At 67.5% G+C, this 55,425-nt stretch carries 52 protein-coding genes and 1 tRNA gene (2 of these 53 cut by a window edge); 25 read left to right on the top strand and 28 right to left on the bottom strand.

Annotated features, from left to right (window positions below):
- Positions 1-328, bottom strand: partial view of a cysteine synthase CysM gene (cysM, locus tag FHT32_RS29395; protein WP_019654254.1) — the 5' end (the start) only. The gene continues 575 nt to the left of window position 1, outside the view; 328 of the gene's 903 nt are visible here — the first part of the coding sequence; its start codon is at positions 326-328; its stop codon lies off the left edge, out of view.
- A 42-nt stretch (positions 329-370) separates the two neighbouring features.
- On the opposite strand from cysM, the gene FHT32_RS29390 reads away from it, so the two are divergent.
- Positions 371-455 (top strand) — tRNA-Leu (locus FHT32_RS29390).
- 203 nt (positions 456-658) lie between these two features.
- On the opposite strand, the gene FHT32_RS29385 is transcribed toward FHT32_RS29390, so the two are convergent.
- Complete coding sequence (locus tag FHT32_RS29385; RefSeq protein ID WP_176668082.1) at positions 659-1,600, bottom strand: SDR family oxidoreductase; 942 nt, start codon at positions 1,598-1,600, stop codon at positions 659-661.
- A gap of 85 nt (positions 1,601-1,685) precedes the next feature.
- Here FHT32_RS29385 and FHT32_RS29380 point away from each other — a divergent pair, with 85 nt between their 5' ends.
- Both FHT32_RS29380 and FHT32_RS29375 read left to right on the top strand, forming a co-directional pair.
- Positions 1,686-2,750 (top strand): CDP-6-deoxy-delta-3,4-glucoseen reductase, encoded by a 1,065-nt coding sequence (locus FHT32_RS29380; protein WP_176668081.1) that lies wholly within the window; start codon positions 1,686-1,688, stop codon positions 2,748-2,750.
- Positions 2,751-2,798: 48 nt separating this feature from the next.
- On the top strand, positions 2,799-3,779 hold the full coding sequence (locus FHT32_RS29375) for a tripartite tricarboxylate transporter substrate binding protein (protein ID WP_176668080.1): 981 nt from the start codon (positions 2,799-2,801) through the stop codon (positions 3,777-3,779).
- On the opposite strand, the gene FHT32_RS29370 is transcribed toward FHT32_RS29375, so the two are convergent.
- Positions 3,751-4,509: a Crp/Fnr family transcriptional regulator gene (locus FHT32_RS29370; protein WP_176668079.1), complete on the bottom strand. Its 759-nt coding sequence runs from the start codon at positions 4,507-4,509 to the stop codon at positions 3,751-3,753. The genes FHT32_RS29375 and FHT32_RS29370 overlap by 29 nt on opposite strands.
- A gap of 144 nt (positions 4,510-4,653) precedes the next feature.
- Between FHT32_RS29370 and FHT32_RS29365 the strand changes: the two genes are divergently transcribed.
- Entirely contained in the window at positions 4,654-6,840 is a 2,187-nt protein-coding gene (locus FHT32_RS29365; RefSeq protein WP_176668078.1) for a xanthine dehydrogenase family protein molybdopterin-binding subunit, read from the top strand.
- An 11-nt stretch (positions 6,841-6,851) separates the two neighbouring features.
- Positions 6,852-7,307 carry a (2Fe-2S)-binding protein gene (locus FHT32_RS29360; RefSeq protein WP_176668077.1) on the top strand — a complete coding sequence of 152 codons (456 nt, stop codon included), beginning with the start codon at positions 6,852-6,854 and terminating at the stop codon, positions 7,305-7,307.
- 59 nt (positions 7,308-7,366) lie between these two features.
- Here FHT32_RS29360 and FHT32_RS29355 read toward each other — a convergent pair whose 3' ends face one another.
- From FHT32_RS29355 to FHT32_RS29320, 8 genes are all read right to left on the bottom strand, one after another.
- Positions 7,367-8,131 carry an ABC transporter ATP-binding protein gene (locus tag FHT32_RS29355; RefSeq protein ID WP_256099211.1) on the bottom strand — a complete coding sequence of 255 codons (765 nt, stop codon included), beginning with the start codon at positions 8,129-8,131 and terminating at the stop codon, positions 7,367-7,369.
- Position 8,132: 1 nt separating this feature from the next.
- Complete coding sequence (locus FHT32_RS29350; protein ID WP_176668076.1) at positions 8,133-8,906, bottom strand: ABC transporter ATP-binding protein; 774 nt, start codon at positions 8,904-8,906, stop codon at positions 8,133-8,135.
- A gap of 20 nt (positions 8,907-8,926) precedes the next feature.
- Entirely contained in the window at positions 8,927-10,135 is a 1,209-nt protein-coding gene (locus FHT32_RS29345) for a branched-chain amino acid ABC transporter permease (RefSeq protein WP_176668075.1), read from the bottom strand.
- 13 nt (positions 10,136-10,148) lie between these two features.
- Entirely contained in the window at positions 10,149-11,078 is a 930-nt protein-coding gene (locus tag FHT32_RS29340) for a branched-chain amino acid ABC transporter permease (RefSeq protein WP_176668074.1), read from the bottom strand.
- A 251-nt stretch (positions 11,079-11,329) separates the two neighbouring features.
- Positions 11,330-12,622, bottom strand: a complete 1,293-nt coding sequence (locus FHT32_RS29335; RefSeq protein WP_176668073.1) for a replication-associated recombination protein A — start codon at positions 12,620-12,622, stop codon at positions 11,330-11,332.
- 25 nt (positions 12,623-12,647) lie between these two features.
- Positions 12,648-13,280 (bottom strand): outer membrane lipoprotein chaperone LolA, encoded by a 633-nt coding sequence (gene lolA / locus FHT32_RS29330; RefSeq protein WP_176668072.1) that lies wholly within the window; start codon positions 13,278-13,280, stop codon positions 12,648-12,650.
- 157 nt (positions 13,281-13,437) lie between these two features.
- Positions 13,438-15,885, bottom strand: a complete 2,448-nt coding sequence (locus FHT32_RS29325) for a DNA translocase FtsK (protein WP_176668071.1) — start codon at positions 15,883-15,885, stop codon at positions 13,438-13,440.
- Between the two features lie 100 nt (positions 15,886-15,985).
- Entirely contained in the window at positions 15,986-16,660 is a 675-nt protein-coding gene (locus tag FHT32_RS29320; protein WP_176668070.1) for a Crp/Fnr family transcriptional regulator, read from the bottom strand.
- 183 nt (positions 16,661-16,843) lie between these two features.
- On the opposite strand from FHT32_RS29320, the gene trxB reads away from it, so the two are divergent.
- The 3 genes from trxB to rpmG all read left to right on the top strand — a co-directional run bounded on the left by trxB (position 16,844) and on the right by rpmG (position 18,394).
- The gene (gene trxB, locus FHT32_RS29315; protein ID WP_176668069.1) at positions 16,844-17,803 is read left to right on the top strand and encodes a thioredoxin-disulfide reductase; all 960 of its coding nucleotides are present in this window, start codon (positions 16,844-16,846) and stop codon (positions 17,801-17,803) included.
- Positions 17,804-17,975: 172 nt separating this feature from the next.
- Positions 17,976-18,209, top strand: a complete 234-nt coding sequence (rpmB, locus tag FHT32_RS29310; protein ID WP_007830293.1) for a 50S ribosomal protein L28 — start codon at positions 17,976-17,978, stop codon at positions 18,207-18,209.
- 11 nt (positions 18,210-18,220) lie between these two features.
- The gene (rpmG, locus tag FHT32_RS29305; RefSeq protein ID WP_007830291.1) at positions 18,221-18,394 is read left to right on the top strand and encodes a 50S ribosomal protein L33; all 174 of its coding nucleotides are present in this window, start codon (positions 18,221-18,223) and stop codon (positions 18,392-18,394) included.
- A 158-nt stretch (positions 18,395-18,552) separates the two neighbouring features.
- Here rpmG and FHT32_RS29300 read toward each other — a convergent pair whose 3' ends face one another.
- The 3 genes from FHT32_RS29300 to FHT32_RS29290 form a co-directional block, all read right to left on the bottom strand.
- Entirely contained in the window at positions 18,553-19,767 is a 1,215-nt protein-coding gene (locus FHT32_RS29300; protein ID WP_176668068.1) for a fatty acid desaturase, read from the bottom strand.
- A 136-nt stretch (positions 19,768-19,903) separates the two neighbouring features.
- Entirely contained in the window at positions 19,904-21,175 is a 1,272-nt protein-coding gene (locus FHT32_RS29295) for an RsmB/NOP family class I SAM-dependent RNA methyltransferase (RefSeq protein ID WP_176668067.1), read from the bottom strand.
- Between the two features lie 40 nt (positions 21,176-21,215).
- On the bottom strand, positions 21,216-23,069 hold the full coding sequence (locus FHT32_RS29290; protein ID WP_176668066.1) for a M48 family metallopeptidase: 1,854 nt from the start codon (positions 23,067-23,069) through the stop codon (positions 21,216-21,218).
- Positions 23,070-23,122: 53 nt separating this feature from the next.
- On the opposite strand from FHT32_RS29290, the gene FHT32_RS29285 reads away from it, so the two are divergent.
- Positions 23,123-23,356 carry a DUF1653 domain-containing protein gene (locus tag FHT32_RS29285; protein ID WP_176668065.1) on the top strand — a complete coding sequence of 78 codons (234 nt, stop codon included), beginning with the start codon at positions 23,123-23,125 and terminating at the stop codon, positions 23,354-23,356.
- Between the two features lie 70 nt (positions 23,357-23,426).
- Here the strand turns inward: FHT32_RS29285 and FHT32_RS29280 are convergent, their stop codons facing one another.
- Together FHT32_RS29280 and purN are read right to left on the bottom strand one after the other, a co-directional pair.
- On the bottom strand, positions 23,427-23,747 hold the full coding sequence (locus tag FHT32_RS29280; protein WP_176668064.1) for an I78 family peptidase inhibitor: 321 nt from the start codon (positions 23,745-23,747) through the stop codon (positions 23,427-23,429).
- Positions 23,748-23,798: 51 nt separating this feature from the next.
- The gene (gene purN, locus FHT32_RS29275; RefSeq protein WP_176668063.1) at positions 23,799-24,380 is read right to left on the bottom strand and encodes a phosphoribosylglycinamide formyltransferase; all 582 of its coding nucleotides are present in this window, start codon (positions 24,378-24,380) and stop codon (positions 23,799-23,801) included.
- 132 nt (positions 24,381-24,512) lie between these two features.
- On the opposite strand from purN, the gene FHT32_RS29270 reads away from it, so the two are divergent.
- The 4 genes from FHT32_RS29270 to FHT32_RS29255 all read left to right on the top strand — a co-directional run bounded on the left by FHT32_RS29270 (position 24,513) and on the right by FHT32_RS29255 (position 29,081).
- Positions 24,513-25,694 carry an acyl-CoA dehydrogenase family protein gene (locus tag FHT32_RS29270; protein ID WP_176668062.1) on the top strand — a complete coding sequence of 394 codons (1,182 nt, stop codon included), beginning with the start codon at positions 24,513-24,515 and terminating at the stop codon, positions 25,692-25,694.
- 13 nt (positions 25,695-25,707) lie between these two features.
- The gene (locus FHT32_RS29265) at positions 25,708-26,823 is read left to right on the top strand and encodes an acyl-CoA dehydrogenase family protein (RefSeq protein ID WP_176668061.1); all 1,116 of its coding nucleotides are present in this window, start codon (positions 25,708-25,710) and stop codon (positions 26,821-26,823) included.
- A gap of 91 nt (positions 26,824-26,914) precedes the next feature.
- On the top strand, positions 26,915-28,273 hold the full coding sequence (locus FHT32_RS29260) for an alpha/beta fold hydrolase (protein WP_176668060.1): 1,359 nt from the start codon (positions 26,915-26,917) through the stop codon (positions 28,271-28,273).
- 19 nt (positions 28,274-28,292) lie between these two features.
- The gene (locus FHT32_RS29255) at positions 28,293-29,081 is read left to right on the top strand and encodes an enoyl-CoA hydratase (protein ID WP_176668059.1); all 789 of its coding nucleotides are present in this window, start codon (positions 28,293-28,295) and stop codon (positions 29,079-29,081) included.
- A gap of 16 nt (positions 29,082-29,097) precedes the next feature.
- Here the strand turns inward: FHT32_RS29255 and FHT32_RS29250 are convergent, their stop codons facing one another.
- Positions 29,098-29,658, bottom strand: a complete 561-nt coding sequence (locus FHT32_RS29250; RefSeq protein WP_176668058.1) for an HNH endonuclease — start codon at positions 29,656-29,658, stop codon at positions 29,098-29,100.
- Between the two features lie 166 nt (positions 29,659-29,824).
- Here FHT32_RS29250 and FHT32_RS29245 point away from each other — a divergent pair, with 166 nt between their 5' ends.
- The 10 genes from FHT32_RS29245 (at position 29,825) to FHT32_RS29200 (ending at position 41,902) form a co-directional block, all read left to right on the top strand.
- Positions 29,825-30,862: a bifunctional riboflavin kinase/FAD synthetase gene (locus FHT32_RS29245; RefSeq protein ID WP_176668057.1), complete on the top strand. Its 1,038-nt coding sequence runs from the start codon at positions 29,825-29,827 to the stop codon at positions 30,860-30,862.
- A gap of 122 nt (positions 30,863-30,984) precedes the next feature.
- Positions 30,985-33,834 carry an isoleucine--tRNA ligase gene (gene ileS, locus FHT32_RS29240; RefSeq protein ID WP_176668056.1) on the top strand — a complete coding sequence of 950 codons (2,850 nt, stop codon included), beginning with the start codon at positions 30,985-30,987 and terminating at the stop codon, positions 33,832-33,834.
- Entirely contained in the window at positions 33,834-34,349 is a 516-nt protein-coding gene (gene lspA, locus FHT32_RS29235) for a signal peptidase II (protein WP_176668055.1), read from the top strand. Before ileS ends, lspA begins: the two co-directional genes overlap by 1 nt.
- Before the next feature lie 160 nt (positions 34,350-34,509).
- Positions 34,510-35,544, top strand: a complete 1,035-nt coding sequence (locus FHT32_RS29230) for a LacI family DNA-binding transcriptional regulator (protein WP_176668054.1) — start codon at positions 34,510-34,512, stop codon at positions 35,542-35,544.
- Between the two features lie 52 nt (positions 35,545-35,596).
- Positions 35,597-36,607, top strand: coding sequence for an ABC transporter substrate-binding protein (locus FHT32_RS29225; RefSeq protein WP_176668053.1), 1,011 nt, complete (start codon positions 35,597-35,599; stop codon positions 36,605-36,607).
- Positions 36,608-36,623: 16 nt separating this feature from the next.
- Positions 36,624-37,463 (top strand): iron ABC transporter permease, encoded by an 840-nt coding sequence (locus FHT32_RS29220; protein ID WP_176668052.1) that lies wholly within the window; start codon positions 36,624-36,626, stop codon positions 37,461-37,463.
- A 9-nt stretch (positions 37,464-37,472) separates the two neighbouring features.
- Positions 37,473-38,273: an ABC transporter permease gene (locus tag FHT32_RS29215; protein ID WP_176668051.1), complete on the top strand. Its 801-nt coding sequence runs from the start codon at positions 37,473-37,475 to the stop codon at positions 38,271-38,273.
- Positions 38,263-39,324: an ABC transporter ATP-binding protein gene (locus FHT32_RS29210; RefSeq protein WP_176668050.1), complete on the top strand. Its 1,062-nt coding sequence runs from the start codon at positions 38,263-38,265 to the stop codon at positions 39,322-39,324. Before FHT32_RS29215 ends, FHT32_RS29210 begins: the two co-directional genes overlap by 11 nt.
- On the top strand, positions 39,321-40,172 hold the full coding sequence (locus FHT32_RS29205; protein WP_176668049.1) for a phosphodiesterase: 852 nt from the start codon (positions 39,321-39,323) through the stop codon (positions 40,170-40,172). Before FHT32_RS29210 ends, FHT32_RS29205 begins: the two co-directional genes overlap by 4 nt.
- A 68-nt stretch (positions 40,173-40,240) precedes the next feature.
- Entirely contained in the window at positions 40,241-41,902 is a 1,662-nt protein-coding gene (locus FHT32_RS29200; RefSeq protein ID WP_176668048.1) for a Na/Pi cotransporter family protein, read from the top strand.
- Between the two features lie 16 nt (positions 41,903-41,918).
- Here FHT32_RS29200 and FHT32_RS29195 read toward each other — a convergent pair whose 3' ends face one another.
- From FHT32_RS29195 to FHT32_RS29185, 3 genes are all read right to left on the bottom strand, one after another.
- A complete protein-coding gene (locus tag FHT32_RS29195; protein ID WP_176668047.1) occupies positions 41,919-42,929 on the bottom strand; it encodes a bile acid:sodium symporter family protein in 1,011 nt (336 codons plus the stop codon).
- Positions 42,930-43,124: 195 nt separating this feature from the next.
- Positions 43,125-43,526, bottom strand: a complete 402-nt coding sequence (locus FHT32_RS29190; protein WP_176668046.1) for a response regulator — start codon at positions 43,524-43,526, stop codon at positions 43,125-43,127.
- A 119-nt stretch (positions 43,527-43,645) separates the two neighbouring features.
- Positions 43,646-44,632, bottom strand: a complete 987-nt coding sequence (locus FHT32_RS29185) for a quinone oxidoreductase (RefSeq protein ID WP_176668045.1) — start codon at positions 44,630-44,632, stop codon at positions 43,646-43,648.
- A gap of 106 nt (positions 44,633-44,738) precedes the next feature.
- Here FHT32_RS29185 and FHT32_RS29180 point away from each other — a divergent pair, with 106 nt between their 5' ends.
- On the top strand, positions 44,739-45,647 hold the full coding sequence (locus FHT32_RS29180; RefSeq protein WP_176668044.1) for a DMT family transporter: 909 nt from the start codon (positions 44,739-44,741) through the stop codon (positions 45,645-45,647).
- Positions 45,648-45,765: 118 nt separating this feature from the next.
- Here the strand turns inward: FHT32_RS29180 and FHT32_RS29175 are convergent, their stop codons facing one another.
- From FHT32_RS29175 to FHT32_RS29160, 4 genes are all read right to left on the bottom strand, one after another.
- Positions 45,766-46,560 (bottom strand): SDR family oxidoreductase, encoded by a 795-nt coding sequence (locus FHT32_RS29175; RefSeq protein ID WP_176668043.1) that lies wholly within the window; start codon positions 46,558-46,560, stop codon positions 45,766-45,768.
- Positions 46,561-46,601: 41 nt separating this feature from the next.
- Complete coding sequence (locus tag FHT32_RS29170) at positions 46,602-47,570, bottom strand: DMT family transporter (RefSeq protein ID WP_256099210.1); 969 nt, start codon at positions 47,568-47,570, stop codon at positions 46,602-46,604.
- 44 nt (positions 47,571-47,614) lie between these two features.
- Entirely contained in the window at positions 47,615-49,228 is a 1,614-nt protein-coding gene (locus tag FHT32_RS29165; protein WP_218088461.1) for a gamma-glutamyltransferase family protein, read from the bottom strand.
- Positions 49,229-49,355: 127 nt separating this feature from the next.
- A complete protein-coding gene (locus FHT32_RS29160) occupies positions 49,356-50,327 on the bottom strand; it encodes a tripartite tricarboxylate transporter substrate binding protein (protein ID WP_176668042.1) in 972 nt (323 codons plus the stop codon).
- A gap of 110 nt (positions 50,328-50,437) precedes the next feature.
- Between FHT32_RS29160 and FHT32_RS29155 the strand changes: the two genes are divergently transcribed.
- On the top strand, positions 50,438-51,361 hold the full coding sequence (locus FHT32_RS29155; protein ID WP_176668041.1) for a LysR family transcriptional regulator: 924 nt from the start codon (positions 50,438-50,440) through the stop codon (positions 51,359-51,361).
- 68 nt (positions 51,362-51,429) lie between these two features.
- On the opposite strand, the gene FHT32_RS29150 is transcribed toward FHT32_RS29155, so the two are convergent.
- The 4 genes from FHT32_RS29150 to FHT32_RS29135 all read right to left on the bottom strand — a co-directional run.
- On the bottom strand, positions 51,430-52,941 hold the full coding sequence (locus FHT32_RS29150; protein WP_019654301.1) for a tripartite tricarboxylate transporter permease: 1,512 nt from the start codon (positions 52,939-52,941) through the stop codon (positions 51,430-51,432).
- A 19-nt stretch (positions 52,942-52,960) separates the two neighbouring features.
- Entirely contained in the window at positions 52,961-53,449 is a 489-nt protein-coding gene (locus FHT32_RS29145) for a tripartite tricarboxylate transporter TctB family protein (protein WP_176668040.1), read from the bottom strand.
- Positions 53,450-53,589: 140 nt separating this feature from the next.
- Positions 53,590-55,386 (bottom strand): GspE/PulE family protein, encoded by a 1,797-nt coding sequence (locus FHT32_RS29140; protein WP_176668039.1) that lies wholly within the window; start codon positions 55,384-55,386, stop codon positions 53,590-53,592.
- Between the two features lie 20 nt (positions 55,387-55,406).
- A protein-coding gene (locus FHT32_RS29135) for a spermidine synthase (protein ID WP_176668038.1) crosses the window boundary here: on the bottom strand, positions 55,407-55,425 show its 3' end. Its footprint extends 758 nt past the window's final position; 19 of the gene's 777 nt are visible here — the last part of the coding sequence; its start codon lies off the right edge, out of view; the stop codon is at positions 55,407-55,409.

Here is a 55,425-nt window from a genome sequence, read left to right as displayed (position 1 = left end):
TCATGGTCTGCGCGCGCTCCACGGAGAGGTCCTCCGGCATGATGAGCAGCATGCGGTAGCCCTTGATGGCGGCGGCCATCGCGAGCGCGATGCCGGTGTTGCCGGAGGTTGCTTCGATCAGGGTGTCGCCGGGCTTGATCTCGCCACGCTCCTCGGCGCGCCGGATCATCGAGAGAGCGGGCCGGTCCTTCACCGAACCGGCGGGATTGTTGCCTTCGAGCTTGCCGAGAATCACGTTGCCGCGCCGGGCATTTTCTGCGGCATTGATGCGTTGCAGTGCGACCAGGGGGGTCTTGCCGATGGCGTCTTCGATCGTCGGATAGTTCATGCCAGCCACTGTGCCATAATTTTGGGCTTCGTTCAGAACCCTGCCCGGGTGGTGAAATTGGTAGACGCAGGGGACTCAAAATCCCCCGCCGCAAGGCGTGCCGGTTCGATTCCGGCCCCGGGCACCAGGCTTGGCTCTCCCCCAGGCTTCGCGCACTTCGTGTCGCTACGCCAACCCCCTTCCGGGGGCGACACCGGTGGCCCGGCAGAGCTTGGTTCTCCCCCAGGCTTCGCGCACTTCGTGTCGCTTCGCCAACCCCCTTCCGGGGGCGACACCGGCGGCCCGGCGAAGCCGGTTCCACGGTGTCCCTGGAATTGGCCCTCCCCTGTCTTATCTCGATTCGGTCTGTTCTTGCAGGCCGGTGTGCACCGTCGGGTGCGCCAGGCGCACCCTCAGTTCGCGCTTCAGCCGCGTGTTGTCCAGCCGGCGCGATTCCCCCATGAAGCTCAGCAGCTGCAGCGGAAGCTGCCGCTCGGCCTCGCCTCGGGCCACGCGGGGCGGGCGGGGCATGCCGTAGAGATCGGCGGCGAAGTCGAAGTAGTCGCCCATGCGCAGTTCGGTGTCGTCCGCGGCGTGCACCACGCGCTGCGGCTTGCCGCGGAAGAGCGCGGCGATGCAGGCGCGGGCGAGGTCGTCGGCGTGGATGTGGCTGGTGTAGACGTCGTCCTCGCGCCGCAGTACGGGGGTGCCTCGCTGCAGGCGGGCGCGGGGAGTGCCGTTCTCGCGGTCGGGGGCGTAGATGCCGGGGATGCGCAGGATGCTGGCGCGCACGCCTGCGCTGCGGCCCAGCCAGCGCACGGCGCGTTCGGCGTCGACGCGGCGGTGCGAGCGTGGGGTGTCGGGGCGCACGGCGCGGGTTTCGTCGATGCGTGCGCCGCCGCAGTCGCCGTAGACGCCGCTGGTCGAGCCGTAGACGAAGGCCGAGGGCACGGACCGCAGCCGCAGCGCCCGCGCCAGCGTGGTGGTGCGCTGGTCGCGCCACCAGGCGGGGCCGCCGTCGCGCGCGGGAGGCGCCAGGTGCAGCACCCGGGTGGCGATGCCGGCGAGCCGGCGCAGGGTGCGCGGATCGTCGAGATTGCCCACGAGGGGGCGTATTCCGGCCATGCGAAGGGCCGCCACGCGGTCGGCCGATGAAGTGAGCGCCACCAGCTGCATGCGCTCGCGCAGGTCGCGCGCCACGCGCTGGCCCACGTCGCCGCAGCCGACGATCAGCAGGCGTTCTCGCCGGAACCGCGCTGGCAGCGCGCCGGAGGGGCTATTGATTGAAGGCAAAATCCTGTTCCCGTCTTCCCAATTCAGTTCCAGCTCCCCTGGCCGCCAGCGGCCCGGAGGGAGCGTTACCCCTCGAAGAATACCGATGACTGCCACAGCGCCGCATGAAGCGGGCTTTTCCATCACCGTCGAGCCCAGCGGGCGCCATTTCGTGGTCCAGGGCGACGAAACCATCCTGGCCGCGGGCATCCGTCAGGGCATCGGCCTGCCCTACGGCTGCAAGGACGGCGCCTGCGGCTCGTGCAAGTGCAAGAAGCTCTCGGGCGAGGTCACCCTCGGTCCGCACCAGAGCAAGGCCCTGAGCGCCGAGGAGCAGCTGGCCGGCTACGTGCTCACCTGCTGCGCCCATCCCACGAGCGACGTGGTGCTCGAATCGCGCCAGGTCACGGAGGCCGGCGCGCTGCCGATCCGCAAGATGCCGGTGCGCGTGATGGCTCTCACGCGCCAGTCGCACGACGTGATGCTGGTGCGCCTACAGCTTCCCGCTGGCGAACCTCTGCAGTTCTACGCCGGCCAGTACGTCGAATTCATCCTGCGCGACGGCTCGCGCCGCAGCTACTCGATGGCCAACGCGCCGCACACCCTGGCGCAGCCCGGCACGGGCATCGAGCTGCACCTGCGGCACCTGCCCGGCGGCAAGTTCACCGACCACGTGTTCGGCACGATGAAGGAAAAGGAGATCCTGCGCATCGAAGGCCCCTTCGGCAGCTTCTTCCTGCGGGAGGACTCCGACAAGCCGATGATCCTGCTGGCCTCCGGCACTGGCTTCGCGCCCATCAAGGCGCTGCTGGAGCACATGCAGTTCAAGGGCATCGACCGCCCCGCCACGCTGTACTGGGGCGGCCGCCGTCCCGAAGACCTGTACATGGACGGCTGGCTGCGCGAGCAGATGGCGCAGATGCCGAACCTGCGCTACGTGCCGGTGGTTTCCAACGCCACGCCCGAGGACAACTGGACCGGCCGCACCGGCTTCGTTCACAAGGCCGTGCTCGAGGACTTCGCCGACCTTTCGGGCCACCAGGTGTATGCCTGTGGCGCCCCCATCGTGGTCGACTCGGCCAAGCGCGACTACGTGGCGCTGGCGGGCCTGCCCGAGGAAGAATTCTTCGCCGACGCATTCACCACCGAGGCGGACAAGGCCCTGCCCTGAGATTCCCCGGCTCCACCGGCTCCCCGAGAACGACAGACCCAAGAACAAATGAAGACGAGACACTTCCTCCTCACCCTCATCGCAAGCGCAGCCGCCCTGCTGGGCACCGGCCAGGCCATGGCGCAGCAATCGCAGCGCCCCATCCGGCTGATCGTTCCCTACGCGGCGGGCGGCCCGATCGACAACACGGCGCGCATCCTGGCCGAGCGCGTGAAGGACTCGCTGGGCACGGTCATCATCGACAACAAGCCCGGCGCGGGCGGCAACATCGGCGCCGACGCCGTGGCGAAGGCCCCGGCCGACGGCCTGACGATCGGCATCGCGGCCACTGCCACCAACGCAGTGAACCCGTGGCTCTACAGCAAGATGCCGTTCAACGCCGCGACCGACTTCGCGCCCATCACGCAGATGGTCCGCGTGCCCAACGTGCTGGTGATGAACGCCGACACCGCGAAGCGCCTGAACATCAACAGCGTGGCCGACCTGATCCGCTACGCCAAGGCCAACCCCGCCAAGCTCAACTACGGCAGCGGCGGCAACGGCAGTGCGGGGCATCTCGCGGGCGAACTGTTCAAGAAGGAAGCGGGCATCTTCGCGCTGCACATTCCGTACAACGGCGGCAACCCGGCGCAGCTGGCGCTGATCTCTGGCCAGGTCGACTTCAACTTCGACAACCTCGCCACCGCCGCCCCGAACATCCGCTCGGGCAAGCTCAAGGCGCTCGCGGTGACGACGCTGCAGCGCAGCAGTTCGCTGCCCGAGGTGCCGCCCGTGGCCGACACGCTCAAGGGCTTCTCGATCGACACCTGGTGGGGCCTGGTCGCACCGGCCGGCACGCCGCACGACGTGGTCGTGAAGCTCAATCAGGCCTTCGTTGCGGCACTGAATGCGCCGGAGACGAAGACCCGCTTCGCCTCGCTGCTGGCCGAGCCGGTGGGCAGCTCGCCCGAGCAGTTCGGCGCCTTCATGAAGAGCGAGCTCGCCAAGTACGAGAAGGTCGTCAAGGCCACCGGCGCGAAGGTGGACTGACGAGGTCCTCGGGCAAGGCCTCCTCGCGGCGCAACACCACCGAGGAGGCATCGCCCGAATAGCTGCGCAGCCCCGCGAGGTCGAGCACCTCGACGCCGCCATGCTCCACGCGCAGCAGGCCGTCGCGCTGCAGGGCGTGCAGCGCCCGGTTGGCGCGTTGTCGCGACACCGCCGAGAGCAGGCCGATCTCGTCCTGGCTCAGCCGCACGAAGCGGTCGGCGCGTGGATAGAGGATGGGGTCGAACAGGCTGGCGAGGCAGCGCGCCACGCGCGCGTCGGGCCCCAGCAGCCGGTCGAATTCCATGAGCCCGATGAACAGGCTCAGCCGCGCATTGATGTGTAACAACAGAAACCGATTGAATTCGATGTTCGAGGCCAAGAGGCGCTCGAAACTGTGCCGCGGAATGCATGCAACCCGTGTCGGCCGCAGCGCCACGCCGTCGTAGCGCCAGGGTCCGGGGGTGAGCAGGGAACCTTCGCCGCTCCAGCCTCCGGCGGTGACGCCGGTGAAGGTGGACACACGCCCGTCGGGCAGCGACACGGACATCTTCAGCAGGCCGTCCATCACACCGACCCAGTGATCGGCGGGCTCGCCGCGCCGCACGACGAAACCTCCAGCAGGAACGGTGCGCTCGTGGGACTCCTGCACGACGCGATCGAGCTCCTCGCTCGTGAGGGCTCGCGCCCACAGACTCTCGCGGAGCATGTTCTCCAGCGCGCTCGTCGACATCGTCGGGTCTCCTCCCAGGACACGGCCGGCTCTTCGCAAGAGCCGGTCCATCGCGGGCCGTAAGGAATGTCGTTCCAACGACATCCCGGGCGCGGCGATGATGCCACAGTCGCTCGCGTTCGCCACCACAACAAGGAGACAGCGATGAAGCGTTCGAACGAGAGCCCGCGGCCCCCGCTCGGGCCGGACGACGGTGACACGCCGGGCCTGCGCCGGCGCGAGGTGCTGGGTTATGCGACAGCCGCGCCGCTGGTGTCGGCGACCGCCGGCCTGGCCGGACTCACGGCATCCTCCCGGGCAGTCGCCGCGCTGCTGCCGATGACGCCTCCCGACACCACCGACCTCTTCGACATCGGCGATGCGGTGACGGTGACTTCGCTGCCGACCATGCCGCTCGTGAAAGTGACGAACGGCGAGAACGGCCGCGTGCGGCTGGCGCTGCCGCGGCTGGAGGTGGGCCAGGGTATTGCCACGGCCACCGCGATGATGCTGGCGGACAAGCTGCGGCTGCCGCTGAGCGCGATCGAGGTGACCTCGGCCGACGCCAGCCCAGAGCTGATCTGGAACCAGCTCACCGGCGGCTCGTCGAGCGTGCGCTCGCTGCATGCCGGGATGCCGCTGCTGGGCGGCCTGGGCGGCGTGCTCTCGGGCTCCACGCCATCGGTGGTCGGGCAGCGCGTCACGCGGCTCGATGCGCTCGACATCGTCACCGGGCGCAAGAAGTTCACGCTCGACCAGGCGGTGCCCGGCGCGATGCCGACGATGGTGCGGCGCCCGCCGACCATCAACGGCAAGTTCGTGAGCATCAACAACATGAACACGGTGATGGCCATGCCGGGCGTGATCGGCGTGGTGCCGATTCCATCGACCAACGGCATCACGCCGACGCCGCCCGGCGTGGCCGTGATGGCCGAGACCTTCGGGCAGGCATGGGCCGCGGTGAACGCGCTCGACGTGACCTGGGCCGCAGGCCCGATCGCCGGCGAGTCGAACGCCACCATCATGCGCAAGCTGAAGTCGGCGCTGCTGCCCTTCGCGCTGCCGCCGCTGGGCGCGCTGACCGTGGAGGGCGAGTTCGAGTTCGCGCCGGTCTCGCACTGCCCGATGGAAGTGGAATGCGCGATCGCCGACGTGCGCCCCGACCGGGCCGAGATCTGGGCCGGGCTGCAGAGCCCCATCGTCACGCAGCAGGCGGTGGCGGCCGAACTGGGCCTGCCATTGAACAAGGTGACCGTGCACGTGGTGCCCTCGGGCGGCTCCTTTGGCCGGCGCCTCTTCTGGGACCCGGTGCTGCAGGCGATCCAGGTATCGAAGGCGCTGGGGCGGCCCTGCCGCCTGATGTACCACCGCACCGACGACATGCGCCACACGCGCATGCGCCCGCCGATGTTCCACAAGGCCCGCGCCACGATGCTGCTGGGCCAGGTGATCGCCTTCGAGCAGCGCGTCGCCGGCGTGCGGCTCGACACGCGCCACGGCTTCGGCAACATGCTGGAGGCGGCGGCCATCGCGCTGCCTAACGCCTTTCCGCAGACGGTGGGCAACTTCGCGATCGAGCAGACCATGTTCAAGACCATGGTCTCCTCGCCCTACAACTTCGGCGTCACGACCAAGCTGCTGACGCCGGTGCCGATCGACATGAACACCTGCTCGTACCGCTCGGTGCACATCCAGCCCTCGCGGCTGGTGGAGGAGATCCTGGTCGACGAGATGGCCAGGGCGGCGGGCAAGGACCCGGTCGCCTTCCGGCTCGAGTACCTGCGGCTGCCGCGCGCACGCGCGGTGCTCAAGGCGGTGGCCGAGGCGGCGCAATGGGGCAAGGCGATGCCCGCGGGCTTCGCTCAGGGCGTGGGCGTGCACCAGGAGACGAAGTCGTTCACGGCCTGCATCGTCGAGATCGACGCGCGGGTGCCGTCGGCGGCGAAGGTGGTTCGCGCCACCATCGCGATCGACGTCGGTACGCCGATCAACCCCTCGGGCATCGAGGCGCAGCTGCAGGGCGGCCTGTGCGAATCGATCGCGCTGGTGCTCAGCGCGGGCCTGCACATCCAGAACGGCCTGCCGCTGGAAGGCAGCTATTCGCAGTACCACTTCTCGCGCATGAAGAACTACCCGAAGGACGTGAAGATCATCATCATGCCGCCCAGCGGCGAGGCCATCGGCGGCCTGGGCGAGGTCGGCCTGTCGGCCAGCTCGGGCGCCATCGCCAACGCCTATGCGCGCGCCACCGGCACCAGGCCGCGCAGCTTCCCGCTGAACTTCCCGGTCGACTTCACGCCGATCCCGCCGGGCAAGCTGCCCACGCCCGTCAACGTCCAGATCCCGACCTGAGGAGACTCCCCATGCCCGTGCAATCTTTCAAGGTGAACGGCCAGAACGTCGACGTGGAGGCGCCCGACGACATGGCCCTGCTCTGGGTGCTGCGCGACAAGCTCGGCATCACCGGGCCGAAGTACGGCTGCGGCATCAACGTGTGCAAGGCCTGCACCTGCCACGTCGACGGCAAGGCGGTGACGGTGTGCTCGGTGCGCGTGTCCGACGTGCGCGGCCGCCAGGTGACGACCATCGAGGGGCTGGCCAATGGCAGCACGCTGCATCCGGTGCAGCAGGCCTGGCTGAACCTCGACGTGCCGCAGTGCGGCTTCTGCCAGCCGGGGCAGATCATGGCCGCGGTGGACTTGCTGCGCCGCACGCGCAACCCGACGGACGCCGACATCGACGCCATCGAGAACGTGTGCCGCTGCGGCACCTACGGGCGCATCCGCGAGGCGATCAAAGCTGCCGCCGCGATGATGTAGCCGGCTGAAAAAGAAAAAGGCGGTTCGCACCGCCTTTGCCTGGCGAACGAAGCGCCCGCTTATTCGCCCAGGTACGCGGCCCGCACGCGCGGGTCGCTCAGCAGGCCCTTGGCATCGCCGCTCATGGTGATGAGCCCCGACTCCATCACGTAGCCGCGGTCGGCCAGCTGCAGCGCGCGGTTGGCGTTCTGCTCCACCAGCAGGATGGTCACGCCCTGCGAGGCGACGGTCTGCACCACCTCGAAGATCTTGTCGCACATGATCGGCGACAGGCCCATGGTGGGCTCGTCCAGCAGCAGCACCTTGGGGCGCGCCATCAGCGCGCGGCCCATGGCCAGCATCTGCTGCTCGCCGCCCGACATGGTGCCGGCCAGCTGGTCCTTGCGCTCGCGCAGGCGCGGGAAGGTGACGAACACGCGTTCCATGTCGCTCGCGATGCCGGCCTTGTCCTTGCGGATGTAGGCGCCGATCTGCAGGTTCTCGGTGATGGTCATGCGCGTGAACACGCCCCGGCCTTCCGGCACCATCACGAGGCCTTCTTCCACCAGGTCCCAGGCGCCGCGGCCCTTGATGCTGCGGCCCAGGAACTCGATGTGGCCGGCCCCGGCCGGCAGCGTGCCGGTGATGGCCTTCATGGTGGTGGTCTTGCCGGCGCCATTGGAGCCGATCAGCGAGACCAGCTCGCCCTCGCGCACCTCGAAGTCCACGCCCTTGACGGCCTGGATGCCGCCGTAGCCCACCTTCAGGCCGTTGACCTTCAGCAGCACATTGCCCGCCGTCTTCGTCGCGGTGTCTTGTTCGCTCGTCATCGTTGCTGCGCTCATCTCAATGTCCTCCGGTGCCGAGGTAGGCCTCGATCACCTTCTCGTTCTTCTGCACGTCCACCGGGGTGCCTTCGGCGATCTGCTTGCCGTAGTCCAGCACGGTGACGCGGTCGCACAGGCCCATGATGAGCTTGACGTCGTGCTCGATGATCAGGATGGTGCGGTTGTCGCGGCGGATGCGGTCGATCAGCTCGCGCAGCGCGACCTTCTCGGTCAGGTTCATGCCGGCCGCGGGCTCGTCGAGTGCGATGAGCTGCGGGTCGGTGGCCAGGGCGCGCGCGATCTCGAGGCGGCGCTGATCGCCATAGGACAGCGTGCGCGCCTTGTAGTCGGCGAACTTGCCGATGCCCACGTAGTCGAGAAGTTCGTGCGCGCGGTCGGCAATGGCCTTTTCCTCGGCCTTGAAGCCGCCGGTGCGGAACATCGCGCCCAGCACGCCCGAATGGGTGCGGATGTGGCGCCCGACCATCACGTTCTCCAGCGCCGTCATTTCGGCGAAGAGGCGGATGTTCTGGAAGGTGCGCGCGATGCCGGCCTTGGCCACTTCGTGCACGGCCGTCGGCTGGTAGGGCTTGCCCGCGAGCTCGAAGGTGCCGCTGTCGGGCGTGTACAGGCCGGTGATCACGTTGAAGAACGTGGTCTTGCCCGCGCCGTTGGGGCCGATCAGCCCGTAGACCTGGCCGCGCTTGATGGTGATGCCCACGTCGGACAGGGCCTGCAGCCCGCCGAAGCGCTTGGAGATGCCCCGGACGTCGAGGATGGTGTCTGTCGTCATGTTGATTCTTCCTCGCGCGTTCAGGGATTGATCGACATGGGACGGGAAGCTGCGCCGGGCAGCTCGTCGGCGGGCGTCTCGATGCCCGGCGCGTGGGTCTGCAGCGAGCCGGGGGCTACCGTGGCATGGGTCGGGTCGACGGGCACGCCGCCCTTCTTCGTCAGCGACTTGCCGTGCTCCGGCGACGGCCACAGGCCGCGCGGGCGCACCAGCATGATGACGATCATGGCCAGCGCGATGAACAGCTGGCGCAGGATGGAGGCGTCGAGGCGGCCGTCGGTCAGCGACTGCAGCGGGCCGGCCACGTAGCGCAGCACTTCAGGCAGCGCGGCCAGCAGGATGGCGCCCAGGATCACGCCGGGCAGGTGGCCGATGCCGCCGAGCACGACCATGGCCACGATCATCACCGACTCCATTAGGCTGAAGGACTCGGGCGACACGAAGCCCTGGAAGGCCGCGAACATCGCGCCGGAGACGCCGCCGAAACTCGCGCCCATGCCGAAAGCCAGCAGCTTCATGTTGCGGGTGTTGATGCCCATGGCCTTGGCGGCGATCTCGTCCTCGCGGATGGCCATCCAGGCGCGGCCGATGCGCGAGAGCTGCAGGCGGTGCGAGATGAGGATGGTGACCAGCACCAGCGCCAGGAACAGGTAGTAGTAGAGCGTGACCGACGAGATGGTGAAGCCGTCCAGCTTCAGCGCCTTGCCCAGGTCGAGCCCCCAGAACTTGATCGAATCGATCGAGGTGATGCCCTTCGGACCGTTGGTGATGTTCACCGGCTGGTCGAGGTTGTTCAGGAACACGCGGATGATTTCGCCGAAGCCGAGCGTGACGATGGCGAGGTAGTCGCCGCGCAGCTTGAGCGTGGGCGCGCCCAGCAGCACGCCGAGCACCGCCGCCAGCACGAAGGCTGCCGGTATCACGATCAGCAGCGAGGTGTGCATGCCGTTCGGGAAGGTGATCTTGAACCACTCGAAGGTCTCGGACAGGTGCGACGAGCCCATCAGCGCGAAGAGGTACGCCCCCACCGCGAAGAAGGCCACGTAGCCCAGGTCGAGCAGGCCGGCGTAGCCGACCACGATGTTCAGGCCCAGGGCCAGCAGCACATAGAGCAGTGCGATGTCGGCGATGCGCACCCAGGCGTTGCCCTGCATCTGCAGCAGCAGCGGCAGCGCGAGCACGGCGATGGCGCCGATGAGGTACAGAGCGAGGTTCTTGCTGTTCTTCATGATGGCAAGCTCCTCAGGCGCGGTCGGCCACGCGTTCGCCCAGCAGGCCCGAAGGACGCAGCGTGAGCATGGCGATCAGCACGATGAACGCGAAGATGTCGCTGTAGTTGCTGCCCAGCACGCCGCCGGTGATGGTTCCGATGTAGCCGGAGCCGATGGCCTCGATGAGGCCCAGCAGGATGCCGCCGACCACTGCGCCGGCCAGGTTGCCGATGCCGCCGAACACGGCCGCGGTGAAGGCCTTGAGCCCAGGCAGGAAGCCCATCGCGTGCTGCGCGATGCCGTAGTTGGAGGCGTACATCACGCCGGCGATGGCCGCGAGCACGGCGCCGATGATGAAGGTGGCCGAGATGACCATGTCGGGGCGGATGCCCATGAGCGCCGCGACGCGCGGGTTCTCGGCGGTGGCGCGCATCGCGCGGCCGAGCTTGGTGTAATTGACCAGCCACATGAGCACCACGAGCGAGAACGCCGTGACGCTGAGGATCATGACCTGGGTCGGGGAGATGACCGCACCTCCGAGGTGGATGGGGTCGGAAGGCAGGAGTGTGGGATACGCCTTGTTGGTCGGCTTCCAGATGATCATTGCCAGCGTCTGCAGCAGGATCGACATGCCGATGGCGGTGATGAGCGGCGCGAGCTTGGGGCTGTTGCGCAGCGGCCGGTAGGCCACTTTCTCGATCACGAAGTTGAGGGTTGCCGCGACGACGCAGGCGATGATCAGCGCGATGAAGAGGATCAGCCAGCCCGGTGTGTTGGGCATGCCGTCCTTCATGAGTCCGATGATGGTCCAGCTCGTGAGCGCCCCCACCATCAGCACTTCACCGTGCGCAAAGTTGATCAGATTGATGATGCCGTACACCATTGTGTAGCCCAGGGCTATCAAGGCGTACATGCTGCCGAGAACCAGACCGTTGATGATCTGCTGCAGCAAAATGTCCATAACGCGATTTCCTATGTGTTGCACCGTTGGGGTGCCATTCACCCACCGGGTCACCGGTTTGGCGCCCCTGGCTTGACAAGCAAAAAACCAGCCAACATGTGTCGCCGGCGGATTTGTGGGCGGGATTGTAGTCACGCGCCAGCGCCGATTCGGTGCGCGCGGACCGGGGTTTACCCGCTCACGTCATGCTGTATGCGCGTGGGGTCATGCACGCTTTGCGCGCATGCTGCAACAGGGTATAGAAGGCTGTATCAGCCCTTGGCTTCGTCGTTGCGCCGGCGCAGGTCGCGCAGCTTTTCCGCGATGCGGATTTCGAGTCCACGCTCTACCGGTTCGTAGAAGACCTGGCCCTCCAAACCGTCGGGAAGGTAGCGCTCGCCGGCGGCAAAACCGCCCTCCTCGTCGTGCGCATAGCGGTAACCCTTGCCGTAGTCGAGCTCTTTCATGAGCTTGGTCGGCGCATTGCGCAGGTGCATGGGCACCGGGCGCGTGCTGTCGGTCTTCACGAGGGCGCGCACCGCGTTGTAGGCCTTGTAGACGGCGTTCGACTTGGGCGCGATTGCTAGGTAGACCACGCACTCGGCCAGCGCCAGCTCGCCCTCGGGGGTACCCAGTCGCTCGTAGACCTCGGCGGCGTCGAGCGCGAGGCGCAGCGCGCGCGGGTCGGCCAGGCCGATGTCTTCGCTGGCCATGCGCACCAGCCGGCGCGCCATGTAGCGAGGATCGGCGCCGCCGTCGAGCATGCGCACGAACCAGTAGAGCGCGGCGTCGGGGTCGCTGCCGCGCACCGACTTGTGCAGCGCGCTGATGGTGTCGTAGAACTGCTCTCCGCCCTTGTCGTAGCGCCGCATGCGCTCGCCGAGCACGCGCAGCAGCCACTCGTCGGTGATGTGGTCGAGTTTCTCGGCGCGCGCCGCGACCGCGAGCGTTTCGAGCGTGTTGAGCAGCCGCCGGGCGTCGCCGTCGGCATAGGCCACGAGGCGGTCGACCGCGGTGTCATCGATGGCGGGCACGGCCTGTATGGCCTGCGCGCGCGCCACGATCTGCTTGAGGTTGCCCTCGTCGAGCGACTGCAGCACGTAGACGGCGGCGCGCGACAACAGCGCCGAGTTGACCTCGAACGAAGGGTTCTCGGTGGTCGCGCCGATGAAAGTGAAGAGGCCCGACTCCACGTGCGGCAGGAAGGCGTCCTGCTGGCTCTTGTTGAAGCGGTGCACTTCGTCGACGAAGACGATGGTGCGCTGCTGCGTGAGCCCGTCGCGCGCGGCGGTGGCGCGCTCGACCGCCTCGCGGATGTCCTTAACGCCGCCGAGCACCGCGCTGATGCTCAGGAACTGCGCGTCGAAGGCGTCAGCCATCAGGCGCGCGATGGTGGTCTTGCCGGTGCCCGGCGGGCCCCACAGGATGCAGGAATGCGGCTGGCCCGACTCGAAGGCGATGCGCAGCGGCATCCCGGGGCCGAGCAGGTGCTGCTGGCCGATCACCTCGCCCAGCGTCTTGGGACGCAGGCGTTCGGCGAGGGGTTGATGCGCGGTCGAGGCCAATCCGGGAGCTTGCCTGTCTGCCCGCTTACTGCTTGACGACGTCCGCACCCGCTGGCGGCTTGAAGTCGAAAACGCTGGCGGGCAGCGAGGGGTTCACCTCGACCTTGCTGAACTTGAGCACCGAGCGCTGGCCGAAGCTGTCGAGGATTTCGAGCGCCGCCAACGCGTCGCCCTGGAAGCCGACCTGCACGCTCTGCAGCTGGCCGTCCTTGTTCTTCGGCGTGGCCTTGACCCACTGGAGGCCGTCGCGGTCGGGCGCGGATTCCAGCGTGAAATCGGCCTGCAGGGCCTTCAGGTCAGGCGCCGCCGCGATCAGCGCTGCGGGCGTGGAGCCCAATGCCTGCGCCTGCGCGCGCTGCGTGACCTGGTTCAGGTCGGCGTCGTAGAGCCACAGCGTCTTGCCGTCGGCCACGATGCTCTGCGCGAAGGGCTTCTGGTAGTCGAACTTGAACTTGCCGGGGCGCTGGAATTCGAAGGTGCCGGCCGAGGTCTTGGTGCGGCCCGGCTGACCTTCACGCGCGGGCGCGGTGACGGTCTGGGTGAAGTCGGCGCGGCCGGACTTCACCGTCTTCACGAAGGTTTCGAGGCTGTCGAGCCCGCCTGCCCAGGCGTTGACGGAACTCAGCAGGCCGATCAGTAGCCAGTGACGCAATTTCAATTTGGATTCCTCTGAATGGCTATGGCACCAGGCTTTCGACCCTACCCGCGGCGGATTGCCGCAGGTGTAGGCCTTGATGAAGATTTGCAATGCCGAAAGGCGTTTTTGCAAATTGCCCTTCAGCACGTAACCTGGGCGATCGGGGCTCCGCGGCCCGTCATTCGGCCGCGCGCGCGGGCACCAGGATCTCTCGCTGGCCGCTGCCGCTCATGGCGCTGACGAGGCCCGCCTTCTCCATGTCCTCGACGAGGCGCGCGGCGCGGTTGTAGCCGATCTTCAGGTGGCGCTGCACCAGCGAGATACTGGCCTTGCGGTTCTTGAGCACCACTTCGACCGCCTGGTCGTACATCGGGTCTTTTTCGCCGTCGCCACCGCCGCCGAGCAGGTCGCCGTCACCGTCGCCATCGACCGTGCCGCCTTCGAGCACGCCTTCGATGTAGTCGGGCTCGCCCTGGCTCTTGAGGTAGGCGACCACGCGGTGCACTTCGTCGTCGCTGACGAAGGCGCCGTGCACGCGGATCGGCAGGCCGGTGCCGCTGGGCATGTAGAGCATGTCGCCCATGCCCAGCAGCGCCTCGGCGCCCATCTGGTCGAGGATGGTGCGGCTGTCGATCTTGCTCGACACCTGGAAGGCGATGCGGGTCGGGATGTTGGCCTTGATGAGGCCGGTAATCACGTCCACGCTGGGGCGCTGGGTGGCAAGAATGAGGTGGATGCCGGCGGCGCGCGCCTTCTGCGCGAGGCGGGCGATCAGTTCTTCGATCTTCTTGCCGACCACCATCATCAGGTCGGCCAGCTCGTCGATGACCACGACGATGTGCGGCTCGCGCTTGAGCGGCTCGGGATCGTCGGGCGTGAGGCTGAAGGGGTTGTAGATGAACTCCTCGCGCGCCTTGGCCTCGTCGATCTTGGTGTTGTAGCCGGCCAGGTTGCGCACGCCCAACTTGCTCATGAGCTTGTAGCGGCGCTCCATCTCGGCCACGCACCAGTTCAGGCCGTGCGCGGCCTGGCGCATGTCGGTGACCACGGGCGCCAGCAGGTGCGGGATGCCTTCGTAGACCGACATTTCGAGCATCTTCGGGTCGATCATGAGCAGGCGCACGTCGCGCGCCTCGGCCTTGTACAGCAGCGACAGGATCATCGCGTTGATGCCCACCGACTTGCCCGAGCCGGTGGTACCGGCCACCAGCACGTGCGGCATCTTCGCGAGATCGGCCACCACCGGGTTGCCGATGATGTCCTTGCCGAGGCCCATGGTGAGCATCGACTTGCCTTCGTTGTAGACCTGCGAGCCCAGGATCTCGCTGAGCTTGATCGACTGGCGCTTGGCGTTCGGCAGCTCGAGCGCCATGTAGTTCTTGCCGGGGATGGTCTCGACCACGCGGATCGACACCAGCGAGAGCGAGCGCGCCAGATCCTTCGCGAGATTGACGATCTGCGAGCCCTTGACGCCCGTGGCCGGCTCGATCTCGTAGCGCGTGATGACGGGGCCCGGCGAAGCGAGCACCACGCGCACCTCGACGCCGAAGTCCTTGAGCTTCTTCTCGATCATGCGCGAGGTCATCTCGAGCGTGTCGGCCGAAACCGTTTCCTGGCGAGCCTGGGCGGGATCGAGCAGGTCGACCTGCGGCAGCTTGCTGTCGGGCAGTTCCTTGAAGAGCGGCTTCTGGCGCTCCTTGACGACGCGATCGCTGCGGGGCACCTCGGTCATCGCGGGCTCGATCTGCACCGGCGGCGAGGGCGGGCGGCGCTTGGGACGCGGCTCGATGTGGAGTTCGTCCTCGTCCCCACCACCGGCGAAGGCGGCGGAGGACGGCGCCAGCGAGGGCTCGGAACGGCCGGAATCGGTGTCGCCGCGCGTGAAGGCGGGCTCGTCGGCTTCGGCGCGCTCGCGAGCGGCCTGCTTGCCCATGGCGATGTCGGCGGCCAGCTCGCGCTTCTCGCGGCGCGACTCGAACAGCGAATAGAAGCGTGCGCCGATGCGCTCGGCGATCAGGCTCCAGGAGAAGCGGAACACCAGCGCGGAGCCGATCACGCCGCCGGCAATGGCCACCAGCGCCGAACCGGTGAAGCCCATCCAGCGCACGCTGGCGGGCCCCACGAGGTAGCCCAGCGCACCGCCGCCGGAACCCGGCAGATGGGCTTCGAGCCGGTACAGGCGCGACCATTCGAGCACGGTGCTCGCGCACAGCAGCAGGATCAGGCCGAGCCAGAAGGCAAGGCGGCTGCGGTTGAAGCGTCCGCGCGGCGTTGCCTGCTCGGCGGCCGAGTGCTCGCCGCCGCGCAGCCAGTTGGCCAGCGACGACAGCCAGGCGCGCAGCCCCGCGAAAAGGCACCACCAGACGGAATAACCGGCTGCGTAGTAGCTGCCGTCGGCCAGCCAGGCGCCGATGCGGCCGCCCCAGTTCTTGATTTCGCCCCCGGTGCCCGAGGTGGACCAGGCGGCGTCCGAAGGCGTGAAGCTCAGCATCGAGATCAGCCAGAACAGCAGCGCTGCGAATCCCGCGATCAGCGTGATCTCGTGGGCGAAGCGCATCGCGCGCAGGCGCACGGGTTGCCCTTCGGCGGCAGAGGAGGATTGAAGCGTATTCAGCGAATAGGTCATGAAAAACACGGCGGCCGGCCCCGGGAAACAGGGGGCGGACGCACGAACACTACAACAAAAGGCCGGGGCCGCCTGCAACGGCGGCCCCGGCCCTGGAGGCTCATGCCAGCGACAGGAGCCGTTCCTTGACGATCATCGAGCCGTCGTCGAGCGTCTGGACGAAGCCTCGCTCTTCCAGGTCCTTCATCACGCGGCTCACCATTTCGCGCGAGGCGCCGACCATCTTGGCCAGGTCCTGGCGGGAGATCTTGTCGCGCACCTTGAGATTGCCGGCGCTGTCTTCGACGGCGAATTCGAGCAGCGAGCGGGCCACGCGCCCGTAGACATCCATCAGCGCCAGCGACTCGATCTTGCGGTCGGCATGGCGCAGGCGCTGCACCAGCCCGCGCATGATGTTGTAGGCCATGGAGGAGTTCTCGGGCAGGCAGCGCGCGAAGGCGTCGCGGCCCAGCATGAGCACGTCGCACTGGATCTCGGTGCGCACGGTGGCCGAATGGGGCTCGTCGTCGATCAGGCTCATCTCGCCCAGGTAGTCGCCCGGATGCAGCGTGGCGAGGATGACCTCGCGCCCCCGGCTGTCGGCGCTCGTGACGCGTGCACGGCCAGTCAGGATGATGTAGAGCGCGTCGGACTTCTTGCCCTGCTCCACGACGACTTCCGCGCGCTTGAAGCGCTTCTTGATGATCGCGTCCGCGATGCTAGCGGACTGCGTGGCTGTCAACGACGCGAACAATGGAACGCGCCGAAGCAATTCGAGGTTGGACAGCATCGACATTTATCAATCCCTGAGACAGCGGGCGGAGCAATCCAGAAAGCAGCAAGTCGATGGATTACTACAATCGCGCGCATTGAAAACACCGTTTACCCGGTGTTGAACCGGGCAGTGATACTCCATATATATCGCTACCACCCTGAAAATGTACACGCTGAAGCAGCGTCCATCCTAGGTTTTCTACTCATGTCCGCACCCCAACACGCCAAGGTTTTGATTCTGGGCTCCGGCCCCGCCGGCTATACCGCCGCCGTCTATGCGGCGCGCGCAAACCTCCAGCCCCTGCTCATCACCGGCATCGCCCAGGGCGGACAGCTGATGACCACCACCGAGGTCGACAACTGGCCAGCCGACGTGCACGGCGTGCAGGGCCCCGACCTGATGCAGCGCTTCCTGGAGCACGCGGAGCGTTTCAAGACACAAATCGTTTTCGACCACATCAACAAAGTCGACCTGAGCAAGCGCCCCTTCACCCTTACGGGCGACAGCGGCACCTACACCTGCGACGCGCTGATCATCGCCACCGGTGCTTCGGCCAAGTACCTGGGCCTGGATTCCGAACAGAAGTTCATGGGCCGCGGCGTCTCCGCCTGCGCGACCTGCGACGGCTTCTTCTACCGCGAGCAGGAGGTCTGCGTGATCGGCGGCGGCAACACGGCCGTCGAGGAGGCGCTCTACCTCGCCAACATCGCGAACAAGGTCACGCTGGTGCATCGCCGGGACAAGTTCCGCGCCGAGCCGATCCTGATCGACAAGGTCAAGGAGAAGGTCGCCGAGGGCAAGATCGTGCTGAAGCTGCACAGCGAACTCGACCAAGTGCTCGGCGACGACTCGGGCGTGACGGGCATCCGCATCAAGAACACGCAGACCGGTGCCACCGAGCAGATCGACCTCAAGGGCTGCTTCATCGCCATCGGCCACCACCCGAACACCGACATCTTCCAGGGCCAGCTGGAGATGAAGGACAACTACATCCTCACCCGCTCGGGCCTGCAGGGCTTCGCCACGATGACCAGCATTCCGGGCGTCTTCGCCGCCGGCGACGTGCAGGACAACATCTACCGCCAGGCCATCACCAGCGCCGGCACCGGCTGCATGGCAGCGCTCGACGCACAGCGCTTCCTGGAGCAGGACGGCACGCTGTAACCAACGGGGAGCCTAAAAGGGCTATAATCCGAGGCTTTGCCGAAACAGGGCTCTCTCACGAGCTACGGCAAAGCCGGGGTACCGCCACCCGTTTTCTGGCGAGGTCAAGCTGCAAAACACCTGCAATCGCCCTGATTGCGCCGGTGCCAGCTGTTCAAGAAAGAGTGTCCTCATGGCACGCGTATGCGACGTAACGGGCAAGGGCCCGATGGTCGGAAACAACGTTTCCCACGCCAACAACAAAACCAAGCGCCGGTTCCTGCCGAACCTGCAATATCGTCGTTTCTGGGTCGAGACTGAAAACCGCTGGGTTCGCCTGCGCGTTTCGAGCGCTGCACTGCGCCTGATCGACAAGAACGGCATCGACGCCGTGCTCGCAGACCTGCGCGCACGCGGCCAAGCTTAAGGAGCTGAAACATGGCAACGAGCAAAGGCGGACGCGAAAAGATCAAGCTGGAATCCACCGCGGGTACCGGCCACTTCTACACGACCAGCAAGAACAAGAAGACGATGCCTGAAAAGATGTCGATCATGAAGTTCGACCCCAAGGCGCGCAAGCACGTCGAATACAAGGAAATCAAGCTGAAGTAATTCGGCTCCGGTTTTCCCCAAATAAAAAACCCGCTGATGATTCAGCGGGTTTTTTTATTGCCCGTTTATTTGATCGAACGGGCTGGCCGCATTTACGACTGCGGCGGGCATTAAAAAGCCGGCCCATGGGCCGGCTTTTCGATCAAGCCTGAAGCGCCTCAGGCGCGGGCAGCACGCAAACGGGTCGAGAAGTCGCGCAGGCCTGCAATGCCGCTGGCTTCCGCACGATGGCACCAGGCCGCCAGATCGGCCGCCAGCTGCTCGCGCGACTGCGAGGTGTTGAGCCACAGCTGACGCAGCTCTTCACGCATAGTCACCATCTTGTCCAGAACCGGATGCGCGGCGCGGGCTTGCACCACGTGCGTACGGGCCGAAGCGGGCACCTTGTCGTCGTCGCGATGCAGCCAGCGCTTGGCGGCCTTCAGCACCGACAGGTCGGCGCCCTTGGTCTTCAGTGCATCGAGTTCCTGGCTGGTGACACGGCGCATTTCGCGCGCATAGCCGGCCATGACTTCGTAGCGGTTGGCGATGACGGCCTCGAGCGTCTTCTCGTTCGCCACGGGCTGGATGTCGCCCATCAGCATCTTCGGCGGCACCTTCTTGACCTTGGCCCAGCCCAGCTTCTGCAGTGCCTGGATGTAGATCCAGCCGATGTCGAACTCGTACTTCTTGACCGAGAACTTGGCCGAGGTGGGATAGGTATGGTGGTTGTTGTGCAGCTCTTCGCCGCCAATGATCAGGCCCCAGGGCATGATGTTGCGGCTGGCGTCGGGCGCCTCGAAGTTGCGGTAGCCCCAGTAGTGGCCGATACCGTTGATCACGCCGGCGGCGGTGATCGGGATCCAGAGCATCTGAACGGCCCACACGGCCATGCCGAGCGTGCCGAACAGCGCCAGGTTCAGAACCAGCATCAGGCCGACGCCCTGCCAGCTGTAGCGCGAATACAGGTTGCGCTCGATCCAGTCATCGGGCGTGCCGTGACCGTAGCGCTCCATCGTTTCCTTGTTCTTCGACTCGGCGCGATACAGCTCGGCGCCGCGCCAGAGCACCTCTTCGATGCCCTTGACCTGCGGGCTGTGCGGGTCGTCCTGGGTTTCGCACTTGGCGTGGTGCTTGCGGTGGATCGCAACCCACTCCTTCGTCACCATGCCGGTGCCGATCCAGAGCCAGAAGCGGAAGAAATGCGACGGGATCGGGCCCAGATCCATGGCCCGGTGCGTCTGCGTGCGGTGCAGGAAGATCGTGACCGCGGCAATCGTGATGTGCGTGGTGGCGAGCGTGTAAAGCACGATCTGCCACCAGGTGAGATCCCAAAGGCCGTGTCCGAGCCATTCGATGGCCGCATTGAGGACGGCGGAGTCAGGAAGCAACATTGAGTCAGGTACTCCATCATGGCCGCACGAAGGTGCAGCCTTCAGATAACCCGCGATTTTAAGGTGGCAGGGCTTAAAACAAGCCCTTTAAACCTTCAAGAAAGGCGCAGATTAACCCTAGTTTGGAGTCCGGCACCTATTTGCGGTTCCAGGCCGCGGCAAAGAAACCGTCGGTCGAATGGCGATGCGGCCACAGCCGCAGGTAGCGCCTGGCGCCCTCCCCGCCCGAACACAGGGCCTCGAAGCCCTCGACCTTGAGGCCCTGAAGCAGCTCCGCCGCGTCCACGGGCACGAAATCGGGGTTGGCGGCGCCGAAAGCTTCCGCGATCGCCTCGTTTTCCTCCGGCAGCACACTGCACGTGGCGTAAACCAGACGCCCGCCCGATTTAACAAGTCGTGCCGCACTCTGCAGGATGGCCGACTGCTTGACCGTCAATTCCTCCACCGACTTGGGCGATTGGCGCCATTTCAGGTCGGGATTGCGCCTCAGCGTGCCCAGCCCCGAACAGGGCGCGTCGACCAGCACGCGGTCGATCTTGCCCGCCAGCCGCTTGACCCGATCGTCCCGTTCATGGGCGATGGCCGCCGGATGCACGTTCGACAGCTTGCTGCGCGCCAGGCGCGGCTTGAGCGCGTCCAGCCGGTGCGCCGAGACGTCGAAGGCGTACAGCCGGCCGGTGTTGCGCATCGTGGCGCCGATGGCCAGCGTCTTGCCGCCGGCGCCCGCGCAGAAATCGACCACCATTTCGCCGCGCTTGGCGTCCAGCAGCAGTGCCAGCAGCTGCGAGCCCTCGTCCTGCACCTCGATGGCGCCACGCGCGAAGGCATCCAGCTTGGTGAGCGGCGGCTTGCCTTCAATGCGCAGGCCCCACGGCGAAAACGGCGTCGCTTCCGATTTGATAGCAGCCAGCGCAAGCTCCGCCTTCACGTCCGCACGCTTGTCGGTCAGGGCGTTGACGCGCAGGTCGAGCGGCGCGGGCTCCTGCAAGGCCTGCACCAGCGGCCAGAAACCGTCGCCGAGCTGCGCCTTCAGCGGCGCGACCAGCCACTCGGGCAGGTTGTGGCGATGACGCTCGAGCAGGTCGTCCGGCTTGACGGCGTCGCAGTTGTCGAGCCAGCGCTTCTCGGTGTCGTTGAGCGCGCTCTTGAGGAAATCCCGCGGGCCGTGAAAGCCCAGGATCGCCATCCGCCGCTCCTTGGAGCCGCTGCCCGAGGGCGAAAGGTGGTCGAAGAGCAGTTTCTTGCGAAGCACGGTGTAGACGGTTTCGGCGAGCGTCGCGCGCTCGCGCGGGCCGAACTCGCGGTGTTCGCGGAAGAAGCGCGAGACGACCTGGTCGGCAGGGTGATCGAATTTCAGGACGAGGCCAACCAGATCGGCGGCGGCCTCCAACAGGGCTTTGGGATGCATCCCCCGATTGTCTCAGCCGCGGGCGGCCCGGCCCCGGAGCCTACGCGCCGCGCGTCCAGACCACCCCGAAAGCCTCGCGCTCGATGTCTTCCAGCTTCGGCGAATGGCCTGCCCACAGCACCAGCGCGGCGCCCGGCAGCGTGAGGGTCTGCTCCAGCTCGCGGCACAGGTGCCAGCGATCTTCGTCGTCCAGCCCCGGCAGCTCCACGAACACGATGTAGGCGCGGCGCCACGGAAATTCGCGCAGGTTCTTCCGCACCAGCCAGGCCCGCGAGGCCGACAGGCAGCGCACGAGGTCGGCCCGCAGCTCGCCCAGCTCGTAGTCGTTGAGGTCGTGCCGCGAGATCTGGCTGAAGAACGGCGTGCCGGTGATCTCTTCCCAGGCGCGCGCCTCCGCCTCTTCCGCTTCCTTGAGGCGGCCGCGCCACAGCTTCAGGGCCTCTTCGTCGTGCGGCCCCGCGTCGGGGTCCTCGAGCGAGGCGACGGCGCTCTTGGCCGCCCACCACCGGCTGGCCGCGCCCGAGCCGTGCAGCCGCTCGAGCACCGCAAGGCGCGCTTCGCGGTCGCTCGCGGGCAGCATCTGGGCCAGCCCGCGCAGCGCGCCGGGATGCTCCGGCGCGATCTGCAGCGCGCTCTCGTAGCGCACGCGCACGGGGGCGGAAGGGTCGAGCCGGCGCTCGGAATCGGCCCACTCGACCATCTCGTCCGGCGTGTTGCGCTCGCCGCGCGCGGCCAGCACCTCGATGCGCTCGCGGATGCGCGCTCGGTGCGCGTGGTGCTGCTTCCAGTCGGCCGCGTGGGCCCGGCGCCACTGATTGTCGAAATACTCGATCCACTTCCTGCGGTCGACCAGCAGGTCGAGCGCCGGCTTCGCCGACCATTCGGGCATCACCGCCTTCTGGTCGAGCGCCTCAAGGCGGTCCCTCAGGACCGGATGGGTGTCCTCCAGGTCGCTCACGCGGCGCATCGCCTCGCGCAGCGCCTGGCGCGCGAAGTCGTCGTCGGGCGGCGTGCGCACGCGCTTGCGCAGGGCTTCGAACGGGCCCGGGGGCTGCGGCTCATGCTCTGCGCGAGCCCAGTGCCAGGGCCAGAACTCGTTGGCGTACCAGTTGCCCTTGATGGCGATCTCAGTCAGCGCAGCGGCGGCCACCGACGTGCCCAGCAGCCTGCCCGAGATGCGGTCGGCCTCGTATTCGTCCTGGCGGGCCAGCGCGAAGGTCTTGGCTGCGAAGCGCGGGAAGTACCAGCGGAAGAAGGCCTGCGAGAACAGCGCCATCACGCCTTCGTTGCGCTGCAGGCTCGCGTCGAGCTTGAGCCACGACAGCCGGGTGCGGTAGATCCACGCGCTCAGCTTGCCGTGGTTGCCGCGCAGGTGGCCATATTCGTGGGCCAGCACCGACAGCAGCCGCCGCCGGTCGAGCATCATCAGGAGCGGCAGCCCGATGCTCAGCGAGTTGACCGCGCCGCCGAACAGCCCGAAGCGCGGCACCTGCCGGATGCTGGCGTTGAAGTCGTCGTCGAGGTAGACGCGGTGGACCGGCGGCCCCTTGATGCGGGCGCGGATGCGATCGAGCGCCTCGAAAAGCGCCGGCGCGTCTTCGCGGCGCAGCTCGATGCCCTCGGGATCGTCGAAGCGCACCCACAGCGCGCGAAGCGTCGCCCACAGCAGCCCCAGGGCGAACAGCAGCAGCCAGCCGCGCGTGAAGTTGAAGCGCTCCTCGCCTATGGAGGAAAGAACCCAGCCGATGATGCCCACCGACAGCCCGAGGCAGCCCAGCACCCACAGGTAGCCGAGCGCGGCAAAGGCCGCGACGCTGCGTCGATAGCGCGCGCTGTCGTCCGCACTGGCATGCTCGCTCAGTCGAACCAGGTGAACAAAATCAGCGCGATCCATCCGACTCCCGTCAAATCAAGCTCCGACAGTTTCTGAAGAAAGGCATGCCGCCGTTGAACGACGAAGACCTCCCTCCCCTGATCGAGACGCCCCTCGGGCGCTACCGCCACTACAAGGGTGGCGAATACGAAGTGCTCGGTACCGTGCGCCACAGCGAGACGCTGGAGCCGATGACGCTGTACCGTGCCCTGTATGGCGCCCGCGGCCTCTGGGTCCGGCCGGCCGCCATGTTCGGCGAAACCGTAGAGATAGACGGCATCGCCCGGAGAAGATTCACACCGATCTAGCCAGGCAGGCTGCGCGAGCCCTTCCTGCCTGGACAGGTTGCTATTTTTCTTGCAGCAACCTGAATGGGGTTCAGCCGCAGCGGACGTCCGTCACGCGGTTGCGGGTATCGACATCGAGATTGAGACGCCCGCCGTTGAGTTCCATCGTGGTGGCCTCGCCCGGCTTCAGCGTGCGCACCGTGCCGGCGCCGGAGCGTACGCGGGCGGCGGCTTCGAGCTGCGGCGACAGCGGCTGGCCGACGGCAAAGCGGGCACCGTCCGCATTGCACTGGTAAACAGGCTCCGGCGGCGGCGCAGGAGGCGCCGCGGGGGCGGGCGCGGGCGCCGGAGCGGCGCAGCCCGCCATCAGGGCGGCGCCGGCAAGCGCCAGCAGCAACGATTGGTTCTTCACTTTCTGACTCCCGAAAACCCGCGAATATAAACAACTTTACTCATTGTCACACTATGTATCCGACAGCCACTGCGCGATGGCTCGCGGATACAACAGATGCTCCTGCGAGAGCACCCGGGCAGCCAGGGTGTCGGCCGTGTCGTCCGGCAGCACCGGCACCGCCGCCTGCGCCAGGATCGGCCCATGATCGAGTTCGGTTGTTACCTGGTGCACCGTCACGCCGGCCACCTTGCAGCCCGCGTCGATGGCGCGCTGGTGCGTGTTCAGCCCCGGGAACGCAGGCAGCAGCGAGGGATGAATGTTCACAAGTCGCCCGGCATAGCTGTTGACGAAGCCCGGCGTCAGGATCCGCATGAAGCCCGCCAGCACCACCAGCGCCGGCACGTAGCCGTCGACCACCTTCGCCAGCGCCTCGTCGAAGTCCTCGCGGGTCGCGAAGTCCTTGTGCGGGACCACCGCGGTGTCGATGCCCTGGGCCCTGGCGATGGCCAGCCCGCCGGCGTCGGCCTTGTTGCTCACGACGGCGGCGATGCGCGCGCCGAAGCGCTCGGCCCAGCGGTCGCGCCCGGCGGCGCGCACGATGGCCTCCATGTTGGAGCCGCCGCCGGAGATCAGGATCACGATGTTCTTCATGGGAGGCGGGATTATCCGTGGCGCGCGGCTTGTCGCGGCGCGGACACCGCTTCACAGCACGACCGTGCTAAAACTCGTGGTTCCGGAGACAAGCCGCGTCTGCGGTGAACCGATCAACACAGCGAGGCACGCATGGATTTGAGCTTCACACCCGAAGAACAGAAGTTCCGCGAAGAGGTTCGCGCCTGGGTCAAGGACAACCTCCCCAAGGAGATTTCGCACAAGGTACACAACGCGCTCGAGCTGACGCGCGACGATCTGCAAGGCTGGGCCAAGATCCTCGGCAAGAAGGGCTGGCTGGGCTACGGCTGGCCGAAGGAATTCGGCGGCCCGGGCTGGACCGCCGTGCAGCGCCACCTTTTCGAGGAAGAAACCGCTCTTGCGGGCGCTCCGCGCATCGTGCCGTTCGGGCCCGTGATGGTCGCTCCGGTGATCATGGCCTTCGGCAACGCCGAGCAGCAGAAGCGCTTCCTGCCCGGCATCGCCAGCGGCGAAGTCTGGTGGAGCCAGGGCTACAGCGAACCGGGCTCGGGTTCCGACCTGGCTTCGGTCAAGACCAAGGCCGAACGCAAAGGCGACAAGTACATCGTCAACGGCCAGAAGACCTGGACCACGCTCGGCCAGTACGGCGACTGGATGTTCAACCTCGTTCGCACCAGCAACGAGGGCAAGCCCCAGACCGGCATCAGCTTCCTTCTGATCGACATGAAGTCGCCCGGCGTCACCGTGCGCCCGATCAAGCTGCTCGACGGCGGCCATGAAGTCAACGAAGTGTTCTTCGACAACGTCGAGGTGCCCGCCGAGAACCTGATCGGCGAGGAGAACAAGGGCTGGACCTACGCCAAGCACCTGCTCTCGCACGAGCGCACCAACATCGCCGACGTGAACCGCGCCAAGCGCGAACTCGAGCGCCTCAAGCGCATCGCCAAGAGCGAAGGCGTCTACGAAGACCAGCGCTTCCGCGACGAGATCGCCAAGCTCGAAGTCGACATCGTCGCGCTCGAGATGATGGTGCTGCGCGTGCTCTCGGCCGCCACCTCGGGCAAGAACTCGCTGGACGTGGCGGGCCTGCTCAAGATCCGCGGCAGCGAGATCCAGCAGCGCTACAGCGAACTGATGATGCTGGCCGGCGGCGCCTACTCGCTGCCGCTGATCCGCGAGGCGATGGAAGCCGGCTGGCAGGGCAACTTCCCGGGCGGCAACCCGGCGCTCGCCCCGCTGGCGTCAACCTTCTTCAACATGCGCAAGACCACCATCTACGGTGGCAGCAACGAAGTGCAACGCAACATCGTCGCGCAGACGGTTCTGGGCTGAGGAGACAAAAAGCATGGACTTCAATTTCACCGACGACCAGGAACAGCTGCGCGACGCGGTTCGCAAGTGGGTCGACAAGGGCTACGACTTCGAGCGCCGCCGCGGCATCGAGGCCAAGGGCGGCTTCTCGCGCGAGGCCTGGGACGAACTGGCCGAGCTCGGCCTGGGCGGCCTCTATATCAGCGAGGACGACGGCGGCCTGGGCATGGGCCCGGTGGCGGGCATGGTCGTGATGGAAGAGCTGGGCCGCGGCATCGTGCTGGAGCCCTTCGCGCAGACGCTCATAGCCGGCGCGGTGCTCAGCGCCTACGCCGGCGCCGACACCAAGGAAAGCTGGCTGCCGCGCATCGCGGGCGGCCAGGCGATCGTGGTGCTGGCCTACCAGGAACGCAAGGCGCGCTATCGCCTCGACGTGTGCGAGGCCCATGCCGCCAAGGCGGGCGACGGCTGGTCGCTGACCGGCGCCAAGAGCGTGGTGCCCGTGGGCGACGAAGCCGATGCCTTCCTGGTGCCGGCCAAGGTCGACGGCAAGATCGCCCTCTTCCTGGTCGAGCGCAGCGCCAGCGGCGTGGAAGCGCGCGGCTACGGCACGCAGGACGGCTCCCGCGCCGCCGAGATCGTGTTCGACAAGGCCGACGCCACGCTGCTCACGCTCGACGGCCTCGCCGCGCTCGAATACGCGGTGGACGTCGGCATCGCCGCCCTGTGCGCCGAAGGCGTGGGCGTGATGGACAAGACCGTGGACCTCACCGTCGAGTACCTGAACCAGCGCAAGCAGTTCGGCGTGGTCATCTCCAGCTTCCAGGCGCTGCGCCACCGCGTCGCCGACATGAAGATGCAGCTCGAACTGGCCCGTTCGATGAGCTACTACGCCACGCTCAAGCTCAACGCCCCGGCCGACGAGCGCCGCCAGGCGCTGGCCCGCGCCAAGTACCAGCTCGGCGTGTCGATGCGCTACATCGCCGCGAACTCGGTGCAGCTGCACGGCGGCATCGGGGTGACCGACGAATACATCGGCAGCCACTACTTCCGCAAGCTCACGCAGATGGAAATGACCTTCGGCGACACGCTGCACCACCTGGGCGAAGTGTCGGCCCGCATGCAGGACACTGCCGGCGTCTTCGCCTGACCGCGGTTTTCACCTAGCATCCAACGCCCGCCCGCTTCACGCTGGCGGGCGTTTTCACTTGGCCTCTCATACAGGACCCCAGGAACGAAACATGCAGACTCGCCGCACCCTCCTCGTCGCCATGGCCGCAGGAACCACCACAGCGATGCTCACCGCCTGCGCCACCTCCCCCACGCCTTCCTACACCGATCGCCCGCCCATCGTGTTCATGCACGGCAACGGCGACTCGGCCGCGCTCTGGCAGACGACGATCTGGCGCTTCGAATCGAACGGCTGGCCGCGCGACCGGCTGTTCGCGGTCGACCAGCCCAACCCGGTCGCGCGCGACGACGACGCCGTGGCGCAACCCGGGCGCAGCTCGACCGGGGAATCGGCCGTATTCCTCAAGGCCGAGGTTGACAAGGTGCTGAAGGCCACCGGCGCGAGCAAGGTGGTGCTGATCGGCAACTCGCGGGGCGGCAACACGATCCGCAACTACGTGCAGAACGGCGGCGGCGCGGCGGTCGTGAGCCACGTGGTGCTGGGCGGCAACCCGGCGCACGGCATCTGGGCGGTGAAGGGCTTCCGCGAGAACAACGAGTTCTCGGGACTCTCCGGCTTCATGCAGCAGCTCAACGCGCCCAAGGGGCCGAACGGCGAGGAAGTCACGCCCGGCGTGAAATGGCTGACGCTGCGCTCCGACAACAACGACAAGTACGCCCAGCCCGACGGCGTGTGGATCGGCGCTCCCGGCAAGCCGACCAACATCGGCTTCGACGGACCGGCGCTCAAGGGCGCCACCAACATCGTGCTGCCGCGCGTCGACCATCGCGAGACTTCGTTCTCGCCGGCAGCCTTCGCGGCGACGTGGCAGTTCCTGACCGGCCAGGCACCGAAGAGCACCGAGGTCGCACCGGAGGCGAACGTGGTGCTAAACGGCCACGCGATCGGCGCCGAGAACCTTCCGCTGAACGGTGCCACGGTGACCGTCTACGCGGTCAACCCGGCCACTGGCGCGCGTCTCGGCGAAGCCGTGTTCACGAAGTCCGTCGGCGCCGACGGCCGCTGGGGCCCGTTCAAGGCGCGCGGCGACGCAGCCTACGAATTCGTGCTGGCCACGCCCAGCTACGGCACCACCCACATCTACCGCAGCCCGTTCCCGCGCAGCAGCGGCGTGGTGAATCTGCGGCCCGAGCGCGTCACGCCGGCCGACGGCAGCGCCGGCGCGGTCGTCGTCTTCACGCGGCCCCGCGGCTACTTCGACGCGCAGCGCGACACCATGCGCTTCGACGGCCAGAGCCCGCCGACGGGCGTGCCGCCCAAGGGATCGGGCGTGTCGAGCTCGCGGCTGCGCGTCGCGGCCGCCGAGCCGCAGCGCGCGGTGACGGGCGAGTTCAACGGCGAGCGCATCACCGGCCTGACTTGGCCGGCGGTGAAGGAGCATGTGACGGTGCTCGAGCTGACCTACTGATTCGAAGGCAGGCCTGGCCATGAGCGACACCGAATCTCCCTTCGTCCTGCAGTCGCGCGACGCACGCGGCGTGGTCACGCTGACGCTGAACCGGCCAGCCGCGTTCAACGCGCTCTCCGAAGGCATGCTCGGCGCACTCGAGCAGGCGCTGGACGAAATCGCCGCTGACGGCAGCGTGCGCGCGGTGGTCATCGCCGGGGCCGGCAAGGCCTTCTGCGCCGGACACGACCTGAAGGAGATGCGCGCCGCGCCCTCGCTCGACTATTACGAGCAGCTGTTCGAGCGCTGCGGCGCGATGATGCTGTCGATCCAGAAGCTGCCCGTGCCGGTGATCGCGCGCGTGCACGGCATCGCGACGGCGGCGGGCTGCCAGCTGGTCGCGGTCTGCGACCTCGCGGTGGCTTCGAGCGATGCGCGCTTCGCGGTCAGCGGGGTGAACGTGGGCCTCTTCTGCGCCACGCCGAGCGTCACGCTCTCGCGCAACCTCGGGCGCAAGGAAGCCTTCGAGATGCTGGTGACGGGCGAATTCATCAGTGCGCAAGAAGCGCGCGAGAAGGGGCTGGTCAACCGCGTGGCTCCGCCCGGAGAACTGGATTCGGCGCTCGAATCGCTGGTCGTCAGCATCGTCGCCAAGCCCCGCACCGCGCTCGCGCTGGGCAAGGCCCTGTTCTACCGCCAGCTCGAAACCGGCATCGAGGCCGCGCTGGCAGACGCGAGCCAGACCATGGCCTGCAACATGATGGACGAGAGCGCGCTGGAAGGCGTTCAGGCCTTCATCGAGAAGCGCCCGCCGGCCTGGAAGCGCTGATCAGGCGGCCGGCCAGCTAGGAATCGTGCAGCCGCGAGCTCTGCGGCAGGTGCGCCATCAAAAACTCCATCTGGTCCGCCAGGATGCGGCGGTTGCGCAGGATGAAGTCTTCCCAGAGGCTCGGCACGTAAGGCGCGTACAGCAGCGGCATGCCGGCCTGCTCGGGCGTGCGGCTGCTCTTGCGGTGATTGCAGGGCCTGCAGGCCGTGACCACGTTCATCCAGGTGTCGATGCCCCGCTGGGCGAACGGGATGATGTGCTCGCGCGTGAGTTCGTCTTCGTGGAAGTGGCCGCCGCAATAGGCGCAGACGTTGCGGTCGCGCGCGAAGAGCTTGCTGTTGGTGAGGCCGGGACGCAGCGCGAAGGGGTTGATGCGGGGCACGCCCTTGGTGCCGATGATGCTGTTGATCGCGATCTGCGACTGCTCGCCGGTGATCGCGTTGTGGCCGCCACGGAACACCGCCACCTGCGCACCCACTTCCCAGCGGACTTCGTCCGCCGCGTAGTGGATGACCGCCTGTTCCAGCGAAATCCATGACTGGGGCAGCCCTTGGGCCGACAGCTTCAAGACCTTCACACACGCCTCCTCGAAAAGGGAGAGAACACGGAAAGACCAGGGACACGGAGCGCGTTGGAGACCCACGCCGATCAACGCACTGCGTCACAATATACCGGCTTTGTGACAAATCGGCCTGATTCGCCCAATCGACGGGCGAAAGGCGCTATCAAAAAGATACTCACCGATGCAGGTTTTTCGTGGCTTCCGGCATCCTGGCGTAGCCCCCGCCTGCGCCCTGACCATTGGCAATTTCGACGGCGTGCACCGCGGCCACCAGGCCATGCTCGCCCTGCTGCAGACCGAGGCCCGCCAGCGCGGGCTGCCGAGCTGCGTGCTCACCTTCGAGCCCCATCCGCGCGACTACTTCGCCGCCGTCACCAAGAAGCCCGACCTGGCGCCGGCGCGCATCGGCACGCTGCGCGACAAGCTCAGCGAACTGGCTGCCTGCGGCGTGGCGCAGACCGTCGTGCTGCCCTTCGACGCCCGGCTGGCTTCCCAGTCGCCGGAGGAATTCATCCAGAACGTGCTGATCGACGGCCTGGGCGCCCGCTACGTGCTGGTGGGCGACGACTTCCGCTTCGGCGCCAAGCGGGCCGGCGACTACGCCATGCTCGATGCGGCCGGCGACGCCCACGGCTTCGACGTGGCGCGCATGAACAGCTACGAGGTGCACGGCCTGCGTGTTTCGAGCTCCGCCGTGCGCGAGGCGCTGGCCGAAGGCCGCATGGCCGACGCACACACGCTGCTGGGCCGGCCTTACACAATTTCGGGCCACGTGGTCCACGGCCGCAAGCTGGGCCGGGCGCTGGGCGCCTCGGCGCCGGGCAAGGACGACGGCTTCCGTACCCTCAACCTGCGCTTCAAGCACTGGAAGCCGGCCGCCAGCGGCATCTTCGCGGTGCTGGTGCACGGCCTGTCCGAACAGCCCCTGCCGGGCGTGGCCAACCTGGGCGTGCGCCCCTCGCTGGACGCCAACGACGTCAACGCCGGGCGGGTGCTGCTCGAAACCCATTGCCTGGAGTGGCCCTCCCATCTGGGTGCCGAAGGGGCCTACGGTAAAATCGTCCGCGTGGAACTCCTGCACAAACTGCACGACGAATTGCGCTACACCAGCCTCGAAGCCCTCACCGCGGGCATCGCCAAGGATGGCCGCGACGCTCGCGCGTTCTTCGCATCGACCCACGCCGAAACCCACCGCCAGACCACGCGGGACCGAATTTAGCCCTGCACGCACCGTGCTGCCGCCCTTCGACAAGCTCAGGGCGAACGGCTTTACCTTCCGCACCGACACGCTTCATGCAGTTCGGGCTGAGCCTGTCCAAGCCCCCTGTTTCGCACCCCAACATGTCTGACGCTGCTTCTCCCAAAGACTACCGTTCCACGCTGAACCTGCCCGACACCCCCTTCCCCATGCGCGGCGACCTGCCCAAGCGCGAGCCGGGATGGGTGAAGGAATGGAATGACGAAGGTGTCTACCACCGCCTGCGCGACGCCCGCCACGGCGCGCCCAAGTTCATCCTGCACGACGGCCCGCCCTACGCCAACGGCCAGATCCACATGGGCCACGCGGTGAACAAGATCCTGAAGGACATGATCACCAAGGCGCGCCAGCTCGAGGGCTACGACGCGCTGTACGTGCCCGGCTGGGACTGCCACGGCCTGCCGATCGAGAACGCCATCGAAAAGCAGTACGGCCGCAACCTGAGCCGCGACGAGATGCAGGCCAAGAGCCGCGCCTTCGCCACCGGCCAGATCGCCCAGCAGATGGCCGACTTCCAGCGCCTGGGCGTGCTGGGCGAATGGGACCATCCCTACAAGACGATGGACTTCGCCAACGAGGCCGGCGAGCTGCGCGCGTTCAAGCGCGTGATCGAGCGCGGCTTCGTCTACCGCGGCCTGAAGCCCGTGTACTGGTGCTTCGACTGCGGCTCGTCGCTGGCCGAGTTCGAGATCGAGTACGCCGACAAGAAGAGCCAGACCATCGACGTCGCCTTCAAGGCGCACGAGCGCGAGAAGGTGCTCAAGGCCTTCGGCACCGACCACACGATCCTCGGCGACATCTTCGCCGTGATCTGGACCACCACCGCCTGGACCATCCCCGCCAACCAGGCGATCAACCTCAACCCCGAGCTCGAATACTCGCTGGTCGACACCGAGCGCGGCCTGCTGATCCTGGCCAACTCGCTGGTCGAGATGTGCATGACGCGCTATGCGCTCGACGGCAAGGTGCTGGCCACGGTCAAGGGCGAGAAGCTCGGCGGCCTGGAGTTCGAGCATCCGCTGTACGACGCGGACGCCGGCTACCGGCGCCTGTCGCCGGTGTACCTGGCCGACTACGCCACCGCCACCGACGGCACGGGCCTGGTGCACTCCTCGCCCGCCTATGGCGTGGACGACTTCAACTCCTGCATCGCCCACGGCGTGGCCTACGACGACATCCTGAACCCGGTTCAGGGCAACGGCAGCTACGCGCCCGACTTCCCGCTCTTCGGCGGCCAGAACATCTGGAAGGCCGTGCCCGAAATCATCGCGGCGCTGCGCGAGGCCAACCGCCTGCTGACCACCGAGACCATCACCCACAGCTACCCGCACTGCTGGCGCCACAAGACGCCGGTGATCTACCGCGCCGCGGCGCAGTGGTTCGTGCGCATGGACGAAGGCGAAGGCGTGTTCACCAAGGACAAGGCGCCCAAGACGCTGCGCCAGACCGCGCTCGACGCCATCGAGCAGACCAGCTTCTACCCCGAGAACGGCCGCGCGCGCCTGCACGACATGATCGCCGGGCGTCCCGACTGGTGCATCAGCCGACAGCGCAGCTGGGGCGTGCCGATCCCGTTCTTCCTGCACAAGGACTCGGGCGAGCTGCATCCGCGCACCATGGAAATCCTCGACCAGGCCGCCGACATCGTCGAGAAGGGCGGCATCGAGGCCTGGAGCCGCGTCACCGTCGAGGAAATCCTCGGTGCCGAAGATGCACCGCACTACACCAAGAGCACCGACATCCTCGAGGTGTGGTTCGACTCGGGCTCGACCTTCTCGCACGTGCTGCGCGGCACGCACCCCACAGTGCACCACGAGACAGGGCCCGAGGCCGACCTGTACCTGGAAGGCCACGACCAGCATCGCGGCTGGTTCCACTCGTCGCTGCTGATCGCCTGCATGCTGGAAGACCGCGCGCCGTACCGCGGCCTGCTGACGCACGGCTTCACGGTCGATGCCAAGGGCATCAAGATGAGCAAGTCGCTCAAGAACGGCATCGACCCGCAGGAAATCAGCAACAAGCTGGGCTCCGAGATCATCCGCCTGTGGGTGGCGGCGAGCGACTATTCGGGCGACATCGCGGGTGACGACAAGATCCTGGCCCGCGTGGTCGATGCCTACCGCCGTATCCGCAACACGCTGCGCTTCCTGCTCGCGAACACCAGCGACTTCGACATCGAGAAGGACGGCGTGCCGCTCGACCAGCTGTTCGAGATCGACCGCTACGCGCTCGCGCGCGCCGCGCAGTTCCAGGCCGAGATCCTGGCGCACTACAAGGTGTACGAGTTCCACCCGGTGGTGGCCAAGCTGCAGATCTACTGCTCGGAAGACCTGGGCGGCTTCTACCTCGACATCCTGAAGGACCGCCTCTACACCACGGCCCCGGGTTCGCTGGCGCGCCGCAGCGCGCAGACGGCCCTGTGGCACATCGCGCAGGCGATGCTGCGCTGGATGGCGCCGTTCCTGAGCTTCACCGCCGAGGAAGCCTGGAAGATCGTGGGCACCGGCAAGCCGGGCGACTCGATCTTCACGCAGACCTACAGCCAGTTCGACGCGCCGGACGAGGCCCTCCTGGTCAAGTGGAACCGCATCCGCGAGATCCGCGACGTGGTCAACAAGGACATCGAGGCCGTGCGCGCCGAAGGCAAGGTCGGCTCCTCGCTGCAGGCCAACCTGCAGCTGACGGCCCCGGCCGACGACTTCGCGCTGCTGGGCTCGCTGGGCGAGGACCTGAAGTTCGTCTTCATCACCTCGGCGATCGCGCTGGCCGCGGGCGAGGCGCTGGCAACGGTCGTGACGCCGAGCACCGCGCAGAAGTGCGAGCGCTGCTGGCACTACCGCGACGACGTGGGCCACGACCCGGCCCATCCGACGATCTGCGGTCGCTGCACCAGCAACCTCTTCGGTGCCGGCGAATCGCGGAGCGTTGCCTGATGGCCGCCGCCCGTTCCATGTCGGCTGCTTCGCGTTCGCGCGGCGGCAGCATCTGGCCGTGGCTCGGGCTGGCGGTGATCATCGTGATCATCGACCAGTTCACCAAGACGCTGATCCTGGGCTACTACAAGCTCGGCGACGCGACCTACGTCACGAGCTTCTTCAACGTCGTGCGCGCCCACAACACGGGCGCCGCCTTCTCGTTCCTCGCCGACCACTCGGGCTGGCAGCGCTGGCTGTTCACCGCCATCGGCGTGGGCGCGGCGGTGTTCATCGTGTGGATGCTGAAGTCGCACGCCGGGCAGAAGCTCTTTTCGTTCTCCATGGCCTGCATCCTGGGCGGCGCCATCGGCAACGTGGTCGACCGGATGATGCACGGCTACGTGGTCGACTTCCTGAGCTTCCACGCGGGCAACTGGTACTTCCCGGCCTTCAACGCGGCGGACAGCGCCATCACGCTCGGGGCGATCTGCCTGATCGTGGACGAGATCCGGCGGGTTCGCCGGGGCAAGTAGAGCTGTCTCTCCAACTCTCGTGAAAGGGGCCCGCCGGGCCCCTTTCTCTTTGGGCCGCCCCTCGCCCGCCGAAGCCGAGGGTTTCTCCCGCTTTCTCCCGATGTCATAACAAAGACATACTGCTGCGGTTCAATGTAATCGATTACATGAACACCGCACGATGAGCATCCAAGCCGTTGCAGCCAAAGCCGGGGTCTCCGTGGCCACGGTCTCGCGCGCCTTCAACTTTCCGGACAAGGTGACGCCCGCCACGCGCGAGCTGGTGGAACGCGTGGCGCGCGAACTCGACTACGTGCCGAACGCCAGCGCACGCACCCTGCGCACCCAGCGCAGCCGCGTGCTCGGCGTGGTGCTGCCCACCTTGCTGAACCCGACCTTCGCCGAATGCCTGCAGGGCATCGCGCGCGCGGCCGTCGCGGGGGGCTACGCGATCATCCCGGTCACCACCGGCTACCGGATCGACGAAGAGGAGCGCGCCGTGCACCTGCTGCTGGCGGGCAACGTCGACGGCCTGATCCTCGTGGTGTCGAACCCTTCCACGTCTGCCACCCTGCCCCGCCTGCAGGCCGCCGGCGTGCCCTACGTGCTGGCCTACAACCGGCATCCCGACCACCCCTGCGTGTCGGTCGACAGCGAAGCCGCCGTGGCCGACGCGGTCACGCGCCTCGTGCTGCTGGGCCACCGGCGCATCGCGATGGTCAGCGGCACGCTCGCCGCGTCCGACCGTGCGCAGCAGCGCTACCGGGGCTACCGCCGGGGAATGGCCGAGGCCGGGCTGGCGGCGCCCGCGCTCATCGAGGTGCCCTTCGTGGAGACGGCCGTCGATGCGCTCTCGACCCAGCTGCAGTCGCGCAGCCGCCCCACCGCACTGATCTGCTCGAACGACCTGCTGGCCATCCGCAGCATCCGGGCGGCGCACCTCAGCGGGCTGTCGGTGCCCGGCGACCTGAGCGTGATCGGCTTCGACGGCATCGCACTCGGCGAAGACCTCACGCCCGCGCTCACCACCATCGCCCAGCCCAACAGCGACATCGGCCGGCACGGCGTCGAGCTGCTGATCCAGGCCATGGCCAGCGGCGCCGCGCTGCAGGCCGATGCAAGCCTGCTGCTGCCCCATTCCTTCCGAGACGGCGAGTCGTGCGCCTCGGCGCACGAGAACGAAAACAACGACGACAACAACGCCGCGATTGCCTGACCCTCAGAAAACCTCGTTACCTGCCTACATCCATCCAAGGAGCTTCCCCATCATGTCCCTGCGCATCCACCGCCTGGCCCGCCTCGGCCTGCTCGCCGCCACGCTCGCCGCCGGCAGCGCCATGGCGCAGACCGCCATCTGCTACAACTGCCCGACCGAATGGGCCGACTGGGGCACCCAGCTGAAGGCCATCAAGGCCAAGACCGGCATCACCGTGCCGGCCGACAACAAGAACTCCGGCCAGTCGCTCGCGCAGCTGGTCGCCGAGAAGGCCAGCCCCGTGGCCGACGTCACCTACCTCGGCGTGACCTTCGCGGTGCAGGCCGCCAAGGACGGCGTGGTCGAGCCCTACAAGCCCGCCGCGTGGAAAGACATTCCCGACGGCCTGAAGGACCCGGCCGGCAACTGGTTCACCATCCACTCGGGCACGCTCGGCTTCATGGTCAACGTCGACGCGCTCAAGGGCAAGCCGGTGCCGAAGTCGTGGGCCGACCTGCTCAAGCCCGAATACAAGGGCCTGATCGGCTACCTCGACCCGGCCTCGGCCTTCGTCGGCTATGTCGGCGCGATCGCGGTGAACGAGGCGCGCGGCGGCACGCTCGACAACTTCAAGCCGGCCATCGACTACTTCAAGGCGCTGCAGAAGAACGAGCCCATCGTGCCGAAGCAGACTTCGTATGCACGCGTGCTCTCGGGCGAGATCGCGATCCTGCTCGACTACGACTTCAATGCCTACCGCGCCAAGTACAAGGACAAGGCCAACGTCGCCTTCGTGATCCCGAGCGAAGGCACGCTGGCCGTGCCCTACGTGATGAGCCTGGTCGCCAAGGCCCCGCACGCGGCCGACGCGAAGAAGGTGCTCGACTTCACGTTGTCCGACGAAGGCCAGGCCATCTGGGCCAAGGCCTACCTGCGGCCGGTGCGCGCCAGCGCGATGCCCAAGGAAGTCGAGGCGCAGTTCCTGCCGGCCAGCGAGTACGCCCGCGCCAAGAGCGTGGACTACGGCCGCATGGCTGCCGCGCAGAAGGCTTTCTCCGACGAATACCTGAAGGAAGTCCGCTGAGCGGGCGCCGCGTGCGATGACGCAAGCCGCTTCTCACAACGCATCCAGCGCCTGGAACCCGCGCTGGCGCCTGCTGGCCTGCGTCGCGCCCGCGGCCGCCTTCTTCGGAGCCTTCTGGCTGCTGCCGGTGGTTCGCCTGCTCGCACTGCCGGCGGACAAGGGCTGGGCCACCTACTTCGCGGTGCTGACGGATTCGCGCTACCTGGCGAGCATGGCCAACACCGTCGTGCTCTCGGTGGCGGTGACGCTGGCCACGCTTGTGCTGGGCGCTGCCGTGGGCATCTACCTCGCGCGCCATTCCTTCATGGGCAAGCGCATGCTGCTGTCGCTGCTCACGCTACCGCTGTCGTTTCCGGGCGTGATCATCGGCTTCTTCGTGATCCTGCTCGGCGGCCGGCAAGGCGTGGTCGCCAGCATCAGCGACAGCCTGTTCGGCGAGCGCATCACCTTCGCCTACGGCCTGCTCGGACTGTTCCTGGCGTACCTGTATTTCTCGCTGCCGCGCGCCATTGCCACCTACGCCGCGGCGGCCGAATCGATGAACACGCAGCTCGAAGAAGCCGCGCGTTCGCTGGGCGCCTCGCGGCTGCGCGTGGCGCGCGACGTGTGGCTGCCCGAGCTGGCGCCCACCACGCTGGCGTGCGGCGCGATCCTGTTCGCCACCTCGATGGGCGCGTTCGGCACGGCCTTCACGCTGGCCAGCAAGTTCGAGGTGATCCCGATCACCATCTACAACGAGTTCACCAACTACGCCAACTTCGCGCTCGCCGCGTCGCTGTCGATCTCGCTGGGCGTCGTGACCTGGCTGGTGCTTTTCGTGGCGCGCCGCTTCGGCGCGAGCCCCGTCGCACGCTGAGGCACACACATGAGAAAGAACACTCAGGCCAAGGCCCCCTTCCTGCTCGCCGTCACGGTGATCGTCAGCCTCTTCATGATCGCGCCGATGCTGCTGTCGGTGATGGCGGGCTTGGTCAACAACTACAGCACCGGCCTGAAGAGCGGCCTCACGCTGCGCTGGCTAGGCGAGGTGTGGGAGAACTATGGCGGCACGGTGGGCTGGTCGCTCGCGCTGGCGGTAGCCTGCGTCGCCGGCACAGTGCTGCTGGGCGTGCCCTGCGCCTATGCGCTGGCGCGCAGCCGCTCGCGGGCCGCCCGCGTCTTCGAGGAACTGCTGACCCTGCCGGTCGCGGTGCCGGGCCTGGCCACTGCGCTGGCGCTGATCCTCGCCTACGGCCAGCTCACCGCCTTCCGCCAGAGCTTCGCGTTCATCCTCGTGGGCCACGTCGTCTTCACGCTGCCCTTCATGGTGCGCACCGTGAGCTCCGCCTTCCAGCGCGACGAACTGCTCGCGCTCGAGGAGGCCGCGCGATCGCTGGGCGCGAACTTCCGCCAGCGCTTCATGGGCATCCTGGTGCCCGCGGTGTTCCCAGCCATCGTGGCCGGCAGCCTGATGGTGTTCACGCTCTCGGTGGGCGAGTTCAACCTCACCTGGATGCTGCACACGCCGCTCACCCGCACGCTGCCCGTGGGCCTGGCCGACAGCTACGCCTCGATGCGCATCGAGATCGGATCGGCCTACACGCTGGTCTTCTTCGCCGTCATCCTTCCGGTGCTGTGGAGCCTGCAGTACCTCGCCAACCTGATTCAGAAACGCCATGGAACTTGAACGCATCCCCATCGACATCGCCAACTGCGCGAAGACCTATGCCGACGGCACGCGCGGCCTGCAACCCACCAGCCTGCGCGTGGAAGCCGGCGAGGTGCTGGCGCTGCTGGGCCCCTCGGGCTGCGGCAAGACCACGCTGCTGCGGCTGATCGCCGGGCTGGAGTCGCCCGACGCGGGCAGCCGCATCGTCTTCGGCGACCAGGACGTGACGCAGCGCCCGGTAGAGCAGCGCGGCGTGGGCATGGTGTTCCAGAGCTACGCGCTCTTTCCGCAGATGACGGTGGCGGCCAACATCGGCTACGGGCTGCGCATCCGGGGCGTGTCGCCCGAGGAAGAGAAGCGCAGCGTCGGCGAGCTGGTCGACCTGGTGCGCCTGGGCGGCCTGGAGAACAAGCGCCCGGCCGAGCTTTCCGGCGGCCAGCGCCAGCGCGTGGCCCTGGCGCGCGCGGTGGCGGTGCGCCCGCGCGTGCTGCTGCTCGACGAGCCGCTGGCCGCGCTCGACGCCAAGCTCAAGGAATCGCTGCGCGACGAACTCGCCGAACTGCTGCGCCGGCTGCACATCACGGCCATCCACGTCACCCACGACCAGCAGGAGGCGCTGGCCATCGCCGACCGGCTCGCGGTGATGCGCGCCGGCCGCATCGTGCAGGTGGGCCGCGGCGAAGACCTGTACCGCTCGCCCTCGCATCCCTTCGTGGCCGAGTTCCTGGGCCGGGTCAACCGGCTGGAGCGCGGGCAGGACGCCATCGCCCAGGGCGTTGTCCGACTCGGAGGAACGACCCTGCCCTGCCCCGGCGCCTGGCAGGGCCATGCGACGCTGCTGGTGCGGCCCGAGGACATCGAGGTCGGCATGCCCCGGCTGGACTGGGCCGCCGCCGTCGTCGAGCGCCGCACCTTCCTCGGCGACCGCGTGCAGCTTCACCTTCGCGCCCAGGACCAGCCCATGCTGGTGGCCGACGTGGGTCGCGACAATCCCTTCGGGCCGGGCGACGCGGTGGGCCTGCGCATCCACCCCGACCGGCTGATGACGTCGCAGGAAACCAGCGCATGACCACACAAGCACTTCGCAACACCATCCTGGTCCAGCTGACCGACCTGCACATCCGCGAGCCGGGCCGCCTGGCCTACGGGCGTATCGACACTGCCCCGTACCTGGAGCGCGCCGTGCAGTCGGTGCTGGCCCTGCGCCAGCAGCCTGACGCGGTGGTCGTCACCGGCGACCTGACCGACTTCGGCCGCGCCGCCGAATACGAGCATCTCGCACGCCTGCTGGCCCCGCTGACCATGCCGGTCTACCTGCTGCCCGGCAACCACGACGACCGCGAACAACTGCGCCGCAGCTTTCCCGGCCACGCCTACCTGGGCACGGACGGCGACGGCTTCGTCCAGTATTCGGTGCGTGTCGGCGACCTGCGGCTGCTTACGCTCGACACCTGCGTGCCCCGCGCCAGCCACGGCGCGCTGTGCGAGAAGCGCCTGGCCTGGCTCGAAGCGCAGCTCGACGCCTGCCGCGACGAGCCCGTCGTCGTCGCCATGCACCACCCGCCCTTCGAGACGCTGATCGGCCACATGGACGAGATCGGCCTGCTGGAAGGCGCAGAGGCGCTGGAGGCGCTGGTCTCGCGCTACCCTAACGTGGAGCGCATCATCTGCGGCCACCTGCACCGCGCCATCGACGTGCGCTTCGGCGGCACCATCGCCTCCACCTCGCCGGCGCAGGCCCACCAGGTCTGCCTCGACCTGGCGCCCGACGCCGACTCGGCCTGGACGCTGGAGCCGCCATCGTTCCGGGTGCACGCCTGGTCCGCCCGCGGGCGCCGGCTCGTCACCCACCTGGCTGCTTCGGGCAGCTTCGAAGGCCCCTACCCGTTCCACGACAACGGAGCGCTTATCGACTGAAGCCCCGGCTTGTGGAAAATGGGGTCGAAACGAACCATAACGAAAAGAAAGGATAGAGCCCGACACCCATGAAGCACCTCCTGAATCTGTTGGCGGCAGTGGCCCTGCTGGTGTGGGGCACGCACCTGGTGCGTACCGGCGTGCTGCGCGTGTTCGGCGCCAACCTGCGCAAGATCCTCGTTCAGAGCATGCGCAACCGCTTCACCGCCGCGCTCTCGGGCATCGGCGTGACGGCGCTGGTGCAGTCGAGCACCGCCACCTCGCTCATGACCTCGTCCTTCGTCGGGCAGGGGCTGGTCACGCTGCCCGCGGCGCTGGCGGTGATGCGGGGCGCCGACGTGGGCACGGCGCTGATCTCGGTGCTGTTCTCGGCAGACCTCTCGTGGCTCTCGCCGATGTTCATCTTCGTGGGGGTGGTGCTCTTCATCACGCGCTCGGCCACCGTGGCGGGGCGCATCGGGCGGGTGCTGATCGGGCTGGGGCTGATGCTGCTGGCGCTGCAGCTGGTGGTGGAAGCCACCGAGCCCCTGTTCTCCTCGCCGGCGATCCGCGCACTGCTGGCGTCCATCAACAGCGACGTGCTGCTGGAGATCACCATCGGCGCGGTGCTGGCCATCGTGGCCTATTCGAGCCTCGCGGTGGTGCTGCTGGTGGCGGCCATGGCCACCTCCAACGTGGTGCCGCTGGACGTTGCGCTCGGGCTCGTGCTCGGCGCCAACCTGGGCAGCGGCCTGCTGGCGGTGCTGACCACGGCCAAGTCGGCGGTGTCGGTGCGGCAGGTGACCATCGGCAACCTGCTCTTCAAGGTGCTGGGCGTGGCCATCGTGGCGCCCTTCGTCGGCCTCTGGATCCGCTACGTGCAGCCCCAGCTGCCGAACCAGACCCACGGCGTGGTGCTGTTCCACCTGGCTTTCAACGTGGTGATCAGCGTGGGCTTCATCGGCCTCACGCAATGGGTCGCCAAGCTGGTGACGCGCATCCTGCCGGAGCCGCAGCAGCCGGCCGGCACGAGCCGGCCCCACCACCTGGACCCCTCGGCGCTGTCGACGCCCTCGCTCGCCATTTCCAATGCCGCGCGCGAAGCGCTGCACCAGGCCGACGTGGTGGAAACCATGCTGATCGGCACGCTGGACGTGATCCGCCACAACGACCTGCGGCTGGCCCAGGAGCTCAGGCAGCTCGACGACACGGTGGACCAGCTCTACTCGGCCATCAAGTACTACATGACGCGCATCTCGCGCGAGGCCCTGGGAGAGGAGGAAAGCCGCCGCTGGACCGACATCATCAGCTTCACGATCAACATGGAGCAGATCGGCGACATCATCGAGCGGGTGATCATCGACGTCGAAGACAAGAAGATCAGGCCGCAGCGCAACTTCTCCGAGGCCGGCATGGCCGAGATCGTCGAGCTGCACGGGCGGCTGGTGGCCAACCTGCGGCTGAGCATGAGCGTGTTCCTCAACGGCAACGTGCGCGACGCGCAGAAGCTGCTGGAGGAGAAGGCGCGCTTTCGCGACCTGGAGCGGGCCTATGCCACCACGCACCTCGACCGGCTCTCGGACCGCACCACGCTGAGCATCGAGACCAGCTCGCTGCACATCGACCTGATCAGCGACCTGAAGCGCATCAACTCGCACATCTGCTCGATCGCGTACCCCATCCTGGAGTCGGCCGGAGCGCTGGCGCCCAGCCGGCTGAGGGAATCGCGGCTGGGGAAGATCGAGGGCTGAGCGCCCCCGCCGGTTGCTATTTGGCCTGCCCGGCCGCCTTCAGCACCGGAGTCTCGTCGCGCCCGCGCCGCGCATAGCGCTGCGCCAGCACCGCGCAGACCATCAGCTGCATCTGGTGGAACAGCATCAGCGGCAGCACGATCGCGCCCACCGCGTGCGAGGCGAAGAGCACCTTCGCCATCGGGATGCCGCTGGCCAGGCTCTTCTTGGAGCCGCAGAAGACGATGGTGATCTCGTCTTCCGTGTCGAAGCCCAGCTTGCGCGCCAGCAGCGTCGTGAGGCTCAGCGCCAGCCCCAGCACCACCGCGCACACCACCAGCAGGCCGACCAGCGCATGCGCAGGCACCTGCTTCCACAGGCCCTCGATCACGGCCGCGCTGAAGGCGGTGTAGACCACCAGCAGGATCGAACCCTGGTCGACGAACTTCAGCACCGCGGCGCGGCGCTGGATCCACTTGCCGACCAGCGGCCGCAGCAGGTGGCCCGCCGCGAAGGGCACCATCAGCTGCAGCAGGATGCGGCCGATGGAGTCCAGCGAGGACGAAGCCGCATGGCCGCCGCTGGGCAGCACCACCAGGTTGACCAGCACCGGCGTGATGAAAACGCCAAGAAGGGTGGAGGCCGATGCGCTGCAGATGGCGGCCGGCATGTTGCCTCTGGCCATCGCGGTGAAGGCGATGGCCGACTGCACCGTGGCCGGCAGCACGCACAGGTACAGCACGCCGGTGTAGAGCTCGGGCGTCACCAGCGGCAGCAGGAAAGGCTTGAGCGCCAGCCCGAGCACCGGGAACAGCACGAAGGTGCTGGCGAACACCAGCAGGTGCAGCCGCCAGTGCATGAGCCCGTTGACGATCGCCTCGCGCGACAGCTTGGCCCCGTGCAGGAAGAACAGCAGGCCGATGGCGACCGTGGTCAGCCCCTCGAAGAAATGCGCGAGGCGCCCGCTGGCCGGCAGCAGGCTGGCGAGGGTTACGACCGAGAGAAGCGCGAGAGTGAAGTTGTCGGGAAGAAAACGGGGGCGGGACATGTTGCAACTCGGGACGAACGCCACGCGCGTTGAAGGCGCGCAGGCCGACTCTGCAGGGGAATGTGTGATTTCCGCGCATGAATCTGGTCGCCACTTTGCGGAGCCCGGCGCGTGCTCCTCGCGCCTTCAGGGGGGTGATTTTCGGCCAATTCCGGCATCGCTGCCGGCGGCCGTGGAATGCCCCGCCACGGCGCTTCAGTGTGCCGTGGTCGAACTGAACTGCGCCTGACGGCGGCGCAGGCAGTAGTCGATCAGGTCGTCGATCTCGGTGGCCTTGTCGAAAACGGCATCGGCGCCCAGGTGGGCGCACTTGCGGCGCATGTCCGGCGTGGCGTAGTTGCTGAGCACCACGATCTTCTGCCACGGGCTGCGGTTGCGGCAGGCCTCCAGCACGCGAAAGCCGGTGCCGTCCTTCAGGAAAAGGTCGACGATGGCCAGGTCCCACTGCGACAGGTTGCCCGAGAGCCAGCGCGAACCTTCGGCCTCGGTTTCCGCCTCGCCGATGGGCTCGACCCTCGCCACCTCCCTCAGCGTGCCCGCGAGATTGCGGCGGATGGTGGGGTTGTCCTCGACGATGAAGGTGCGAACGGTGGTCATGGGAATGTCTGCCTCTGGGATTGTCTGCCTCTGGCTGTGGCCAAAGGCTACAAAGTGCTCCCGGCACAAGTCGAAGGCATGACACCACTGCGCCGGTAGGACAAGACCGGCCGGTCCCCTCAGAGCGTGAGGATGGTGCAGCCCGTGGTCTTGCGCGCTTCCAGGTCGCGGTGCGTCTGCTGCACGTCGGCCAGCGGGTAGCGCTGGTCGATCGGGATCTTCACCGCGCCGCTTCGCACCACCGCGAACAGGTCGTCGGCCATCGCCTGCGTGCTTTCGCGGGTGGCCATGTGGGTGAAGAGCGTGGGCCGCGTGATGTAGAGCGAGCCCTTGGAGGCCAGCACGCCGAGGTTGACCGGCGGCACCGGGCCGGAGCCGTTGCCGAAGATCGCCAGCAGGCCGAAGGGGCGCAGGCATTCGATGGAGCCCTCGAAGGTGTCCTTGCCCACCGAGTCGTACACCACCTTCACGCCCTTGCCGCCGGTGATCTCCTTCACGCGTGCCGCGAAGTTCTCGGTGCTGTAGTTGATGGCGTGGGCCGCGCCGTGCTCCAGCGCGAGCTTGCACTTGGCGTCGCTGCCGGCCGTGCCGATCAGCTGCAGGCCCAGCGCCCTGGCCCATTGGCAGGCGATCAGGCCGACGCCGCCGGCCGCGGCATGGAACACGATGAAGTCGCCGGCCTGCAGGCCCTCGGCCGGGAGCGTCTTCTTCAGCAGGTACTGCGTGGTCAGGCCCTTGAGCATCATGGCCGCGCCGGTCTCGAAGGAGATGTCGTCCGGCAGCCTGCAGACGTTCTTCGCCGGCATCACGCGCAGCTCGCTGTAGGCGCCGGGCGGCTGGCTCGCATAGGCGGCACGATCGCCGGCCTTGAGGTGGGTGACGCCCTCGCCCACCGCCTCGACCACTCCCGAGGCCTCCATGCCCAGCTGCAGCGGCATCTGGAACGGGTAGAGCCCGCTGCGCTGGTAGGTGTCGATGAAGTTCAGGCCCACGGCCTTGTGGCGGATGCGGATCTCGCCGGGGCCGGGCTCGCCGACCTCCACCTCGACGATCTTCAGTTCTTCGGGACCGCCATGGCGGTCGATACGGACGGCTTTGCTCTTCATCGTTGCAGTCTCCAAGCTCTGGAAAGGAAAGAAGGGGAAGGAATCCTGCCATGTTCGAGCTTCCGGCGACGGCGCGGGGAATCATTGCCCGGTAGAGTCGGCGCCCATGCAGACACAGCCGCAGCGCCTCGCTCCCCTCACCGTCTTCCTGCTCCTCGTTCCTCCGCTGCTGTGGGCCGGCAATGCCGTGGTCGGCCGTATGGTGCGGGAGCTGGTCTCGCCGCTGACGCTGAACTTCGTGCGCTGGGTCATCGCCTTCGCGCTGCTGCTGCCGCTGGCGGCACAGGTGCTGCGGCGCGACAGCCCGTTGTGGGCGCACTGGAAGCGCTACGCGGTGCTCGGCCTGCTGGGCATCGGCCTGTACAACGCCTTCCAGTACCTGGCGCTGCAGACCTCCACGCCCATCAACGTGACGCTGGTCGGATCGAGCCTGCCGCTGTGGATGCTCGCGGTGGGCGCCCTCTTCTTCCGCGCGCGCGTCAGCGGCCGCGAGATCGGCGGCGCGCTGCTGTCGATGGCGGGCGTGCTGCTGGTGCTCAGCCGCGGCGAATGGCGGCAGCTGCTGGGGCTGCGGCTGGTGCCGGGCGACCTCTACATGATCCTGGGCACCATCGCGTGGGCCTTCTACAGCTGGCTGCTGGCGCGCACGCACGAGCCGACGGCGGTGCGCAGGGACTGGGCCGCGTTCCTGATGGCGCAGCTGGTGTTCGGCCTCGCATGGTCGGGCGCGCTGGCCGCAGGCGAATGGACGCTGACGCCCGCGCACCTCGAACTCGGCTGGCCGCTGATCGCGGCGATGCTGTTCATCGGCATCGGCCCGGCCGTGGTGGCGTATCGCTGCTGGGGCACCGGCGTGCAGCGCGCGGGGCCGCAGCGCGCGAGCATCTTCATGAACCTCACGCCGCTGTTCGCGGCGGTGCTGTCGGCGGCCTTCCTGCGGGAGCCGCCGCACTGGTACCACGGCGCGGCGTTCCTGCTGATCGTGGGCGGGATCGTGGTGGCCTCGCGGCGCTGAGCGAAGGACGGACCCTTCAAGCGAACACCGAGGAACCGGCTTTGCCGGGCCTCAGGTGTTGCCCCCGGCAGGGGGAAGGCGTGCGCGACACGAAGTGCGCGCAGCCTGGGGGCGAGCCCTAGTACGTGCCGGGGTAGGCGCCGCCGTCGGCCAGGATGTTCTGGCCGGTCATGTAGCCGGCCTGCATGCTGCACAGGAAGGCGCAGATGGCGCCGAACTCCGCCGGCGTGCCGAAGCGCCTGGCCGGAATGGTCTTCTTGCGGGCTTCCCACACGGTGTCGAAGTCCTGGCCCGACTTCTGCGCGGAACCGGCCATCGTGCCCTTGAGGCGGTCGGTGTCGAAGGCGCCCGGCAGCAGGTTGTTGATGGTCACGCCCTGCGCCGCCACCGACGTGCGCGCCACGCCGGCCACGAAGCCGGTGAGGCCGCTGCGCGCGCCGTTCGACAGCCCCAGGATGTCGATGGGCGACTTCACCGAGCTCGATGTGATGTTCACGATGCGGCCGTAGCCGCGCTTGGCCATGCCGTCCACCGTGGCCTTGATGAGCTCGATGGGCGTGAGCATGTTCGCGTCGACCGCCTTGATCCACGCCTCGCGGTCCCAGTTGCGGAAGTCGCCGGGCGGCGGGCCGCCCGCGTTGGTGACGACGATGTCGAAGTCATGGCCCAGCGCGAAAACCGCTGCACGGCCGGCTTCGGTGGTGATGTCGGCGGCCACGTGCTTGACGAACGGGTTGCCCGAACCGCCGGCCACTTCGGCCAGCTTCTTCGCGGCGGCTTCCAGCACCTCGGCGCCGCGCGCCACGATCACCACGTTGACGCCCTCGCGCACCAGCGCCTCGGCGCAGCCGTAGCCGAGGCCCTTGCTCGCGCCGCACACCAGCGCGGTCTTGCCTGCAATACCCAGATCCATGTTCTTTCTCCAGTGAAACAGAAGCAGAAGCGCCCGGGGCTTCAGCGCCCCTTGCGCGTGAAAACGAAAATGCCCGCGATCACGAGCACGGTGCCCGCCGCGATCCACGGCGTGAACGGCTCGCCGAGTATGACCACCCCCATGAGGATGGTCGACAGCGGCCCGATCATGCCGGTCTGCGCCGCCATCGCGGGGCCGATGCGTTCGATGGCCATCATCACCATCAGCACCGGCACCGCCGTGCACAGCGTGGCGTTGAGCACCGACAGCCAGATCACCTCCGGCGCCACCTCCATCGCCACGCTCATCGGCCGCGTCAGCGCGAACTGCAATATGCACAGCACGCAGGCCACGGTGGTGGCCAGGCCCACGAGCCTGAGCGAACCCAGCCGCTTGACGAACTCGCCGCTGTAGACGAGGTAGCCCGCATAGCTCACCGCGCTCAGGAACACCAGGAAGGCGCCCCAGGCCGCCGCGCCGCCGCCCTTGCCGCCGCCACCGGTCCAGAGCTCATGGCCGAACACCAGCAGCACGCCGGCGTAGCTCACGACCATGCCCAGCACCTGCGGGCGCGTCGGGTTGCGCCGGTACATCAACCAGCCGAAGAACAGCACCAGCGTGGGGTTGAGATAAAGAATGAGCCGCTCGAAGCTGGCCGAGATGTAGGCCAGCCCCGCGAAGTCGAGGAAGCTCGCGAGGTAGTAGCCCGAGAAGCCCAGGCCGACCACGCCGATCCAGTCGCGCCCGGTGAGCGCCGGCTTGCCGCGCCCCGCCCACCACGCCATCAGCGCGAAGAGCGGCAGCGCGAACAGCATGCGCAGCATGATGAGCGTGACCGCGTCCACGCCGTAGCGGTACGCGAGCTTGACGATGATCGCCTTGCCGCTGAACGCGATGGCGCCCAAGGTGGCCAGCACCAGGCCGGTGGCGACGCCCTTCTTCGCGCTGTCGCGCAGGGGTTGGAGGGCTGGCTGGGGGGATTCGCCGGTCGACGCGGCTGTCTTGTTCATCCCCCGATCATCGCGGCAAGCCCGAACCCTTGCCTCGCCCGCGCTCAGTACCCCGCAGCCGCGCCGTCGCGGCGCGGGTCGCTGGCGGCCACGTAGCCTTCGACCGAGGGCTCGCCCGCGCGCCAGATGAACTGGCCCGCGCCGAAGTCCTGGTACGAGTCGTTGATCACTTCCAGGTGGTGACCCAGCTCGCGCAGGCCCTGCACCGTGGCCGGGTTCATCGCGGCCTCGACGTTGATCTCCAGCCCCGCGTTGAAGCGCCAGCGCGGCGCGTCGCAGGCGGCCTGCGGGTTCTGCTTGTAGTCGAGCATGCGCACCAGCGTCTGCATGTGGCCCTGCGGCTGCATGTTGCCGCCCATCACGCCGAAGCTCATCACCGGCTGGCCGTCCTTGGTGAGGAAGGCCGGAATGATGGTGTGGAACGGGCGCTTGCCCGGCGCCACCACGTTGGGGCTCTCGGCCTTCAGGCTGAAGCCGTGGCCGCGGTTCTGCAGGCTGATGCCGAACTCCGGCTCCACGCAGCCCGAGCCGAAGCCCATGTAGTTGCTCTGGATGAAGCTGACCATCATGCCGCTCTCGTCGGCGGCCGTGAGGTAGATGGTGCCGCCCTTCACCGGGTTGCCGGCCTTGAAGTCCTGCGCCTTCTTCACGTCGATGAGGCGTGCGCGCGAGGCCAGGTAGGCGTCGTCGAGCATCTGCTCGGTGGTCACTTCCATGGTCTTGCGCTCGGAGACGTAGCGGTACACGTCGGCGAAGGCCAGCTTCATGGCCTCGATCTGCAGATGCTGCGATTGGACCGAGTCGACCGGCAGCGAGGCGATGTCGAACTTCTCCAGGATGCCCAGCGCGATCAGCGCCGCGATGCCCTGGCCGTTCGGCGGGATCTCGTGCAGCGTGTGGCCGCGGTAGTCGCGCGAGATGGGCTCGACCCACTCGGGCTGGTAGGCCGCGAGGTCGGCCACGGTGAGCGCGCCGCCCTGCTCGGCGGAGAACTTCGCCAGCGCCTCGGCGATCTCGCCGTTGTAGTAGGCCTCGCCCTTGGTGCGGGCGATGGCCTTGAGCGCGCGCGCCGCGGCCGTGAAGCGGAACATGTCGCCCACCTCGGGTGCGCGGCCCCAGGGCAGGAAGGTCTGGGCGAAGCCCGGCTGCGACTGCAGGATCGGCGTGGCCGCGGCCCACTTGCCCTGCACCACCGGCGGCACGAGGTAGCCGCGCTCGGCGATGTCGATGGCCGGCGCCAGCAGGTCGGCAAAGGGCAGCTTGCCGAAGCGCTCGCTCAGCGCCACCCAGCCGCGCACCGCGCCCGGCACGGTGACCGAGTCGATGCCGCGCATCGGCGGATTGGCCGCGTCGGCGCCGTACTTGGCCTTGAAGTATTCGGGCGTCCAGGCCTTGGGCGCGGGGCCCGAAGCGTTGAGGCCGTGCAGCTTCTCTCCGTCCCACAGGATGCAGAAGGCATCGCTGCCCAGGCCGTTGCTCACCGGCTCCACCAGCGTCATCACCGCCGCGGTGGCGATGGCCGCGTCGACCGCGTTGCCGCCCTGCTGCAGGATGCGCAGCCCGGCCTGCGAGGCCAGCGGGTGCGAGGTCGACACTACGTTGCGCGCGAAGATCGGGATGCGCGTGGAGAGGTAGGGGTTGGCGTAGTCAAACTTCATAACGTGCCTTCAGAGATGACTTGAACAATCGGGAACACCGCGGAACCGGCCTTGCCGGGCCGCAGGTGTTGCCCCCGGAAGGGAGTTGGCGAAGCGAACGAAGTTCGCGCAGCCTGGGGGAGAGCCATTACTCGTTGGTGATCTTGCGGTCTACGACGATCTTTTTCCATTTGGCGGCGTCGACGGCCACCATCTTCGCGAACTGGTCCGGCGTGCCCGGCACGGCGGGCTCGATGCCCAGTCGCGCCAGCTTTTCCTTCACCTCGGGGTCGGCCAGCGCGTCGTTGGCGGCCTTGTTGATCTTCGCGACGATGTCCGCCGGCAGGTTCTTCGGGCCGTAGAAGCCGAACCAGGTGTTCGACTCGTAGCCCGGCAGCGTGTCGGCGATGGGCGGCAGTTCGGGCGCGAGCGGGCTGCGCTTGAGCGAGGTGACGCCCAGCGCGCGCAGGCGGCCGTCGCGCACGTGCGGCATGCCGGTGGGCAGCGAGTCGAACAGCACGTCGACCTTGCCGCTGATCAGGTCGGGAATGGCCAGGGCCGTGCCCTTGTAGGGAATGTGCGTGACGAACACGCCGGCCTGCGCCTTGAAGAGCTCCGCCGTGAGCTGGACGATGGTGCCGTTGCCGCTCGATGCGTAGTTGAGCTTGCCGGGGTTCTTCTTCGCGTAGTCGATCCACTCGCGCACCGTCTTCGCGGGCGAATTGACCGGGACCAGCATGATGCTGGCGGCGTCGCCCACGTGCGCGATGGGCGTGAAGTCGCGCACCGTGTCGTAGGGCAGCTTGCTGATTGCGGGGCCGATGGAGTGCGTGCTGGTGGTGGCCAGCAGGATGGTGTAGCCGTCCGGCGCGGCCTTGGCGGCCTGGTCGGAGCCGATGGCGCCGCCGGCGCCGGGCTTGTTGTCGACCACCAGCGTCGTGCCCAGCTTGTCGCCCATCTTCTGCCCCAGCGTGCGGGCGAAGAGGTCGGTGGCGCCCGCGGCCGGGAACGGAACGATCAGCCGGATCGGCTTGTTCGGATAGCCCTGCGCCAGGCTGGCGGACGAGGCGGCCATGCCGAGCGCGACGGCGAGCACCTGGAGGAACTGGAGGCGTTTCATGTGCGGGAAAGAATTCTGTGCCAGAGAGATAGAGAGGGGGACCGAGCATGCTATGCAGCGGCGGTGGATCAAGCCAGATAATCCAGCTTATTCAACTATCAACGCCGTTTATGACACGAGCCCCCGCCGAGGAAATCTCGCTGCAGCAGCTGCGGGCGCTGGCGGCAGTGGCCGAAACCGGCAGCTTCACGCTGGCGGCCGAGGCCTTGCAGCTCACCCAGCCCGCCATCAGCCACCTGATCAAGCGGCTCGAGGAAGAACTGGCCCAGCCGCTGGTGGTGCGCGGGCGCCGCATCCGCATGACCAACGCGGGCCAGATGATGGTCGACACCGCCGTGCGGGCGCTGCGGCTGATCGACGATTCTGTCGGCGCCTGCCGCTCGCAGTCGCAGCTGCGCGAGGGCCGCATCGTGCTGGCGGTGGGCCACCTGACGGCGGGCGCCCTGCTGCCGCCGCTGCTGGGCCGCTTCTCGCAAACACATCCGACACTGGCGGCCACGCTGCTCGACAGCACCGCCGAGCAGATGATCTCGCGCGTGCTCTCGCAGGAGGCCGACCTGGGCTTCGGCTCCGACATCGGCCAGAAGCACTCCGAGCTGGCGACCGAGCCCCTCTTCACCGAGCGCATGGCCCTCTTCGTGCGCGACGACCATCCGCTCGCACAGCACGAGACGGTCGAGGCCAGGCGGCTCGAAGGCCTGCCCTTCATCCACGTCAACCCCGATGCCAACGTGTGGCGCGCCGTGAGCCGCCAGCTCGCGAGCGTGGCCAACGTGTACCCGCAGGTCGTGCACCACGTCTCGATGCTCTCCACAGCCTTCGGCCTCATCCAGGCCGGCGCGGGGGTCGCGCTGGCACCCCGCTACGTCGAAGTGCTGATGCCCGGCAACCTGCGCGCCGTAGGCGTGACGCGGCCCGTGCTCGAGTACCCGGTGGTCGCCATCCGGCTGGCCAAGCATCCGCTGAGCCCGGCAGCGATGGCTTTCCTGGCAATGGCGCGGCAACACATGAAGCCGCGCGCACAGAAGCCCTGAAGAAAAAGAAGCCTGCAAACAAAAACGGCGCCCGAAGGCGCCGTTGTGCAGAGAGTGCAAAGCCGGGATCAGTCCTCGACGAAGGCCTCTTCGCGCTTCGACTTCACGGCCGGCAGCAGCACGATGATCAGCAGCAGGGCCGCCGCGGCCAGCAGGCTCGCCGAGATCGGGCGCGTGACGAACACGCTCCAGTCGCCGCGCGACAGCAGCAGCGAGCGGCGCAGGTTCTCTTCCATCATCGGGCCCAGGATGAAGCCCAGCAGCAGCGGCGCAGGCTCGCAACCCAGCTTGAAGAAGGTGTAGCCCACCAGACCGAAGATGCCCACCATCCAGATGTCGAAGGTGTTGTTGTTGGTCGAGTACACCCCGATCGCGCAGAACAGCACGATGGCAGGGAACAGGTACTTGTAGGGCACCGACAGCAGCTTGATCCACATGCCGATCAGCGGCAGGTTCAGGATGATCAGCATCGCGTTGCCCAGCCACATCGAGGCGATCAGGCCCCAGAACAGCTCGGGGTTGCTGGTCATGACCTGCGGACCCGGCTGGATGTTGTGGATGGTCATCGCGCCCACCATCAGCGCCATCACGGCGTTGGGCGGAATGCCCAGCGTCAGCAACGGGATAAAGGAGGTCTGCGCACCGGCGTTGTTGGCCGATTCGGGAGCCGCCACGCCGCGGATGTTGCCCTTGCCGAAGGGCACTTCGCCCGGCTTCAGCTTGGTCTTCTTCTCGATCGTGTAGGCAGCGAAGGCAGCCAGCAGCGCGCCGCCGCCGGGCAGGATGCCCAGTGCGGAACCCAGCGCCGTGCCGCGAAGCACGGCGGGCGTCATGCGCTTGAAGTCTTCCTTGGTCGGGAACAGGCCCGAAACCTTGGCGGTGAACACTTCGCGCTCGTCGTCGGGACGCGAGAGGTTGGCGATGATTTCGCCGTAGCCGAACACGCCCATGGCGATGGCCACGAAGCCGATGCCGTCGGTCAGCTCCGGGATGTCGAAGCTGTAGCGGGCGACGCCCGAGTTCACGTCGGTGCCGACCAGGCCCATCAGCAGGCCCAGCACGATCATCGCGATGGCCTTGAGCAGCGAGCCCGAGGCCAGCACCACGGCGCCGATCAGGCCCAGAATCATCAGCGAGAAGTATTCGGCCGGGCCGAACTTGAAGGCCAGCTCGGTCAGCGGCGGCGCGAAGGCGGCCAGGATCAGCGTACCGACGCAGCCCGCGAAGAACGAGCCCAGGCCGGCGGCGGCGAGCGCCGGGCCCGCACGGCCCTTGCGCGCCATCTGGTAGCCGTCGATCACTGTCACCACCGATGAAGACTCACCGGGCAGGTTGACCAGAATCGCAGTGGTGGAGCCGCCGTACTGGGCGCCGTAATAGATACCGGCCAGCATGATCAGCGCCGACACCGGCGGGAGCGCGTACGTGGCCGGCAGCAGCATCGCGATGGTCGCGACCGGGCCGATGCCGGGCAGCACGCCGATCAGCGTGCCCAGGATACAGCCGATCAGGCAGTACAGCAGGTTGGTGAAGGTAAAGGCGACGCCAAAACCGACGGAAAGGTTGTGGATCAGGTCCATGGTGGAATCGGCTTTCGTCTCAACCGGTGATGAAGGTCGGCCAGACCTGGATCTGGAGCTTGAGCGCCCAGATGAACGCGACGTAGCTGCCGACGGCCAGCACGGTGGCCAGGACCAGCACGCTGGGCAGCTTGAACTCGTGGCCCGCGAGGCTGGCGATGATCACCAGCGCGTAGATGGCGATGATCATGCCCATGGCCGGAATGCCGAGGCTCGGCAGGCCGCCGAGCAGCACGCCGAACGCCAGGTTGGCGCCGAGGATGTACACCACCTGCTTCCAGGCCCACTTGCCGATCTTCTCGCCGTCGGTGGTCTCGACGCTGAGCCCGGTGAACATGATCCCGAGGCCGATGAGGGCCATCAGGATGCCGAGCATCAACGGGAAGTAACCCGGTCCCATCCGGGCCCCGGTGCCCACGGTGTAGGTGGTGGCGCCCCATGCGAACGCCACGCCCACCACCGTGAACATCAGACCCGAGAAAAAGTCTTTCTGACTCTTGATCTTCACGAACAGTCTCCTCGAACAAATTTCGATGCGGGATTGTCGAGTCAGCTTCCGGTCAGCCCGATGTGGATTCCACTAACCAAAGTCTTAGGGATAACCCGGGAGCATTCGCCGCTCCCGGGGTGGCTGAAGCGCGGCGCGGGTCACTCCAGCGGAGGGGTGGCGCTCAGCACCTCTTCGATGGTGGTCACGCCCTCGGCCACGCGCAGCGCGCCGGCCAGCCGCAGCGGCCGCATGCCGTCGATCACGGCCTGGCGGCGCAGCCCGGCGAGGTTGGGCTCCTTCGTGACCTGGCTCTTGAACGGCTCGCTGACGCTCAGCAGCTCGTAGAGCCCCATGCGGCCCATGTAGCCGGTCATGCGGCAATCGACGCAGCCCACCGGCTTGTAGGCGCGCACCGAGCCGGTGATCTGCCAGGGCTTGACGATGGCTTCGAGCTTCTCGCGGTTGACGGTGTCGTCGGGCTGCTTGCAGTTGGGGCACAGCGTGCGCACGAGGCGCTGCGCGAGCACGCCCAGCATCACGGCATTGATGAGGTACGAGGGCACGCCCAGCTCCATGAGCCGGGTGATGGCGCTGGGCGCATCGTTGGTGTGCAGCGTGCTGAACACCAGGTGGCCGGTGAGCGCGGCCTGCACCGCCATTTCGGCGGTGGCGAGGTCGCGGATTTCGCCGACCATGATGATGTCCGGGTCCTGCCGCATCAGCGCGCGCAGGCCCTCGGTGAAGCCGAAATCGAGCTGCGGCTGCACCTGCGTCTGGTTGAAGGAGGTCTCGATCATTTCGATCGGGTCCTCCACCGTGCTCACGTTGACCTCCTCGGTCGCCACGCGCTTGAGCGTGGAGTACAGCGTGGTGGTCTTGCCCGAGCCCGTGGGCCCGGTCACCAGGATGATGCCGTTGGGCCGCGTGACCAGCTGCTCCCAGCGCTGCGCGTCGTGCTGCGCGAAGCCCAGCGCGTCGAGGTCCTTCACCGCGGTGTCGGGGTCGAAGATGCGCATCACCATCTTCTCGCCGAAGGCGGTGGGCAGCGTCGACAGGCGCATTTCGACTTCTTCGCCGCGCATGTTGCGGGTCTTGATGCGGCCGTCCAGCGGACGGCGCTTCTCGACCACGTCCATGCGGCCCAGCAGCTTGATGCGCGCGACCATCGCGTTCATCACGCCCATGGGCATCTGGTAGGCCGGATGCAGGATGCCGTCGATGCGGAAGCGGATCACGCCCTGCTCGCGGCGCGGCTCCAGGTGGATGTCGCTCGCGCGCTGGTCGAAGGCGTACTGCCACAGCCAGTCGACCACCTGCACCACGCTCTGGTCGTTGGCGTCGAGCTGCTTGTTGCTCTTGCCGAGCTCCACCAGCTGCTCGAAGCTCGTGGTGCTGGTGCTGCCGCCGGCCTTCTGCGCGGCGCGCACCGACTTCGCGAGCGCGAAGAACTCGGCCGTGTAGCGCTGGATGTCGGCCGGGTTGGCCACCACGCGCCGCACCGAGCGGCGGGCCTGGCGCTCGACCTCGGCGATCCAGTCGGTGAGGAAGGGCTCGGCCGTGGCCACCACCACCTCGTTGGGCAGCACCTGCACCGGCAGCACCTTGTGGCGCTCGGCGTAGGCCGCGCTCATGGTGTCGGCCACCTTGCCCACGTCGACCTTGAGCGGGTCGATGCGCAAATAGGAAAGGCCCGCGCGGCCCGCGAGCCACTGCGTGAGCATTTCGAGGTCGAGCGGCTTGTTGTCGCTCTCGCGGGTCATGGCGACATTGGCCAGACGCACCAGCGGCGCCTGTCGGCTCTCGGCCTGCGCGCAGCGGGCGATGGTGCGCTTGGCCTCGTGCGGGGAAATCACGCCGTCGGCGGCAAGCCATTCGATCAGGCGGCGCAGGTCGAGCGGGCCTTCGTGGCGCGCGGCCAGCGGGGCGGGGGCGGAAGCAGCGGGTACAGCGCTCATGAGCCGTGTGTCGTTCGGGTTCAGGTTCGGGTGAGTGTC

It is taken from the genome of Variovorax sp. SG517 (assembly GCF_013376045.1).
GTDB lineage: Bacteria > Pseudomonadota > Gammaproteobacteria > Burkholderiales > Burkholderiaceae_C > Variovorax.
The sequence above is the reverse complement of the archived record's forward strand: the minus strand, read 5'-3'. Positions and strand labels throughout refer to the sequence as shown.

Excerpts from the sequence above, each read along its gene's own strand:
- FHT32_RS29380 (WP_176668081.1), top strand. The coding sequence starts at position 1,686 with ATGACTGCCACAGCGCCGCATGAAGCGGGCTTTTCCATCACCGTCGAG.
- FHT32_RS29375 (WP_176668080.1), top strand. The coding sequence starts at position 2,799 with ATGAAGACGAGACACTTCCTCCTCACCCTCATCGCAAGCGCAGCCGCC.
- FHT32_RS29370 (WP_176668079.1), bottom strand. The coding sequence starts at position 4,509 with ATGTCGACGAGCGCGCTGGAGAACATGCTCCGCGAGAGTCTGTGGGCG.
- FHT32_RS29365 (WP_176668078.1), top strand. The coding sequence starts at position 4,654 with ATGAAGCGTTCGAACGAGAGCCCGCGGCCCCCGCTCGGGCCGGACGAC.
- FHT32_RS29360 (WP_176668077.1), top strand. The coding sequence starts at position 6,852 with ATGCCCGTGCAATCTTTCAAGGTGAACGGCCAGAACGTCGACGTGGAG.
- FHT32_RS29355 (WP_256099211.1), bottom strand. The coding sequence starts at position 8,131 with ATGAGCGCAGCAACGATGACGAGCGAACAAGACACCGCGACGAAGACG.
- FHT32_RS29350 (WP_176668076.1), bottom strand. The coding sequence starts at position 8,906 with ATGACGACAGACACCATCCTCGACGTCCGGGGCATCTCCAAGCGCTTC.
- FHT32_RS29345 (WP_176668075.1), bottom strand. The coding sequence starts at position 10,135 with ATGAAGAACAGCAAGAACCTCGCTCTGTACCTCATCGGCGCCATCGCC.
- FHT32_RS29340 (WP_176668074.1), bottom strand. The coding sequence starts at position 11,078 with ATGGACATTTTGCTGCAGCAGATCATCAACGGTCTGGTTCTCGGCAGC.
- FHT32_RS29325 (WP_176668071.1), bottom strand. The coding sequence starts at position 15,885 with ATGACCTATTCGCTGAATACGCTTCAATCCTCCTCTGCCGCCGAAGGG.
- FHT32_RS29320 (WP_176668070.1), bottom strand. The coding sequence starts at position 16,660 with ATGTCGATGCTGTCCAACCTCGAATTGCTTCGGCGCGTTCCATTGTTC.
- trxB (WP_176668069.1), top strand. The coding sequence starts at position 16,844 with ATGTCCGCACCCCAACACGCCAAGGTTTTGATTCTGGGCTCCGGCCCC.
- rpmB (WP_007830293.1), top strand. The coding sequence starts at position 17,976 with ATGGCACGCGTATGCGACGTAACGGGCAAGGGCCCGATGGTCGGAAAC.
- rpmG (WP_007830291.1), top strand. The coding sequence starts at position 18,221 with ATGGCAACGAGCAAAGGCGGACGCGAAAAGATCAAGCTGGAATCCACC.
- FHT32_RS29300 (WP_176668068.1), bottom strand. The coding sequence starts at position 19,767 with ATGTTGCTTCCTGACTCCGCCGTCCTCAATGCGGCCATCGAATGGCTC.
- FHT32_RS29295 (WP_176668067.1), bottom strand. The coding sequence starts at position 21,175 with ATGCATCCCAAAGCCCTGTTGGAGGCCGCCGCCGATCTGGTTGGCCTC.
- FHT32_RS29290 (WP_176668066.1), bottom strand. The coding sequence starts at position 23,069 with ATGGATCGCGCTGATTTTGTTCACCTGGTTCGACTGAGCGAGCATGCC.
- purN (WP_176668063.1), bottom strand. The coding sequence starts at position 24,380 with ATGAAGAACATCGTGATCCTGATCTCCGGCGGCGGCTCCAACATGGAG.
- FHT32_RS29270 (WP_176668062.1), top strand. The coding sequence starts at position 24,513 with ATGGATTTGAGCTTCACACCCGAAGAACAGAAGTTCCGCGAAGAGGTT.
- FHT32_RS29265 (WP_176668061.1), top strand. The coding sequence starts at position 25,708 with ATGGACTTCAATTTCACCGACGACCAGGAACAGCTGCGCGACGCGGTT.
- FHT32_RS29260 (WP_176668060.1), top strand. The coding sequence starts at position 26,915 with ATGCAGACTCGCCGCACCCTCCTCGTCGCCATGGCCGCAGGAACCACC.
- FHT32_RS29255 (WP_176668059.1), top strand. The coding sequence starts at position 28,293 with ATGAGCGACACCGAATCTCCCTTCGTCCTGCAGTCGCGCGACGCACGC.
- FHT32_RS29245 (WP_176668057.1), top strand. The coding sequence starts at position 29,825 with ATGCAGGTTTTTCGTGGCTTCCGGCATCCTGGCGTAGCCCCCGCCTGC.
- ileS (WP_176668056.1), top strand. The coding sequence starts at position 30,985 with ATGTCTGACGCTGCTTCTCCCAAAGACTACCGTTCCACGCTGAACCTG.
- lspA (WP_176668055.1), top strand. The coding sequence starts at position 33,834 with ATGGCCGCCGCCCGTTCCATGTCGGCTGCTTCGCGTTCGCGCGGCGGC.
- FHT32_RS29230 (WP_176668054.1), top strand. The coding sequence starts at position 34,510 with ATGAGCATCCAAGCCGTTGCAGCCAAAGCCGGGGTCTCCGTGGCCACG.
- FHT32_RS29225 (WP_176668053.1), top strand. The coding sequence starts at position 35,597 with ATGTCCCTGCGCATCCACCGCCTGGCCCGCCTCGGCCTGCTCGCCGCC.
- FHT32_RS29220 (WP_176668052.1), top strand. The coding sequence starts at position 36,624 with ATGACGCAAGCCGCTTCTCACAACGCATCCAGCGCCTGGAACCCGCGC.
- FHT32_RS29215 (WP_176668051.1), top strand. The coding sequence starts at position 37,473 with ATGAGAAAGAACACTCAGGCCAAGGCCCCCTTCCTGCTCGCCGTCACG.
- FHT32_RS29210 (WP_176668050.1), top strand. The coding sequence starts at position 38,263 with ATGGAACTTGAACGCATCCCCATCGACATCGCCAACTGCGCGAAGACC.
- FHT32_RS29205 (WP_176668049.1), top strand. The coding sequence starts at position 39,321 with ATGACCACACAAGCACTTCGCAACACCATCCTGGTCCAGCTGACCGAC.
- FHT32_RS29200 (WP_176668048.1), top strand. The coding sequence starts at position 40,241 with ATGAAGCACCTCCTGAATCTGTTGGCGGCAGTGGCCCTGCTGGTGTGG.
- FHT32_RS29195 (WP_176668047.1), bottom strand. The coding sequence starts at position 42,929 with ATGTCCCGCCCCCGTTTTCTTCCCGACAACTTCACTCTCGCGCTTCTC.
- FHT32_RS29190 (WP_176668046.1), bottom strand. The coding sequence starts at position 43,526 with ATGACCACCGTTCGCACCTTCATCGTCGAGGACAACCCCACCATCCGC.
- FHT32_RS29185 (WP_176668045.1), bottom strand. The coding sequence starts at position 44,632 with ATGAAGAGCAAAGCCGTCCGTATCGACCGCCATGGCGGTCCCGAAGAA.
- FHT32_RS29180 (WP_176668044.1), top strand. The coding sequence starts at position 44,739 with ATGCAGACACAGCCGCAGCGCCTCGCTCCCCTCACCGTCTTCCTGCTC.
- FHT32_RS29175 (WP_176668043.1), bottom strand. The coding sequence starts at position 46,560 with ATGGATCTGGGTATTGCAGGCAAGACCGCGCTGGTGTGCGGCGCGAGC.
- FHT32_RS29170 (WP_256099210.1), bottom strand. The coding sequence starts at position 47,570 with ATGAACAAGACAGCCGCGTCGACCGGCGAATCCCCCCAGCCAGCCCTC.
- FHT32_RS29165 (WP_218088461.1), bottom strand. The coding sequence starts at position 49,228 with ATGAAGTTTGACTACGCCAACCCCTACCTCTCCACGCGCATCCCGATC.
- FHT32_RS29160 (WP_176668042.1), bottom strand. The coding sequence starts at position 50,327 with ATGAAACGCCTCCAGTTCCTCCAGGTGCTCGCCGTCGCGCTCGGCATG.
- FHT32_RS29155 (WP_176668041.1), top strand. The coding sequence starts at position 50,438 with ATGACACGAGCCCCCGCCGAGGAAATCTCGCTGCAGCAGCTGCGGGCG.
- FHT32_RS29150 (WP_019654301.1), bottom strand. The coding sequence starts at position 52,941 with ATGGACCTGATCCACAACCTTTCCGTCGGTTTTGGCGTCGCCTTTACC.
- FHT32_RS29140 (WP_176668039.1), bottom strand. The coding sequence starts at position 55,386 with ATGAGCGCTGTACCCGCTGCTTCCGCCCCCGCCCCGCTGGCCGCGCGC.